The sequence below is a fragment of the Pseudomonas sp. MIACH genome (assembly GCF_001269925.1).
Taxonomy (GTDB): domain Bacteria; phylum Pseudomonadota; class Gammaproteobacteria; order Pseudomonadales; family Pseudomonadaceae; genus Aquipseudomonas.
The window spans coordinates 57250-114920 of the sequence record NZ_LHVO01000027.1 but is presented as its reverse complement, the minus strand read 5'-3'; the positions used below and the strand labels follow the sequence as shown (position 1 = coordinate 114920).

The 57671-nt window shown below is 59.3% G+C and carries 54 protein-coding genes, 1 tRNA gene and 2 pseudogenes (2 of these 57 only partly in view); 31 read left to right on the top strand and 26 right to left on the bottom strand.

Annotated elements, in window-relative coordinates:
• The 4 genes from AD670_RS09915 to AD670_RS09900 all read left to right on the top strand — a co-directional run.
• On the top strand, window positions 1–661 hold the 3' end of the coding sequence (locus tag AD670_RS09915) for a PrkA family serine protein kinase (protein ID WP_003194732.1). 1262 nt of this gene lie to the left of the window's left edge; 661 of the gene's 1923 nt are visible here — the last part of the coding sequence; its start codon lies beyond the left edge, outside the window; the stop codon is at window positions 659–661.
• Between the two features lie 113 nt (window positions 662–774).
• On the top strand, window positions 775–2046 hold the full coding sequence (locus AD670_RS09910; protein ID WP_053131137.1) for a YeaH/YhbH family protein: 1272 nt from the start codon (window positions 775–777) through the stop codon (window positions 2044–2046).
• The gene (locus AD670_RS09905) at window positions 2043–3608 is read left to right on the top strand and encodes a SpoVR family protein (RefSeq protein ID WP_053131134.1); all 1566 of its coding nucleotides are present in this window, start codon (window positions 2043–2045) and stop codon (window positions 3606–3608) included. The genes AD670_RS09910 and AD670_RS09905 overlap by 4 nt, the downstream gene beginning before the upstream one ends.
• Window positions 3609–3671: 63 nt before the next feature.
• Window positions 3672–4904 (top strand): multifunctional CCA addition/repair protein, encoded by a 1233-nt coding sequence (locus tag AD670_RS09900; RefSeq protein ID WP_053131132.1) that lies wholly within the window; start codon window positions 3672–3674, stop codon window positions 4902–4904.
• Between the two features lie 72 nt (window positions 4905–4976).
• Here the strand turns inward: AD670_RS09900 and folK are convergent, their stop codons facing one another.
• Window positions 4977–5495: a 2-amino-4-hydroxy-6-hydroxymethyldihydropteridine diphosphokinase gene (folK, locus tag AD670_RS09895; RefSeq protein ID WP_053131129.1), complete on the bottom strand. Its 519-nt coding sequence runs from the start codon at window positions 5493–5495 to the stop codon at window positions 4977–4979.
• Window positions 5486–5839, bottom strand: coding sequence for a dihydroneopterin aldolase (gene folB, locus AD670_RS09890; protein ID WP_053131128.1), 354 nt, complete (start codon window positions 5837–5839; stop codon window positions 5486–5488). The genes folK and folB overlap by 10 nt, the downstream gene beginning before the upstream one ends.
• Before the next feature lie 72 nt (window positions 5840–5911).
• Here folB and plsY point away from each other — a divergent pair, with 72 nt between their 5' ends.
• Complete coding sequence (gene plsY, locus AD670_RS09885; RefSeq protein ID WP_053131126.1) at window positions 5912–6481, top strand: glycerol-3-phosphate 1-O-acyltransferase PlsY; 570 nt, start codon at window positions 5912–5914, stop codon at window positions 6479–6481.
• A gap of 33 nt (window positions 6482–6514) precedes the next feature.
• Here plsY and tsaD read toward each other — a convergent pair whose 3' ends face one another.
• Window positions 6515–7540: a tRNA (adenosine(37)-N6)-threonylcarbamoyltransferase complex transferase subunit TsaD gene (gene tsaD / locus AD670_RS09880; protein ID WP_027605922.1), complete on the bottom strand. Its 1026-nt coding sequence runs from the start codon at window positions 7538–7540 to the stop codon at window positions 6515–6517.
• Window positions 7541–7743: 203 nt separating this feature from the next.
• On the opposite strand from tsaD, the gene rpsU reads away from it, so the two are divergent.
• From rpsU to AD670_RS09855, 5 genes are all read left to right on the top strand, one after another.
• The gene (gene rpsU, locus AD670_RS30810) at window positions 7744–7959 is read left to right on the top strand and encodes a 30S ribosomal protein S21 (protein WP_002551877.1); all 216 of its coding nucleotides are present in this window, start codon (window positions 7744–7746) and stop codon (window positions 7957–7959) included.
• A gap of 445 nt (window positions 7960–8404) precedes the next feature.
• A complete protein-coding gene (gene dnaG / locus AD670_RS09870) occupies window positions 8405–10375 on the top strand; it encodes a DNA primase (RefSeq protein WP_053131124.1) in 1971 nt (656 codons plus the stop codon).
• Window positions 10376–10442: 67 nt separating this feature from the next.
• On the top strand, window positions 10443–12293 hold the full coding sequence (rpoD, locus tag AD670_RS09865; protein WP_053131122.1) for an RNA polymerase sigma factor RpoD: 1851 nt from the start codon (window positions 10443–10445) through the stop codon (window positions 12291–12293).
• Between the two features lie 121 nt (window positions 12294–12414).
• Window positions 12415–16158 (top strand): EAL domain-containing protein, encoded by a 3744-nt coding sequence (locus tag AD670_RS09860; RefSeq protein WP_053131120.1) that lies wholly within the window; start codon window positions 12415–12417, stop codon window positions 16156–16158.
• A 15-nt stretch (window positions 16159–16173) separates the two neighbouring features.
• Window positions 16174–16250, top strand: a tRNA-Ile gene (locus AD670_RS09855).
• A 114-nt stretch (window positions 16251–16364) separates the two neighbouring features.
• Here the strand turns inward: AD670_RS09855 and AD670_RS09850 are convergent.
• Window positions 16365–17405 carry an SH3 domain-containing protein gene (locus tag AD670_RS09850; protein WP_053131118.1) on the bottom strand — a complete coding sequence of 347 codons (1041 nt, stop codon included), beginning with the start codon at window positions 17403–17405 and terminating at the stop codon, window positions 16365–16367.
• Window positions 17405–17833 (bottom strand): annotated as a pseudogene (locus AD670_RS31440) (tyrosine-type recombinase/integrase); the annotation flags it as partial. The gene AD670_RS09850 and the pseudogene AD670_RS31440, both read right to left, overlap by 1 nt.
• A 37-nt stretch (window positions 17834–17870) precedes the next feature.
• Here AD670_RS31440 and AD670_RS09840 point away from each other — a divergent pair.
• The 3 genes from AD670_RS09840 to AD670_RS09830 are packed head-to-tail and all read left to right on the top strand — an operon-like array spanning window position 17871 to window position 20396.
• Entirely contained in the window at window positions 17871–18563 is a 693-nt protein-coding gene (locus tag AD670_RS09840; RefSeq protein WP_053131114.1) for a hypothetical protein, read from the top strand.
• Complete coding sequence (locus tag AD670_RS09835) at window positions 18548–19519, top strand: hypothetical protein (RefSeq protein WP_053131111.1); 972 nt, start codon at window positions 18548–18550, stop codon at window positions 19517–19519. The genes AD670_RS09840 and AD670_RS09835 overlap by 16 nt, the downstream gene beginning before the upstream one ends.
• Window positions 19520–19523: 4 nt before the next feature.
• The gene (locus AD670_RS09830) at window positions 19524–20396 is read left to right on the top strand and encodes a DNA cytosine methyltransferase (protein ID WP_053131108.1); all 873 of its coding nucleotides are present in this window, start codon (window positions 19524–19526) and stop codon (window positions 20394–20396) included.
• A 73-nt stretch (window positions 20397–20469) separates the two neighbouring features.
• Here AD670_RS09830 and AD670_RS31435 read toward each other — a convergent pair whose 3' ends face one another.
• On the bottom strand, window positions 20470–20727 hold the full coding sequence (locus tag AD670_RS31435) for a hypothetical protein (RefSeq protein WP_156338188.1): 258 nt from the start codon (window positions 20725–20727) through the stop codon (window positions 20470–20472).
• Window positions 20728–21156: 429 nt separating this feature from the next.
• Between AD670_RS31435 and AD670_RS09825 the strand changes: the two genes are divergently transcribed.
• A complete protein-coding gene (locus AD670_RS09825) occupies window positions 21157–21537 on the top strand; it encodes a type II toxin-antitoxin system RelE/ParE family toxin (protein WP_053131105.1) in 381 nt (126 codons plus the stop codon).
• A gap of 19 nt (window positions 21538–21556) precedes the next feature.
• On the opposite strand, the gene AD670_RS09820 is transcribed toward AD670_RS09825, so the two are convergent.
• Both AD670_RS09820 and AD670_RS09815 read right to left on the bottom strand, forming a co-directional pair.
• Window positions 21557–21868 carry a helix-turn-helix domain-containing protein gene (locus tag AD670_RS09820; protein ID WP_053131102.1) on the bottom strand — a complete coding sequence of 104 codons (312 nt, stop codon included), beginning with the start codon at window positions 21866–21868 and terminating at the stop codon, window positions 21557–21559.
• Window positions 21869–22399: 531 nt separating this feature from the next.
• Window positions 22400–23095: a hypothetical protein gene (locus AD670_RS09815; protein ID WP_256243889.1), complete on the bottom strand. Its 696-nt coding sequence runs from the start codon at window positions 23093–23095 to the stop codon at window positions 22400–22402.
• Window positions 23096–23352: 257 nt separating this feature from the next.
• Between AD670_RS09815 and AD670_RS09810 the strand changes: the two genes are divergently transcribed.
• On the top strand, window positions 23353–23988 hold the full coding sequence (locus tag AD670_RS09810) for a helix-turn-helix domain-containing protein (protein ID WP_172681460.1): 636 nt from the start codon (window positions 23353–23355) through the stop codon (window positions 23986–23988).
• Window positions 23989–24021: 33 nt separating this feature from the next.
• Here AD670_RS09810 and AD670_RS09805 read toward each other — a convergent pair whose 3' ends face one another.
• From AD670_RS09805 to AD670_RS09795, 4 genes are all read right to left on the bottom strand, one after another.
• Entirely contained in the window at window positions 24022–24687 is a 666-nt protein-coding gene (locus AD670_RS09805; protein WP_053131099.1) for an RES family NAD+ phosphorylase, read from the bottom strand.
• Between the two features lie 526 nt (window positions 24688–25213).
• Window positions 25214–25510 (bottom strand): hypothetical protein, encoded by a 297-nt coding sequence (locus tag AD670_RS31935; protein ID WP_082340946.1) that lies wholly within the window; start codon window positions 25508–25510, stop codon window positions 25214–25216.
• Between the two features lie 5 nt (window positions 25511–25515).
• On the bottom strand, window positions 25516–25761 hold the full coding sequence (locus AD670_RS09800; RefSeq protein WP_053131096.1) for a hypothetical protein: 246 nt from the start codon (window positions 25759–25761) through the stop codon (window positions 25516–25518).
• Window positions 25762–26292: 531 nt separating this feature from the next.
• Window positions 26293–26718: a VOC family protein gene (locus tag AD670_RS09795; protein ID WP_053131093.1), complete on the bottom strand. Its 426-nt coding sequence runs from the start codon at window positions 26716–26718 to the stop codon at window positions 26293–26295.
• 138 nt (window positions 26719–26856) lie between these two features.
• Here AD670_RS09795 and AD670_RS09790 point away from each other — a divergent pair, with 138 nt between their 5' ends.
• From AD670_RS09790 to pqqE, 9 genes are all read left to right on the top strand, one after another.
• Window positions 26857–27303, top strand: coding sequence for an Lrp/AsnC family transcriptional regulator (locus AD670_RS09790; protein WP_053131091.1), 447 nt, complete (start codon window positions 26857–26859; stop codon window positions 27301–27303).
• 168 nt (window positions 27304–27471) lie between these two features.
• Complete coding sequence (locus AD670_RS09785) at window positions 27472–29154, top strand: NAD(P)/FAD-dependent oxidoreductase (RefSeq protein ID WP_053131235.1); 1683 nt, start codon at window positions 27472–27474, stop codon at window positions 29152–29154.
• 11 nt (window positions 29155–29165) lie between these two features.
• Window positions 29166–29960 carry a carbon-nitrogen hydrolase family protein gene (locus AD670_RS09780; protein ID WP_053131088.1) on the top strand — a complete coding sequence of 265 codons (795 nt, stop codon included), beginning with the start codon at window positions 29166–29168 and terminating at the stop codon, window positions 29958–29960.
• 48 nt (window positions 29961–30008) lie between these two features.
• Window positions 30009–32378: a pyrroloquinoline quinone biosynthesis protein PqqF gene (pqqF, locus tag AD670_RS09775; RefSeq protein WP_053131085.1), complete on the top strand. Its 2370-nt coding sequence runs from the start codon at window positions 30009–30011 to the stop codon at window positions 32376–32378.
• A gap of 159 nt (window positions 32379–32537) precedes the next feature.
• Window positions 32538–32612 (top strand): pyrroloquinoline quinone precursor peptide PqqA, encoded by a 75-nt coding sequence (gene pqqA / locus AD670_RS30800; protein WP_003194766.1) that lies wholly within the window; start codon window positions 32538–32540, stop codon window positions 32610–32612.
• Between the two features lie 71 nt (window positions 32613–32683).
• Complete coding sequence (pqqB, locus tag AD670_RS09770; protein WP_053131082.1) at window positions 32684–33595, top strand: pyrroloquinoline quinone biosynthesis protein PqqB; 912 nt, start codon at window positions 32684–32686, stop codon at window positions 33593–33595.
• 11 nt (window positions 33596–33606) lie between these two features.
• A complete protein-coding gene (gene pqqC / locus AD670_RS09765; protein ID WP_053131079.1) occupies window positions 33607–34359 on the top strand; it encodes a pyrroloquinoline-quinone synthase PqqC in 753 nt (250 codons plus the stop codon).
• Entirely contained in the window at window positions 34356–34631 is a 276-nt protein-coding gene (gene pqqD, locus AD670_RS09760; protein ID WP_053131077.1) for a pyrroloquinoline quinone biosynthesis peptide chaperone PqqD, read from the top strand. The genes pqqC and pqqD overlap by 4 nt, the downstream gene beginning before the upstream one ends.
• Window positions 34624–35754, top strand: a complete 1131-nt coding sequence (gene pqqE / locus AD670_RS09755) for a pyrroloquinoline quinone biosynthesis protein PqqE (RefSeq protein WP_053131075.1) — start codon at window positions 34624–34626, stop codon at window positions 35752–35754. The genes pqqD and pqqE overlap by 8 nt, the downstream gene beginning before the upstream one ends.
• Window positions 35755–35759: 5 nt before the next feature.
• Here the strand turns inward: pqqE and AD670_RS30795 are convergent, their stop codons facing one another.
• Window positions 35760–35918, bottom strand: a complete 159-nt coding sequence (locus AD670_RS30795) for a YqaE/Pmp3 family membrane protein (protein WP_010207008.1) — start codon at window positions 35916–35918, stop codon at window positions 35760–35762.
• A gap of 181 nt (window positions 35919–36099) precedes the next feature.
• Complete coding sequence (locus tag AD670_RS09750; RefSeq protein WP_053131073.1) at window positions 36100–37368, bottom strand: aspartate aminotransferase family protein; 1269 nt, start codon at window positions 37366–37368, stop codon at window positions 36100–36102.
• A gap of 209 nt (window positions 37369–37577) precedes the next feature.
• Between AD670_RS09750 and AD670_RS09745 the strand changes: the two genes are divergently transcribed.
• Window positions 37578–38477, top strand: a complete 900-nt coding sequence (locus AD670_RS09745) for a LysR family transcriptional regulator (RefSeq protein ID WP_053131072.1) — start codon at window positions 37578–37580, stop codon at window positions 38475–38477.
• 226 nt (window positions 38478–38703) lie between these two features.
• On the opposite strand, the gene AD670_RS09740 is transcribed toward AD670_RS09745, so the two are convergent.
• The 10 genes from AD670_RS09740 to bioB all read right to left on the bottom strand — a co-directional run bounded on the left by AD670_RS09740 (window position 38704) and on the right by bioB (window position 50931).
• On the bottom strand, window positions 38704–40482 hold the full coding sequence (locus tag AD670_RS09740; protein WP_053131069.1) for an acyl-CoA dehydrogenase C-terminal domain-containing protein: 1779 nt from the start codon (window positions 40480–40482) through the stop codon (window positions 38704–38706).
• A 122-nt stretch (window positions 40483–40604) separates the two neighbouring features.
• Entirely contained in the window at window positions 40605–42374 is a 1770-nt protein-coding gene (locus AD670_RS09735) for an acyl-CoA dehydrogenase C-terminal domain-containing protein (protein ID WP_053131066.1), read from the bottom strand.
• 90 nt (window positions 42375–42464) lie between these two features.
• Window positions 42465–43754, bottom strand: coding sequence for a diguanylate cyclase (locus AD670_RS09730; protein WP_053131063.1), 1290 nt, complete (start codon window positions 43752–43754; stop codon window positions 42465–42467).
• 204 nt (window positions 43755–43958) lie between these two features.
• Window positions 43959–45764, bottom strand: coding sequence for a phenylacyl-CoA dehydrogenase (locus AD670_RS09725; RefSeq protein ID WP_053131060.1), 1806 nt, complete (start codon window positions 45762–45764; stop codon window positions 43959–43961).
• 252 nt (window positions 45765–46016) lie between these two features.
• Complete coding sequence (locus tag AD670_RS09715) at window positions 46017–46298, bottom strand: hypothetical protein (protein WP_053131056.1); 282 nt, start codon at window positions 46296–46298, stop codon at window positions 46017–46019.
• 106 nt (window positions 46299–46404) lie between these two features.
• Window positions 46405–47085 carry a dethiobiotin synthase gene (gene bioD / locus AD670_RS09710; protein ID WP_053131054.1) on the bottom strand — a complete coding sequence of 227 codons (681 nt, stop codon included), beginning with the start codon at window positions 47083–47085 and terminating at the stop codon, window positions 46405–46407.
• Window positions 47082–47894: a malonyl-ACP O-methyltransferase BioC gene (gene bioC, locus AD670_RS09705; RefSeq protein ID WP_053131052.1), complete on the bottom strand. Its 813-nt coding sequence runs from the start codon at window positions 47892–47894 to the stop codon at window positions 47082–47084. The genes bioD and bioC overlap by 4 nt, the downstream gene beginning before the upstream one ends.
• Window positions 47887–48618, bottom strand: a complete 732-nt coding sequence (locus tag AD670_RS09700) for an alpha/beta fold hydrolase (protein ID WP_053131050.1) — start codon at window positions 48616–48618, stop codon at window positions 47887–47889. Before AD670_RS09700 ends, bioC begins: the two co-directional genes overlap by 8 nt.
• Window positions 48611–49792 (bottom strand): 8-amino-7-oxononanoate synthase, encoded by a 1182-nt coding sequence (gene bioF / locus AD670_RS09695; RefSeq protein WP_053131047.1) that lies wholly within the window; start codon window positions 49790–49792, stop codon window positions 48611–48613. Before bioF ends, AD670_RS09700 begins: the two co-directional genes overlap by 8 nt.
• Before the next feature lie 83 nt (window positions 49793–49875).
• Complete coding sequence (gene bioB / locus AD670_RS09690) at window positions 49876–50931, bottom strand: biotin synthase BioB (protein WP_010207025.1); 1056 nt, start codon at window positions 50929–50931, stop codon at window positions 49876–49878.
• 92 nt (window positions 50932–51023) lie between these two features.
• On the opposite strand from bioB, the gene AD670_RS09685 reads away from it, so the two are divergent.
• The 4 genes from AD670_RS09685 to AD670_RS09670 all read left to right on the top strand — a co-directional run bounded on the left by AD670_RS09685 (window position 51024) and on the right by AD670_RS09670 (window position 55701).
• The gene (locus tag AD670_RS09685; RefSeq protein WP_053131045.1) at window positions 51024–51761 is read left to right on the top strand and encodes a ComF family protein; all 738 of its coding nucleotides are present in this window, start codon (window positions 51024–51026) and stop codon (window positions 51759–51761) included.
• 57 nt (window positions 51762–51818) lie between these two features.
• Window positions 51819–52583, top strand: coding sequence for a TOBE domain-containing protein (locus AD670_RS09680; RefSeq protein WP_053131043.1), 765 nt, complete (start codon window positions 51819–51821; stop codon window positions 52581–52583).
• A 79-nt stretch (window positions 52584–52662) separates the two neighbouring features.
• Window positions 52663–54561, top strand: a complete 1899-nt coding sequence (locus AD670_RS09675) for a PhoX family phosphatase (RefSeq protein WP_053131041.1) — start codon at window positions 52663–52665, stop codon at window positions 54559–54561.
• A 165-nt stretch (window positions 54562–54726) separates the two neighbouring features.
• On the top strand, window positions 54727–55701 hold the full coding sequence (locus AD670_RS09670) for a serine/threonine protein kinase (protein WP_053131039.1): 975 nt from the start codon (window positions 54727–54729) through the stop codon (window positions 55699–55701).
• Between the two features lie 16 nt (window positions 55702–55717).
• On the opposite strand, the pseudogene AD670_RS31930 reads toward AD670_RS09670, so the two are convergent.
• Window positions 55718–55804, bottom strand: a pseudogene (locus AD670_RS31930) (outer membrane lipoprotein carrier protein LolA); the annotation flags it as partial.
• An 85-nt stretch (window positions 55805–55889) separates the two neighbouring features.
• On the opposite strand from AD670_RS31930, the gene rarD reads away from it, so the two are divergent.
• Window positions 55890–56774, top strand: a complete 885-nt coding sequence (gene rarD / locus AD670_RS09665; RefSeq protein WP_053131035.1) for an EamA family transporter RarD — start codon at window positions 55890–55892, stop codon at window positions 56772–56774.
• 111 nt (window positions 56775–56885) lie between these two features.
• Here rarD and AD670_RS09660 read toward each other — a convergent pair whose 3' ends face one another.
• Complete coding sequence (locus AD670_RS09660; protein ID WP_053131033.1) at window positions 56886–57398, bottom strand: glycine cleavage system protein R; 513 nt, start codon at window positions 57396–57398, stop codon at window positions 56886–56888.
• A gap of 266 nt (window positions 57399–57664) precedes the next feature.
• Between AD670_RS09660 and AD670_RS09655 the strand changes: the two genes are divergently transcribed.
• Window positions 57665–57671: the 5' end (the start) of a malate synthase G gene (locus AD670_RS09655; RefSeq protein ID WP_053131030.1), read on the top strand. 2171 nt of this gene lie beyond the right edge of the window; only the first 7 of its 2178 coding nucleotides appear in the window; the start codon lies at window positions 57665–57667; its stop codon lies off the right edge, out of view.

The window sequence follows — 57671 nt, the reverse complement described above, 5'->3', positions numbered from 1 at the left end:
CAAGATCCTGTCCAAGGTCTTCAACTTCGACCCCCATGAGATCGCCGCCAACCCGGTACACCTGCTCTATGTGCTGGAACAGCAGATCGAACAGGAACAATTCCAGGCCGAAACCCGCGAACGCTACCTGCGCTTCCTCAAGGAATACCTGGCGCCGCGCTACATCGAGTTTATCGGCAAGGAAATCCAGACCGCGTACCTGGAGTCCTACAGCGAGTACGGCCAGAACATCTTCGATCGCTACGTGCTGTATGCGGACTTCTGGATCCAGGACCAGGAATACCGCGACCCGGAAACCGGCGAGATTCTCAACCGCGTAGCCCTCAACGAAGAATTGGAGAAGATCGAAAAACCTGCGGGCATCAGCAATCCGAAGGATTTCCGCAACGAGATCGTCAACTTCGTGCTGCGCGCCCGCGCCAACAACAACGGCAAGAACCCCACTTGGCTCAGCTACGAGAAACTGCGGGTGGTCATCGAGAAGAAAATGTTCTCCAACACCGAGGATCTGCTGCCGGTCATCAGTTTCAACGCCAAGGCCAGCAAGGAGGATCAGCAAAAACACAACGACTTCGTCACACGAATGGTCGAGCGTGGCTACACAGACAAGCAGGTACGGCTGCTCTCCGAGTGGTACCTGCGGGTGCGCAAATCGCAATAAGGCAGCGACAGGCGTGCACTGCCAGGTCTTAGGCCTGGCAGTTGACCGCTTGTCTCTAAGCTTCCAGCTCGCTGCTTGAAGCTTGTAACGTGAAGCTGCCCGGAGGGCTCCTCATGAGCTATGTGATCGACCGACGCCTCAATGGCAAGAACAAGAGCACGGTAAACCGCCAGCGTTTCCTGCGGCGTTACCGTGACCACATCAAAAAGGCCGTTGAAGAGGCCGTTAGCCGCCGTTCCATCACCGACATGGAGCATGGCGAGCAAATCAGCATTCCTGGACGGGACATTGACGAACCGGTGCTGCACCACGGCCGGGGCGGCAAGCAGACCGTCGTTCACCCTGGCAACAAGGAATTCACCACCGGCGAGCATATCCAGCGCCCACAAGGCGGTGGTGGTGGCAAAGGCCCGGGCAAGGCCGGTAACTCCGGCGAGGGCATGGACGAGTTCGTGTTCCAGATCACCCAGGAAGAATTCCTCGAATTCATGTTCGAGGACCTGGAATTGCCCAACCTGGTCAAACGCAACCTGACCGGCACGGACACCTTCAAAACCGTGCGCGCCGGGATCAGCAACGAGGGCAACCCGTCCCGGATCAATATCATTCGAACACTGCGCTCCGCCCATGCCCGGCGTATTGCCTTGTCGGGCAGCAGCCGCGCCAAACTGAGGGATGCCAAGGAAGAACTGGCCCGGCTCAAGCGTGAAGAACCGGATAACTTCGGCGATATCCAGGAAGTCGAGGCAGAAATAGAGAAACTCAGCGCGCGCATCCACCGCGTGCCGTTCCTCGACACCTTCGACTTGAAGTACAACCTGCTGGTCAAGCAACCCAACCCTAGCTCCAAGGCGGTAATGTTCTGCCTGATGGACGTGTCGGGGTCCATGACCCAAGCCACCAAGGATATTGCCAAGCGATTTTTCATCCTGCTGTACCTGTTTCTGAAGCGGAACTACGACAAGATCGACGTAGTATTCATCCGCCATCACACCAGTGCACGGGAAGTCGACGAAGAAGAGTTCTTCTACTCGCGGGAAACTGGCGGCACCATTGTCTCCAGCGCGCTGAAGTTGATGCAGGAGATCATGGCCGCACGCTACCCGGCCAACGAGTGGAACATCTATGCCGCCCAAGCGTCTGACGGCGACAACTGGAACGATGACTCGCCGATCTGCCGCGACATCCTGATCAATCAGATCATGCCGTTCGTGCAGTACTACACCTACGTCGAAATTACCCCCCGTGAGCACCAGGCCCTGTGGTTTGAATACGAGCGTATCGGCGAGGCCTTTGCCGACACGTTCGCTCAGCAGCAACTGGTCTCGGCCGGCGATATCTATCCGGTCTTCCGTGAACTCTTCCAGCGCAGGTTAGTGACATGACCGCCAAAAAAGAGACTAAGCGCCAACCTATTTCCACCGGTTCCGAGTGGACCTTTGAACTGATCCAGGCTTATGACCGGGAAATCAGCCGCATCGCGGCAGGTTATGCCCTGGACACTTACCCCAACCAGATCGAAGTGATCACGGCCGAACAGATGATGGATGCCTACGCGTCCGTTGGTATGCCCCTGGGTTACCACCACTGGTCCTACGGCAAACACTTCCTCAGCACCGAGAAGTCCTACACACGGGGCCAGATGGGCCTGGCCTACGAGATCGTGATCAACTCCGACCCGTGCATCGCCTACCTGATGGAAGAAAACACCATCTGCATGCAGGCGCTGGTGGTGGCCCATGCCTGCTATGGGCACAACAGCTTCTTCAAGGGCAACTACCTGTTCCGCACCTGGACCGATGCCAGTTCGATCATCGATTACCTGGTGTTCGCCAAGCAGTACATCATGCAGTGCGAGGAGCGCCACGGTATCGACGCCGTGGAGGACTTACTCGACTCCTGCCATGCCCTGATGAACTACGGCGTCGACCGCTACAAGCGTCCGTACCCGATTTCTGCCGAGGAAGAACGCCTGCGCCAGAAGGAACGCGAAGAGCACCTGCAGAAGCAGATCAACGACCTGTGGCGCACCATTCCCAAACGAGCCGGCAAGAACAGCGACAAGGACAACGCGCGCTTCCCCGCCGAACCTCAGGAAAACATCCTGTATTTCCTGGAAAAGCACGCACCGTTGCTGGAGCCGTGGCAACGGGAAATCGTGCGTATCGTGCGCAAGATCGCCCAGTACTTTTATCCACAGCGCCAGACCCAGGTGATGAACGAAGGCTGGGCAACGTTCTGGCACTACACATTGATGAACGACCTCTACGACGAGGGCCTGGTCACCGACGGCTTCATGATGGAGTTCCTCACGTCCCACACCAGCGTGGTGTTCCAACCCGGCTTCGACAGCCCGTATTACAGCGGAATCAACCCTTATGCGCTGGGTTTTGCCATGTACCGCGATATTCGGCGCATGTGCGAACATCCCACCGATGAGGACCGCCACTGGTTCCCGGAAATCGCCGGCAGTGACTGGTTATCGACCATCAAGTTCGCCATGAGCAGTTTCAAGGATGAGAGTTTTATCCTGCAGTACCTGTCACCCCAGGTTATTCGGGATCTCAAGCTGTTCAGCATCCTGGATGACGACCTCAAGGACGATTTGGTGGTACCAGCCATCCATGATGAACCGGGTTACCGCATCATTCGTGAAACGTTGGCCGCGCAGTACAACCTGGGCAATCGCGAGCCTAATGTGCAGATCTACAGCATCGATGTGCGCGGCGACCGCTCGCTGACCTTGCGCCACCAGCAGCACGACCGTAAACCCTTGGGCGAATCCACCGAGGAAGTGCTCAAGCACCTGCACCGGCTATGGGGCTTCGACATCCACCTGGAAACCCTGCAAGGCGACCAGGTAATGAAGACGCACCATGTACCACCGCGAAGTGACCATAACGACAACGACTACGGCCGCCTGGACCTGGCCGTCGTTCATCTCTGAAACAGCAAAGCCTCCATTGGTCAGGCACAGGCGGTATCCTGTGCCGCTAATGGAGGCTTTTTCATGAAAATCTACAAAGTCGGCGGCGCCGTGCGTGACCGCTTGCTGGGCATCGAGGTCACCGATATCGACCGCGTGGTCGTCGGCGCCACCACCGAGCAGATGCTTGCCAAGGGTTTCAAGCCGGTCGGGGCGGACTTCCCGGTGTTCCTGGACCCGAGGAACGGCGATGAATACGCCCTCGCCCGTACCGAACGCAAAAGTGGTCGGGGTTACGGCGGCTTTGTATTCCACGCCAGCCCGGAAGTTACGCTGGAGGAAGACCTTGTCCGTCGCGACCTGACCATCAATGCCATAGCAGAAGACGACGACCGTAATCTGACTGACCCTTATAACGGTCAGCATGACCTTGAAGCGCGAATCTTACGCCATGTTTCCCCGGCGTTCGCCGAAGATCCATTGCGTGTACTCCGCGTTGCGCGTTTCGCCGCACGCTATGCACCGTTGGGTTTCAAGGTGGCCCCGGAGACCCTGGAACTGATGCGTCAACTCAGCGAGTCCGGCGAACTGGACGCCCTGACTCCGGAGCGCAGCTGGAAAGAAATCTCCCGCGCCCTGATGGAAGAACAACCCCAGGTATTCATCCAAGTGCTGCGCGATTGCAATGCGCTGAAGAGTTTAATGCCGGAAGTGGACGCATTGTTTGGCGTACCACAACCCGAAGCGCATCACCCTGAGATCGATACCGGCATTCACACCTTGAGCGTGCTGGAACAGGCTGCGCTGCATCAACAACCACTGACCGTACGCTGGGCCTGCCTGCTGCACGACCTGGGCAAAGGCCTGACACCTGTGGATAAGTTGCCGCAGCATATTGCCCATGAACACCGCGGCCTGAAGCTGATCAAGGCGGTGAATGAACGCTTCAAGGTACCAAGGGATTGCCAGGAACTGGCGGTGCTGGTTGGCCAATATCACACCCACGGTCATCGGGCCCTGGAGCTTAAAGCCTCGACGCTTCTGGAGTTGCTGCAGAGTTTCGACGTTTACCGTCGGCCGCAGCGCTTTGAAGAGTTTGTGGTGGCGTGTGAAATGGATGCCCGGGGCCGCAAGGGCCTGGAGCAAAGAAGTTATCCACAAGCGGATTACTTGCGCGGCGCGGCGAAGGCAGCGCGCGAGGTCGCCGTTGCGCCACTGCTTGAGAAAGGATTCAAGGGACCGGAGTTGGGCGAAGCGCTCAAGCGCGAACGGCTCAAGGCACTCAAAGCCTATAAGGAACAACACAAGCCCTTGTAGGAGCTGAGCTTGCTCGCGAAGAACGTCAACGATAACGCAGCGCTCTCAGTTTTTTAGCGAGCAAGCGCGCGCCTACAAGAGTGAGTTCGGGGTGAGTGGCTGGCCCTGCCATTCAAACCTGACAGGCGCCAGCACCTGATCGATCTGAGCATCACGCCAGAGTGCAGCCATCGTCTTGCCCGCTTCAGGGTGCACACGGTCTGGCGCCATCATCGACAGCGGCCACAACACAAAGGCATTTTTCAGGATTTCGGCCCTTGGCAGGATCAAGCCATCGAAATCCCCCACCAGGTCGCCATACAGCAACACGTCGATATCCAACGGCAGCCCCTTACGGTCCGGAGCATAGCGGCCGTTGTCGGCCTCAATGGATTTCAAACGGCGATCCAGTTCCTTCAACGACAGTTCGGTATAGGCCGATACCACCAGATTGAAGAACGGTCCGCTCTTGATACCCACCGGCTGGCTTTCGAACACCGCCGAGCAGCGAATCCCCGTCAAAAAGCCCGCCAGCGCATCCAGGCCGGCGCACAAACGGGTCTCGCGCTCGATATTGCTGCCCAGGCCAAGGTAAATCTGCGTTAGCGACATCCGCGCTCGATCTCCACGCCGACGCCCTTGGCGGCCGGCACGGCGCCGGGCTTGGTCAGTTTGAGGTGCAGCCAGGGAATCTGGAACTCACTCATGAGCACTTCGGCCAGGCGCTCGGCAAAGGTCTCTACCAGTTGGTACTGGGACTGCTCGGCAAAGGCCTGGATACGCGTGGACACGCTGGCGTAGTCCAGCGCGAGGGTGAGGTCGTCGCCGGCCGCGGCCGGGCGATTGTCCCAAGCGAAACTCAGGTCCAGGCGCAGGCATTGGCGGATCCCGCGCTCCCAGTCGTAGGCCCCGATCACGGTGTCGACTTCCAGGCCTTCGATAAACACTCTGTCCAAGCTCTTCTCCGCAGCACGACAAGGGCGCGATGCCCCGTTAGAATCAGGGCGTCCTCGCCCGGAATAGTTAGCATGTTTTGGTCACTGGCGATTCTCGCCTACCTGCTCGGCTCGCTGTCCTTCGCCATTTTGCTCAGCCGCCTGACGGGAAATCCCGACCCGCGAATGAGTGGCTCTGGCAATGCCGGCGCCACCAATATGTTGCGCCTGGCCGGCAAGAAGCTCGCCGTACTGACGCTGCTGGGCGACGTGTGCAAGGGCCTGTTGCCCGTACTGATCGCCAACCTCGCCGGCCTGACCCTGCAACAGCAGGCCTGGGTGGGCGTATGCGCCGTCCTCGGCCATCTGTTTCCACTGTACTTCCGCTTTCGCGGTGGCAAAGGTGTCGCCACGGCAGCCGGCATGCTGCTGGGGATCTACCCACCGGCGGCGTTGCTGGCCGTGCTCGCCTGGCTGTTGACGTTCTACCTGACCCGCACCAGCTCGCTGGCTGCACTGATCGCCACGCCGCTCACCCTGCCGTTGCTGGCCTGGCAGGAGCCGGCGGCGCTGCTGCCGATGAGCGTGCTGACACTGCTGATCGTCTGGCGGCACCGGGGCAATTTACGCGACCTGTTTGCCGGGCGCGAACGGCATTTTTAAATACCGTCAATGAGCCTGGCTCACGTTGCGCATTTACAAGGGCGGCAGCTGCTCCATCGGCCAGCGCGCCTGCACGCTGATCGCCAGGCTTTCGTGCTGCCCCGCCTGCAGGCGCTGACAGCCGGCATAAGCGATCATCGCGCCATTGTCGGTGCAGAACTCAGGGCGGGCGTAGAACACATCCCCCTTCATATCACCGAGCATCTTCTCCAATGAGCTGCGCAACGCCTTGTTGGCGCTGACGCCACCGGCGATCACCAGGCGCTTCATGCCCGCCTGTTTCAGGGCGCGCTTGCACTTGATGGTCAAAGTCTCCACCACGGCCTGCTGGAACGCCAGCGCGATGTCGCAACGGGCTTGCTCACTGTCGTCCCCGGCGCTGACGCTGTGCTGCCAGGTATTCAACGCCGAGGTTTTCAAGCCGCTGAAGCTGAACATCAGACCAGGGCGATCGCACATCGGACGCGGGAAAGTGTAGCGACCGACAACGCCTTTTTCGGCGAGGCGAGCGATTTCCGGCCCACCCGGGTAATTGAGGCCCATCATCTTCGCCGTCTTGTCGAAAGCTTCGCCGGCGGCATCGTCCAAGGACTCGCCCAGAAGCGTGTATTGACCGATCCCATCGACCTGAACCAGCTGCGTATGCCCCCCCGAAACCAACAAAGCGACGAACGGGAACTGCGGCGGGTTCTCTTCCAACATCGGCGCCAGTAAATGGCCTTCCATGTGGTGCACGCCGAGGGCCGGAATCCCCCAGGCGAAGGCCAGCGCCTGGGCGCAAGAGGCCCCAACCAGAAGGGCTCCGACCAATCCGGGGCCCGCCGTATAGGCAATCGCATCGATCTCGGTCGGCACGCAACCGGCCTCGTCCAACACCTGGCGAATCAGCGGCAGCATACGTTTGACGTGATCACGACTGGCCAGCTCCGGCACAACACCGCCATAGGCGCGGTGCAGGTCGATCTGACTGAACAGTGCATCGGCCAAAAGCCCGCGTTCACTGTCGTAAAGTGCGACACCGGTTTCGTCGCAGGAGGTTTCAAGTCCCAGTACTAGCATGGGTTTGCGCCTTGTAGAGGCTGAATTCGAAGGCGCGCATAATAGTCGCCACTCCCCCTCCCGACTAGCGGTTTTCGATCAGAGGCTTTGCATTCCTGCCAATGAGGGGTTAACATCCGCAACCCTTAAAAACCGACGACCTCAGCCGCGAATTTTTTGCGACGAGAACGTTGATTCCCGGTAATGAAAGAAGGTAGCTCTGGATGCCAGCCGTCAAAGTAAAAGAGAACGAACCCTTCGACGTAGCTCTGCGTCGTTTCAAGCGCTCCTGCGAAAAAGCCGGTGTTCTGGCTGAAGTTCGTAGCCGCGAATTTTATGAGAAGCCAACTTCTGAGCGTAAGCGCAAAGCAGCAGCCGCTGTTAAGCGTCACGCCAAGAAAGTTCAGCGCGAACAGCGCCGCGCCGTTCGTCTGTACTAATACACAGACGTTCGTAGCAAGCTTCTGCCAAGCCCGGCCCTCAGCCGGGCTGTTGGCATTTGCGGATATCGCTTGATGCTTCATCGTTGACGCCGCACACGCGACTGATACAACTGCTTCAAACGTCAGGACTGGCTCTTTTGCCAGCGGTGCACGTCTCTTCTGACGAGCCTAACAAGGCTACTGACGAGCACACTCATTTTATAAGCAGGCGATCAACTGTATCGGCTGTGCCCACCGATGAGCATCCGAGGCCACCATTGGCCAACGCCGGACTCCCGGGCAACATTTCTACGCCGAAAAGCTGATTGAAATTAACGTCAGTGAATGTTCGGCAGATACACTTCCTGACAGCCCAAGCAGACGATTGATGGTCGAGCCATTCGACACGTGCGCTTGAGCACTTCACGGGCACTCATTTACACGCAGTGATGACGAGAACGCCATGGCCGGGCTGATTCCCCAGAGCTTTATTGACGACCTTCTGAACCGCACCGACATCGTCGATGTTGTCAGCTCGCGCCTGCAACTGAAGAAAGCCGGCAAAAACTACACAGCCTGCTGCCCGTTCCACAAGGAAAAGACCCCGTCATTCAGCGTCAGCCCCGACAAGCAGTTCTACTACTGCTTCGGCTGCGGCGCGGGCGGCAACGCCCTCGGCTTCCTGATGGATCACGACAACCTGGATTTCCCCCAGGCTATCGAGGACCTGGCGAAAGCCGCCGGCATGGAAGTCCCCCGCGAAGAAAGTGGCCGCCCGCATAAACCACGGCAACCCACTGACTCGCCGCTGTACCCACTGCTCACCGCCGCTGCCGACTTTTACCGCCAGGCACTTAAAAGCCATCCGCAGCGCAAGGCCGCCGTTGATTACCTCAAGGGTCGCGGCCTGACCGGCGAAATCGCCCGCGACTTCGGTCTCGGCTTCGCCCCGCCAGGCTGGGACAATCTGTACAAGCACCTGAGCAGCGACACCCTGCAGCAAAAAGCCATGATCGACGCCGGCCTTTTGGTTGAGAACGCCGAGACCGGCAAGCGCTACGACCGCTTCCGCGACCGCGTGATGTTCCCGATCCGCGACAGCCGTGGCCGCATCATCGCCTTCGGTGGCCGGGTGCTGGGGGATGACAAGCCCAAGTACCTGAACTCCCCGGAAACCCCGGTATTCCACAAGGGCCAAGAGCTGTACGGCCTGTTTGAGGCGCGCAAGAACAATCGAAATCTCGATGAAATCATCGTGGTTGAAGGCTATATGGACGTTATCGCCCTGGCCCAACAAGGTCTGCGCAATGCCGTGGCCACCCTTGGCACCGCCACCAGCGAAGAGCATTTGAAGCGCCTGTTTCGCGTAGTGCCCAGCGTGCTGTTCTGTTTCGATGGCGACCAGGCCGGCCGCAACGCCGCCTGGCGCGCACTCGAAGCCACGCTGCCGAGCCTGCAGGATGGGCGCCGCGCGCGCTTCCTGTTCCTGCCTGAAGGGGAAGACCCGGATACCCTGGTGCGCTCCGAAGGCACCGACGCATTCCGGGCACGCATCAATCAACACGCGCAGCCACTGGCGGATTATTTCTTCCAGCAACTGACCGAGGAAGCCGACCCGCGCTCCCTCGAAGGCAAGGCCCACATGGCCACCCTTGCGGCGCCATTGATCGACAAGGTTCCAGGCGCGAACCTGCGCACCTTGATGCGCCAACGCCTGCAGGAAATCACAGGACTGAGTGGCGAAGCCGTCAGCCAGCTGGTGCACAGCGCACCGCAGGACGCGCCGCCTGCCTACGACCCAGGCATGGATTATGACGCCATGCCGGACTACGCCGATTTCCATCAACCCCAGGAGGCATACGCGCCCCAACAGGAATGGACGCCGAAGAAACCCGGTGCCGGCGGCAAGAAATGGGACAAGAAACCCTGGAACAAAAATGGCAAGCGCGGTGATCGCGATGAGGCCTATGCCCCGCGCACCCCGGTTGCCGTAGAAGCGCCGACGCTGATTGCCCTGCGCACCCTTATCCATCATCCGCAATTGGCGGGCAAGGTTGAAAGCGCTGACCATTTTGCCAACGCGAGCAATACCTACGCTCAGGTGCTGATCGCGCTGATCGAGGCCGTGCAGAAAAATCCTAAGCTAAACTCAATTCAGTTGATGGCTCGCTGGCATGGCACGGAACAAGGTCGCTTATTGAAAGCACTCGCAGAAAAGGAGTGGCTAATTGACGGCGACAACCTTGAACAACAGTTTTTAGACACCATTACTAGGTTATCCGCGGGTCAGCACACGCAGACCCTCGATGAACTCATCAAGAGAGCGAGGCAGCCGGGATTATCGGCTGAAGAGCAAATTCAGATAGCAAAACAGATGCGCGACCTCTTAAAACAGAATGTTTCCGCATCAAACCCGACCTCAGCTGGCGTGTGAGGTCATAGCTCGGGTATAATCCTCGGCTTGTTTTTTGCCCGCCAAGACCTTCAGTGGATAGGGTGTTATGTCCGGAAAAGCGCAACAGCAGTCTCGTATCAAAGAGTTGATCACCCTTGGTCGTGAGCAGAAGTATCTGACTTACGCAGAGGTCAACGATCACCTGCCTGAGGATATTTCAGATCCTGAGCAGGTGGAAGACATCATCCGCATGATTAATGACATGGGGATCCCCGTACACGAGAGTGCTCCGGATGCGGACGCCCTTATGTTGGCCGACGCCGATACCGACGAGGCAGCCGCTGAAGAAGCCGCTGCCGCGTTGGCCGCGGTGGAGACCGACATCGGTCGCACGACTGACCCTGTGCGCATGTATATGCGTGAAATGGGTACCGTCGAGTTGCTGACACGCGAAGGCGAGATCGAAATCGCCAAGCGTATCGAAGAGGGCATCCGTGAAGTGATGGGCGCAATCGCGCACTTCCCTGGCACGGTTGACCACATTCTCTCCGAGTACACTCGCGTCACCACCGAAGGTGGCCGCCTGTCCGACGTCCTGAGCGGTTATATCGACCCGGATGACGGTATTGCGCCGCCTGCCGCCGAAGTACCGCCGCCTGTCGATGCCAAAGCCGCGAAAGCGGACGATGACACCGAAGACGACGACGCTGAAGCCAGCAGTGATGACGAAGACGAAGTCGAAAGCGGTCCAGACCCGATCATCGCCGCCCAGCGTTTCGGTGCGGTTTCCGATCAAATGGAAATCACCCGCAAGGCCCTGAAAAAGCACGGTCGCTCCAACAAGCTGGCAATTGCCGAGCTGCTGGCGCTGGCAGAGCTGTTCATGCCGATCAAGCTGGTACCGAAGCAATTCGAAGGCCTGGTTGAACGCGTTCGTAGCGCCCTTGAGCGTCTGCGTGCACAAGAGCGTGCGATCATGCAGCTCTGTGTCCGTGATGCGCGCATGCCGCGTACCGACTTCCTGCGCCAGTTCCCGGGCAACGAAGTTGACGAAAGCTGGAGCGATGCTCTGGCCAAAGGCAAGGCGAAGTACGCTGAAGCCATTGGCCGCCTGCAGCCGGATATCATCCGTTGCCAGCAGAAGCTGACTGCACTTGAGACCGAAACCGGTCTGACGATTGCCGAGATCAAGGACATCAACCGTCGCATGTCGATCGGTGAGGCCAAGGCCCGCCGCGCGAAGAAAGAAATGGTTGAAGCGAACTTGCGTCTGGTGATCTCCATTGCCAAGAAGTACACCAACCGTGGCCTGCAATTCCTCGATCTGATCCAGGAAGGCAACATCGGCTTGATGAAGGCTGTGGACAAGTTCGAATACCGTCGCGGCTACAAGTTCTCGACTTATGCCACCTGGTGGATCCGTCAGGCGATCACTCGCTCGATCGCCGACCAGGCCCGCACCATCCGTATTCCGGTGCACATGATCGAGACCATCAACAAGCTCAACCGTATTTCCCGGCAGATGTTGCAGGAAATGGGTCGCGAACCGACCCCGGAAGAGCTGGGTGAACGCATGGAAATGCCTGAGGATAAAATCCGCAAGGTATTGAAGATCGCTAAAGAGCCGATCTCCATGGAAACCCCGATCGGTGATGACGAAGACTCCCACCTGGGTGACTTCATCGAAGACTCGACCATGCAGTCGCCAATCGATGTCGCCACTGTTGAGAGCCTTAAAGAAGCGACCCGCGACGTACTGTCCGGCCTCACTGCCCGTGAAGCCAAGGTACTGCGCATGCGTTTCGGCATCGACATGAATACCGACCACACCCTTGAGGAAGTCGGTAAGCAGTTTGACGTGACCCGCGAGCGGATCCGTCAGATCGAAGCCAAGGCGTTGCGCAAGTTGCGCCACCCGACGCGAAGCGAGCATCTACGCTCCTTCCTCGACGAGTGACACCAGAACCCCCGGCCCAGGCCGGGGGTTTTGCTTTGTACAGATAAAATCCCGCGCGAATCCCCTCTCCCGCAATGCCCGTCTACACTCGAAACATTCCCCGTGCCATAACGAGACCGTTATGCCCAGATTGCCGACCGTGATACTGCTGTCGCTGCTGACCTGGACCGCAACGGCTGGCGCGTTGACTCTTACCGATGATGAGCGTAGCTGGCTGGCGGACCATCAGGAGCTGCGCCTTGGGGTGGACGCCTCATGGCCACCGTTCGAATACCGTGATGAAGATGGCCGCTACTTGGGCTTGTCGGCAGATTATGTACGCCTGATCCAGGACCGCCTGGGTGTCAGGGTAAAGCTGATCGAGCCATCGAGCTGGGGCGTTGTGCTGGATATGGCGCGCAGCAATCAGCTCGACCTTGTTCCCAGTATCATGTCGACCCCGGAACGCCAGAACTACCTGGCCTTCACGCGGCCGTATATCGACTTTCCGATGGTCATCCTTGCCCACGAAGGCGGGGCACGGCCGCGCAATCTCAAGGACCTTTACGGGCTGAAGGTCGCCGTGGTGGAAAACTACGCCCCCCACGAGCTATTGCGTACCCACCACCCCGACCTCAACCTGGTGGCCCTGCCCAACGTCAGCTCCACGCTGCAAGCACTGGCCACTGGCGAAGTGGATGCCGTGGTCAGCGACCTGGCTTCCAGCGTCTGGAGCCTGCGCGAACTCAAGCTTGACGGCCTGTACGTCAGCGGTGAAACGCCCTACCGCTATCAATTGGCGATGGGAGTGCCACGAGACGACAAAATGCTGGTGGGTATCCTGGATAAAGTCCTTGCCGACCTCAGCCCGACCGAGACCAACGCCATTCAGCAACACTGGGTGGGTAGGTTCACCGATAACCGCACCTTCTGGAGCGACCTGCTGATGTACGGGCTGCCCGCCGTGCTGCTGCTAAGCACGGTATTGGGCGTCGTTATTCGGATCAATCGCCGGCTGAGTTCGGAAATTTCCCGCCGCGTCGCCCTCGAACAGGAATTGCGCAGCAGCGAATACCATTATCGCGGCCTGGTGGAGAGCCTGTCCGCCATCGCCTGGGAAGCCAGCGTCAGCGATTTCACCTACAGCTATGTGTCACCCCATGCCGAGGATCTGCTCGGTTACCCGCGCGCCCATTGGCTCATTCCGGGCTTCTGGCGCAACATCATTCACCCCGCCGACCTTATCCGCACCGAAGCCTATTGCTACCGCGAAACCCGCGCCAACCGCGACCACAGTGTTGATTACCGGGTGATTACCGCCGACGGCCGTTGCCTGTGGGTACGCGATATTGTCAGCCTGATCGAACACGGCCATGAGCCCGTACTGCGCGGTTTGATGATTGATATCAGCGAGGCCAAGCGCACCGAGGAAGCCTTGCAGTTGTCCGAGCAGAAGTTTGCCTCGGTGTTCCAGCAATGCCCGGATATTTTAGTGATCGCAAGGCTGGCCGACGGTTGCCTGCTGGAGGTCAACAAGGCGTTTGAGGATCAAGTGGGCCTGAAGGCCGAAGAGGTGATTGGCAAAACCGCGACAGCGCTGAATATCTGGGGCATCCCGGGCATCGGCCCGGACCTGTTGCAACGCGTGCAGACCACCAGCATCCGAAACCTGGAAATGCCTTTTCTGCGTAGCAACGGCCAATCCTTTACCGGCCTGATTTCCGCCGAACCGTTTCAACTCGACACCACTGAAGCCATCGTCGTGGTAGTGCGCGACATCACCCAGCTCAAAGAAACCCAGCAGCAACTGCAAATCTCCGAAGAGAAATTCGCCAAGGCCTTTCATGCCTCTCCCGACGGCCTGCTGTTAAGCCGCCAGCGTGACGGCCTGCTGATTGAAGTGAACGATGGTTTCAGTCGCATCACCGGCTTCAACAGCGCGGCATCCCTCGACCAGTCGACCCTGGACCTGGGCATCTGGGTCGACCTCAACGAACGCAAGCACATGCTGGAATTGATGCATCGGGATGGATTTGTGCGTGACTTCATTTGCCACATACGCCGCAGCGACGGACAGATTCGGCTGTGTGAAGTCTCCAGCCGCCCACTGCCAATCGCCGGTGAAGCCTGCATGCTCACCATCGCCCGGGACATCACCGAGCGCCAACTGATGCAGGAAAAACTACAACAGGCCGCGACAGTCTTCGAGAGTACCGCCGAAGGCGTATTGATCACCGACACCCGCCAGAACATCAGCGCCGTAAACCGCGCCTTCAGCGAGATCACCGGCTACAGCGAAGCCGAAGCCCTTGGCCAGACCCCGCGCCTGCTCGCCTCCGGCTTGCATGACAGTGCCTTCTATGCCGCCATGTGGCACCAACTGACAGCCCAAGGTCATTGGCAGGGCGAGATCTCCAACCGCCGCAAGAACGGCGAGTTGTACCCCAGCTGGCTGACCATCAGCGCCGTGCGCAACCGCGACCAGTTGATCACGCACTTTGTCGCCGTGTTTGCCGACATCTCCAGTCTCAAGCTCGCCCAGGCACGCCTCGACTATCAAGCGCACCACGATCCACTAACCGGCCTGCCCAACCGCACGTTATTTGAAAGTCGGTTGCAGGCGGCCCTCAACGGTCATCAGGAAACCGGTAAACAAGGCGCGGTGCTGTTTCTCGACCTGGACCGCTTCAAACACATCAACGACAGCCTTGGCCACCCGATCGGCGACCTGCTGCTCAAAGACATCGCCGTACGCCTCAAGGAACAACTGCGTGACATCGATACCGTCGCGCGCCTGGGCGGCGATGAATTCATCATTCTGCTACCCGGCCTGCAACACGCCAGCGACGCCGAATACCTGGCCAATAAGCTGCTGGCCTGCTTCACCCCGCCGTTCCAGGCCGGCGAACACGAGTTCTTCATCAGTGCCAGCATCGGCACCAGCCTGTACCCCCAGGACGGGACCGACGTCGCTACGCTGGTCAAGAACGCCGACGCCGCGATGTACCGCTCCAAGGCCAAGGGCCGTAACCGGGTCGAAAGCTACACCCGCGACCTGACAGCCCAGGCCAACGAGCGCGTGGCCCTGGAGCACGAACTGCGGCGTGCTATCGAACGTGATGAGTTGAGCCTCTATTACCAACCAAAACTGAGCCTGGAAACGCAAGCACTGATCGGCGCCGAAGCCTTGATCCGCTGGCACCACCCCACCTTTGGCGATGTATCGCCCGAACACTTCATTGCCCTGGCCGAAGAGAACGGCATGATCCTGCAGATTGGCGACTGGGTGCTTGAGCAGGCCTGCCTGCAAATGCACGCCTGGCAGACCACCTTCGATAACTTCGGTCCGCTATCGGTCAACCTTGCCGGCGCGCAACTGCGCCACCCCGGTTTGCTGGGTCGGATCGAACAGCTGTTGCATGATTACCGCCTCGAACCCGGCTGCCTGCAACTGGAGATCACCGAAAACTTCATCATGAGCCAGGCCGAAGAAGCCCTGGAGGTGCTGCACCAGCTCAAACACCTGGGTGTACAACTGGCAATTGATGACTTCGGCACCGGCTACTCATCCCTCAGCTACCTCAAACGGTTGCCGCTGGACTTCCTGAAGATCGACCAGTCCTTCGTCCGCGGCCTGCCCGACGACCCCCACGACGCCGCCATCGTGCGCGCCATCATCGCCTTGGGCCACAGCATGCAATTCACCATCATCGCCGAGGGCGTGGAGAACCCGGCACAGCAAGCCTTCCTTGCCGCAGAAGGCTGCCAACAGATGCAGGGCTACATCGTGAGCCTGCCTCTACCGCCCGAGCTTTTTGCGGCTACCTTCCTTCGCAGGAGCATTGAGGATTTTTCGGATAGCACAGTGAAGAAACCATCGTTATAATCCGCGACCTACTGAGGGCCTATAGCTCAGTTGGTCAGAGCAGAGGACTCATAATCCTTTGGTCCACGGTTCAAGTCCGTGTGGGCCCACCAATTCGAAAGCCGCGCATTGCGCGGCTTTCGTCGTTTTTGAAGCGTTGAGAAGTCACGCTGAAAACTGCCAAAATCTGCTTTACGTCCACAAACCGTCCACACATGCTAAAGCGCTCACTCAATACGCTTCGTGTAACTCCGCAAAATCCAGCCCTCATACAGCTCGTCATCCATCACTACCGATACGTAAAGCCAGGCCCGGTCAGTGGAGTCAAGCACCTGCACCAATGATCCAATCCGGATTTTGAGCACGGCCTCAGCCTGCCTACTAGGATCATCCATCAGATAGACATCCGACCCCGTGACGATCCTAAACCCGATTAAATCGCTTTTATTCGCCCCAGAGGGCAAGTGACGGGCTATTGCACGAGCGTCAGCAGGAGTTTCAACGCTGGTAAAAAGACCTGAAAGATTCCGTTGTAGTTCGAAACCTTTATTTATGGAGCCTATCGGATCCTTGGTGAATGCCGACAGCATGAGGCACAAGAAATACACCAGCGCCGCCTGGGACGCCCCTTTTAAGCTCCCACTATTTTGAAAAGCCTTAACTACCTCTTGTGGGACATCAGAGTCATTGACCTGCCGCGTCACCTTGGAGAAGTCATCAATTTCTCCAACAACAGCAACTGCCTCTTCGAACCCGGAAACTATCTGAGCAGCTGATATATCCCCAGATCGGATCAACTCGAAAAGCTCAGAATTTATCGACGAATTTAAAAACTCGGAAATGTACCTTTGATTTACCCCAATGGAATCAACCGCTTTCGCCGCAGCTATGAGTGACTTTGAGATATTGAGCTCATGGTTCATCTGGCTTACAGCTTTCATAGCAATACCAATAGGCGACTGACTCAGTGCTTTCATGGTCAGTCCTATGGACGACTGGTTTAGTGCTTTCATAGCCAAACCAATAGATGAATTCGCAGCAATACCAAGAGGCTGGACTGGGACAGATAACGCTTTGGCCACCGAACCTATCTTTTGAAAATCCTCACTACGCTTGAATATTCCCATGCTTTCGGTCAAGGCTCTGACAGCATCACCGATCTGGAAAATCTCTTTTGAAACTGTGAATCCTTGCATCGCTTTTGTTACTTCCAGGGCATATCCAATATCGCCCTTCGACCTCAAAGACTCAGACCGTTTATCACTCATCAACACCGCTCCTTGGATTTACTTTTATTTCGAGTTTTAGCAATAGGATTCAACCTAACCACCTCAGCCATATGCCCCGGACTAAAGTGCGCATACTTGATCGTCATCGCCAACGTCGCATGCCCCAACACCCGCTGCAACGTCAGAATATCCCCGCCACTCTTCATATAGTGACTTGCAAACGTATGCCGCAGGATATGCGTCACCTGCACCTCGGGCAACTCCAGCCCAACAGCCTCAACTGCTCGCCGAAACGTGTTGTACCCCGATTTGAACGGCAAAGCCTCAACCACCTTCGCCGCCAGCTCCTTGGATATCGGCATACTGCGATTCTTGCTCGACTTCGTTTTGAAGTAATGCATCATGCCGTCGCGCACTTGCCGCGCCTGCAAGCTCTCAGCCTCGCCCCACCTAGCCCCAGTCGCCAAGCTTGAAACGCGTGGATGACTACGTGGGGCCAGCCGAATGAAGCCACATATATTGGTAAGGATTAACGGCCAGCTTGTTGACCTGGTGCAGCACGAGGTGCGCCTCGACCTGCACACGCCTGGCCGCGCGCGCTTGAGCGTCAAATCGCAGGAACCTCAAAGCGGACTGGTTACGCTCGATGTGGGCTACAACGACAAGCCCCTGCATCGGCACTTTGTTGGCTATGTCGAACGATGCACCACCGCCAACAGCCACGAACAGGTGCTGTTTTGTCGCGAGCTGACAGCGGTGCTCAACTATCCGTTGCCCATAGCGCTACGGCATGTCGACCTGCGCGCCGTACTGATCGAAGCCAGCCGCGTCACGGGCTTGCGCTTTCGCGTCCCTGACGCGCCCTACGCCAAACTTCGCACACCCTATTTTTACTCACTGGCCAGCGGCATCCAGGCAATGGATAGCCTGGCACAGGTGTTCAGCATCCCCGACTTCATCTGGCATCAACAAGGCGACGGCGAGGTTTACGTCGGCAGTTGGGCCGACAGTTACTGGGGCGCTCGGCCGGCGCTGCAACTACCCATCGAGTTGTTCGACGGCTACCAAGGCAACCAAAGCGCCGTGATAGCCGCCCTGCCCGGCCTGCGCCCTGGCGCGATGATCAACCAAGGCCAGCGCATTACCGCTGTGACCTTGACCGATACGCACATGGTGCTCAAGTGGAAGAAACCGTAACCCGCATCGTTGAACGACGCTTCCCGGAGTTGGCCGGTGCCTATCACCTGCCGCGCTTTGCGCGCGTGCTGGCCGTGGCTGATCCACCGGACGCTGCTGGGCTGTGCGATGACTTCCGCCCGCGCTACGCCGTCGACCTTGAGGTGCTAGCCCCAGACGGGGAAGCGGACTCGGGTTTACCGCACCTTCTAGGTGTTGCCCTACCGGTACCCGGGGGCGGTACCGAGATGGGCTTCTATGCCTTTCCGGAGGAAGGCACCGTTGTGGTGGTCAGCTTCGCGTATGGGCTGCCGAACAAGCCTTTTATTTTGCAGATCCTGCCCCACGGCTTGAGCCTGCCCCAGGTGCCAAAAGGCGACCAGCTCTGGCAGCACAGCGAGGCCGTGCAACAGCGTGCCGATGCCGAGGGCAATTGGTTACGGCAGACGGACGCCCGCATCACCGATCAGGCCAGTGAGCGCCAGGTGCAGGCGTTGGAAAACGCAGAACGGTATCAAGTCAGCACCGTGGAGGTGGATGACCACAGCACGGAGTCAGTCGGCGGGATCAAGGCTGTCGAGGCATTGGGCGCCCTGAAGCTGCTGTCCGGCGGGTCGGCCAGCCTGGCGGCGGTCGATGACCTGCACCTGGCCACCGGTCGGGACTTGAACCTGGTGGTGGGGCAGAAGCACAACGCAATCGTGGGCGGTGACATGCACGAGCAGATCCAGGGCATGCGTAAAAGCGTGGCCGCCATGGGGCAGCGCCTGATGGCGAGCAAAACATGGCTGGGCTCCGAAGGCGTCAACGTGCTGCAGGTGCTGTGTGACCTGATCGACCTGGTGCAGCAGATGAACGTCGCCATCGCCGCGCACAAACACGGCCCGACACCGCCGCCGGATAACACGGCTGAATTCACGACACATGCAGCGTCTGCCAGGGCGCAGGCCGCAAAACTTAAACCCATCACCGAGTGAATGAATGCAACAACCCACCATTGGCAGCCTGTTCGCAGGCATTGGAGGCTTTGATGTCGGATTTGAAAACGCCGGATACCGCACCGCCTGGCAAGTCGAACTTAACCCCATCAACCGGGCTGTGCTTGCCGATCGATTTCCCCATGCACGCCAATTTGAAGACGTGCGCAAATGCGGGGTTCACAACCTGTCTGCCGTCGATGTCATCACCGCCGGCTTCCCCTGCCAGGACATCAGCATCGCCGGCTGCCGGGAAAGCAACCGCGCCACGCGAGGCCTGCAAGGCGAACGCAGCGGACTGTTTTGGGAAGTCATACGAATCCTCAAGGAAACACAACCTCGCTGGGTGGTCCTTGAGAACGTCGTTAACCTGCTCGCTGTCAACGATAGCCGCGACTTTGAGACAGTCATCCGGGCCCTTGCGGACTGCGGGTATGTGGGATTTTGGCGAGTGCTTAATGCTCAATATTTCGGAGTCCCCCAGCAACGTCGCCGCATATTCCTGGTCGCGGGTTATCGACGCATGCCCCCCCTCCAGCTCCTGGCTGACGCCGCGCCAGTGGACGCAATATCTCCAGCGTCTCAATCGCAGCACTGGCCACGGCCCGCGGATGCCTGGGCTGCCAATACTTTATTGGCAAACAAAGCGGGATCGCAGATCGCTATGGGCTGTACCACTTTCGTCGCTGAGCCGGACGGATGGGATCAGATGGTTGAGCGGCAGCGAACGGCTGAAAATGATGGGCTTTGCCTCGGACTGGATGCGGCCAACCTTGCGGAGGCTTTTGGTGCCGGAAATGCCGTTGTTACGCAGGTGGCGGAATGGGTTGGGCGGGGGTTGATGAGAGCGGAAGAATTAACAGGCTCAATTAAATAAACCTTGCACTCCTTACATAACGCAGCCGCATTTATGGACAAACAACCACCGCCCTGCCGAAAAGCTCTCCCACTCAACCCGCCACAACACTGGCGGGTCCGCCAAGTGTCGCCGCCTCGTTTATAAAGACCGATACGTCACGATGCTCCAACGCTTTTACTTCGTCCATTGCCAAATGATTGAGCCATACGGAAAGACGCGTTGCACATGACGGGAGCTGCCAGGCGAGCGCATTGGCATGATCGAATAAAACCCGCTCAAGATCGTCAGCATCCAAACGTAAGCGCTCAGGCTCGATAGCTGCAGCAATCCGGGCGGTTAACTTGGCCACTCCAGGCGCTCTATGACGAAGCTCGCCTAGTCGCTGTATGAAGGTTGATGTGTGCGGCATAGGCATGATTCGCAATCCTAAAGTGACAAAGAAGGGATACCCACAAGACCACTATGGCGTGTATTTGGCTGCCTGCACACCTTAATCCAGACGTCCAATCAAGATTGCTAACCGACCACCCGTCAACGATTAAGAAGATCAAGCCAAGTTGCACTCCAAACACAAGCCAACCGTTATCGGTTCTGATAACCTACATCCGCTCGGTCATTTATCTGACCGACGACGGACTTGCCGACTGCACACACCAGGGAGCAAGTCAGAGATGGGCGCCGGACGACCGGCGTGACCGTCTTACCCCACAACCTAAAGAGGAAGTATCAATGAAACCTTTCCTGAAGCCTTTAACAATCAATCGGAGGGACCCACATCGTGGCCCAGAAAAAACGCGACATCAGCGAAAACGACACAAGTAAAAGACTGGTAAAGAACCACCCAGAGGCAGCGGTAGCTAAGGAAATGCAGAAAGCGCCCGAAAGGATCCGCGACTGCTTCGTTACCAACCTCACCCTCTTACAGAACGGGTTGCCTCTAACCTGCGAAGTAAGCCCGTTGAGCTCCCTAGGACATGGAGTCTACGAACTCAAAATAAAAGGGAGACCCGGTTGGCGCTGCATCTATTACACCGGCCAGCCCGGGTTGATATATGTGCTACACGTTTGCGAGAAAACCACGAATGGCCCTGATAGGCAGATAAAAAACGTGGTTGAGAAGCGCTTAAAAACCCTGAGGAGCGAACTCAAGGCCGTATAAGCGTGAGGATAGCGATGTGTTAGAGCATCGCTTTTTTCAGATTCATCACCAGAGGCTGCGCTTTGTTTTCGGGGTCAAAATCCGCGTCCACTTTGTAGCCGATTCGCACCAGCATCTGCAGCAGCGCATCAATCGAAAATTTCTCTAAATACCCCTTGAACAGATTGCTCATACGCGGCTTGGTAATGCTCAGCTCGTGCGCAGCCGTGGCTTGATTCCAGCCTTTTTGCCGGATCAGGGTGATCAGGACGAGGAATAGCTGGGTTTTCAGGTGCTTCATGTTGAATTCCACAGGATCGTCTGTGAACAATTCGAAAATATTTTGGCTCATGGTTGTTCCTCCGTTGGTCAAGGGAGGCTTGCTCTCGGTTGAATACATTCAGGGATGTCATCGGTCTAGGGTCGTAATCACGGTTGACAAATGCGTCAATCTCTCCAGTGGTTTATTCGACCTTGCATGCATACTATTATCTTTTCTTGTAACTATGCAAATGCATTTCCCACCAAAGTGATGATAGAAATCTGTTTAGCCATTCGTAAACATTTTCGGAGCAGTATTCATCAGCGTCTCCGGTGCTTGATGGGCCCGCCAATGTGGGCAACCATTCGTCTGGCAATTGAAATCACCGCGAAACCTCACCCGGCAGAACGACGGACTCTTATCTCCGAGCCTTATATTTTGTGCCTTACAGCTTGATTTGCTCTCTCTTAAGCCCGCCCGCGCAACTGCTGATGGATGTGGACAGCCTCTCAGTCGCAGGCCCGAGCACAGCTGCATTTTTTCGTCAGCCGGATCACAGGCCTTCTACAAGCCGTAACCGTTCAGTCACGGGGTCGGCCGAGCAGGTTGGACCCACACCAGTCAAAATCTGATGCGCATCAGTGTTCTCCAGAAATTCTTGAGCGGCGACAATTGGTGCTTACGCCAATTTCGCTGCCACCATTCATCATCATTCAACGCACGTGCTTCTATATTGCTGCCTGTAATAGCTGCAGGCTGCTGACGAAATAGCATAGGGAAGACACAATGCTGTTTCATTCTCCGCTTGAACATGACATCCACTGGCACGCCGCTATAGGGGGTTTCAGCTAACACCCGACAACCCTCACGAGAAAGGATGTACGCATGAAGCGCCACAACCTTCCCCCGCGCGATGTATGGGAACCAGGTCAACCAGGTACGGCCCATGGTATAACCCAGATGGAGCGCTTCGAACTGGCCCCGCCGCAGAAACCGGTTGATCCAACGAGTTTGCCTTGGGCATAGCTTGTAAGGCTTGGCGTCATCCTCAAAGATCAAAACCCGCTCCCAACCCGCACCCAGAGCCTTAATCGCGATAGCCTGATGGGACTCGTAGCACCCGCGGACAGGATCCGAGCAGGGCTCGACAATGAAAAACTCGATCTCACTTGAGATTAGCGAGGCCACTGTCAAATCGAAAAGCTCTCGACGATCCGCGCGCGCTCCCAACGAAATGCAGAAAGATCGGTCGACATCGAATGACACGCTTTGAGCGTTGAAGCCCTGGCCGAAGGTGTTATTCCGAAGAAATCGCACTGATTAGGATCCTGACAACACCCTTATGACCCAATGCCAAAGGGAAAGTCATGATCAGAACGACGCTGGGTGCGGGTCTGCCGGACAGTTCCTAAAGGCGCGTGGGATGCCTATTAGGAAAAAGACATGTGTGACACCGAAAGAGGCTAACGGCAATATTTTGTTGACGAGTGGACAGGTTGACAGGTTGACACAAATGTTTAGCAAGCAGTAAGCTTTTCCCGTTGCTCACATTTGAGTAACGAAAGGAGAAGCCTATGAACACAGCTACGATTGAGAGATCCCAAAGCAGCGTCAAATCACTTGACGACGCTAAAGCCTCGCTCGTGCAGAAATTCATAGCCCGGATGAACACCGTGTCCGAATCCGAGGTTATCAATGCTGCAAAGCTCGATGACGACAAGGCTTTAGCTGTCATTATTAAAAAGGCAGGTAAAAGTAGCGAGAAGCCATTAAGTATCAAAGCTCGTAATGAAATTGCCTTCGCCCAGATGAAATCAAAAGCGTTTGAGGCGGTTAAATCATCGTACGACCTTCTAGACGCAGGCGATGCATGCCAGATACTTGGAATCTCAAAACAGGCGTTGAGTAAGAAAACCAAATCCGGACAAGTCATTGCTTACACCAACAATCGACGCAAGTACTACCCTGACTTTCAGTTCGAAAACAACAAAGCCGCAGCGTCAATAACAAAACTGCTTAAGGCATTGGAGATTGATCCGGAAGATGAGCCTAAGGTAAATCTACTGATTGGGTTTCTCGCCAACACTATGGACTACTCCAATCCTGGCGAGCCCAAAAACGTGCAGCCTCGTTATAAGCTTCTGGACACAGATCCCGCATTCCAGATAATTGTACGCGACTTCAAGAATCGCTTGGAAATGGGTAAGTAAAGCTGGGCTTCCCTAAAGGGGAAGCCCAACCCTTTACTCTACGGTCACGTCCAGGTCTGCCAAGAACTCAATCGCTGTTTGACCGTTCGCAAGCTCAACCTCTGCTAAAGGTTTGGAGCTCACTGGTACTAACTGTTTTTTTCTTCCCTCAAACAACACGAAGTTGCAACCGTCGTTTGAGGCTGCGGGGAATACCGTGGAGGTATAGAGGAAACCATCGATCTCCTTGCTAAGCCTCATGCATGCGGCACTTACTGTCTGGGTAAGTACATACCCTTCACTACCTTGACCCTTCGCCTCGACAAGATGCCTGAGCTTGTGGCCCCCTGCATAAGCGCTCATCCTCGCCACGTCTACCAAGCGGAGATCTCTATCCGCAGCTAGCTCGTGCACCGACATCCCCTGAATCTCTGACATCAAGACAGGCGAGCCTGGCCCCTCACCGCCATGCTGAAGCGTCTCAGCAATAGCAACCGCACTGTTGGCAGCCACATAACAAACCCCGATCTCCTTATTCAAATCCCCATATCTACTATCAGAGTTTTTGTTGTAGAAGACAGGATCCTCGTGCCGGGTTGGTTGAACGCGAAAAAACGGTGTTCCCTTCTTAAAATCGACAATTACTTCCGGATGTTTCAGAAGCGCCGATTGAATCTGCTGCTCAACATCTTGACTTTGTTTCTTTTCCTCGCCTGCCAAATCGTGTACTCCTGTAAAAATCAAACACTTTGCCCATGAGCTAATCCCATTTGCGTTTTAGATGCCCGTCGACATCCGACGGGTGCTAGTGCAAGCACCTGCTTGCCAGAGAATTACAACTGACTTCTGAAAAAAACACCACAATTTTTTTAAACTTTTTTTGCAGGATTTTAGAGCACTGCGTTACGCAGTTACGCAGTTACGCAGTTACGCAGTTACGCAGTTACGCAGTTACGCAGTTACGCAGTTACGGCATTAAAGCGTTAAAGCGTTAAAGCGTTAAAGCGTTACAACGCTAATATGCTAATCCGTATCAGCAAAAACCAAACGAAATCAAAATACTATTTGCTAATAATAAAAAATCACGCAAAAGCCGCGAGTGATCACGCAGAAATCCAGCCTAAAGCGATAGAGAAATAAAGATGAGGAATATGGATTGCCTGGCAAAAAGCTGCATCGAAGGTTTTCAGCTGGATAGAAATCATACGACACCCACCAGTGGAGCCCCATCTCCTCATCTCTGACGTTATTCCACCCGACACCACCAAGACTGGGCGTAAGCACAGCCTTCCACATACTCAATTCCGCTCAACACGAAACCGTTTGGTGCCATTCCTGCCAGCGTTGCGTCTAGCAGTTGAGGTAACGGTGACGGCTCCAATGGCCAGCCTGAGCTAACGGTTGCGACATATGCACTGCGCCCAAGATCAGTAGATGCCTCAGACGCTACTCGCACATCTCCTCTGATCGCTTTGTAATTCCGCCGTTCGATCGCACTCAAAGCAATGCCTTTGCGGCGCATTGGGGTTATCAACATGTGCATCAGCTTTAACCTCCTTGCCAGTCATCTAGCAGCGCTTCTACGGCGTACGCCAGCGCACTATCAGCTTGTTCAAGAAGGTCACTGAGATCATAACTATCAATTAATTGGGCCCTGTGCAGCGCATGAGCACCAATTATCAAAGTCTTGTGATGAGTAGCAGGATGCTTAAGCAGCTCCTGCTGATCCGCCAATAGCACCTGCCAAGCAGCCCTAGAAGAAATAGCCAACTCGCTTTCTTCAATGTCATTCATGAGCAATCAAATCCAACGCTCAATACTGTACATGCAAACAGTACATCAAGATCCAGGCACCGGCCTCACGACCCGATGAAGTGCTCAATGAATACAGCGATGAAGGGTCAGCACCAGGGAAAAGTCAGGAGGAGAAAGCACTTTTCCCCCTCCCGCCGACGGACATCTCATGTTCGTTTTGTGAAATTCGAAAAGCAGCGAAGCTAGCAGCTTGATTCAGCGCTGCTGAAGGATGACGTGCAGATAGTGGATTTCGCGTCGTGAAACGTGATGAAGGAGGGCGAAGTACTGGACGATTTTTCCGTCCACATACCGTCCACACCAGAAGGTAATATTTTCAGAAACTGGCGGCATATATCTCGTAAAACCGTACTATCCCAGCGTTTTAGCTATGGCTATTAAGTTTTTTTTGGACTCATAATCCTTTGGTCCACGGTTCAAGTCCGTGTGGGCCCACCAATTCGAAAGCCGCGCATTGCGCGGCTTTTGTGTGTCTGGCACAGACGTTTTGCGTGGGGGCTGCCTACAACCTTATTTCGCAAACAACTGCCCAATATCCCTGAATGCCTTGAATTCCAACGCATTGCCGCACGGGTCGAACAGGAACAATGTCGCCTGCTCACCCACCTGTCCCTTGAACCGAATATGCGGTTCCAACACAAACTTCGTCTGCCGCGCCTTTAAACGGTCTGCCAGGGCGTGCCAATCTTCCCAGCCCAGCACTACGCCAAAATGCGGCACGGGCACGTCGTGGCCGTCGACAGCGTTGGTATGGGCGGCTTCCTGGGAGGCGGTTTTCGGGTGTTCGTGGATCACCAACTGATGGCCGAAGAAGTTGAAGTCGACCCAGTGTTCGCTGGAGCGGCCCTCCTCCAACCCAAACACTTCGCCGTAGAAGTGGCGTGCAGCGGCGAGATCGAATACCGGAATTGCCAGGTGAAAGGGTGCGAGTGTCATCAGTTCAAACCTCTGTGGGCGTCAGTTGCCCCGAGTTTAGTTCAACCGCGCCGGCCGCCAGACCACGCTGAATGCTGCCTGCTGGCCGATCCATGCCTGTAACATGCGTTCCCATTGCCGCCCGTCACGGAGCCTCACGTGCCTGTTCTAGATGAAATCGATCGCCAACTGATCGCCGCCCTGCAGATCAATGCCCGCGAAAGCGTGGCCATGCTTGCCCGGCAACTGGGCATCGCGCGCACCACGGTGACGTCGCGCCTGGCACGCCTGGAGAAAACCCAAGTGATCACCGGTTATGGTGTGCGCCTTGGCCAACGGGTGGTGGATGGTGGTTTGCAAGCCTATGTGGGGATCACCGTGCAACCGCGCTCGGGCAAAGAAGTGCTGCGCAGGCTGAGCGCCATGGCCCAGGTTCAGCAACTGTGCGCAGTGAGCGGTGAGTTCGATTACGTGGCCTGGTTGCGCACCGACTCGCCGGAGCAGCTCGATCAATTGCTGGACCAGATCGGCAGCGTAGACGGCGTTGAAAAGACCACCACTTCGATCATCCTCAGTAACAAACTGGATCGTGCACAACCAATCTGACCGCCAATCTCGTCACTATGACTAAAAACAATTCATTCCGACGGCACTTTGCGTCTTATTAACGAGCGCAACGCTGCCTAAACTGGCTGCCATCTTTTCCTATACTCAACGGGTCGCTTCCCGCCGAGTCGCCAGCAAGGGCCAGCCATGAGCATTCCGTCCAGCACCATCAGCAAGACCAATCGCCACCCTGCAGACGGTAAAAAGCCCATCACCATCTTCGGCCCGGATTTTCCGTTCGCCTTTGATGACTGGATCGAACACCCAGCCGGACTCGGCAGCATCCCCGCCGCCAACCATGGCGCCGAAGTGGCCATCGTCGGCGCCGGTATCGCCGGGCTGGTCGCCGCCTACGAGCTGATGAAACTGGGCCTCAAACCCGTAGTGTATGAGGCCTCGAAGATGGGCGGCCGTTTGCGCTCCCAGGCGTTCGAAGGAGCCGAAGGCATCATCGCCGAGCTGGGCGGCATGCGCTTTCCGGTGTCATCCACCGCGTTCTATCACTACGTCGACAAGCTGGGCCTGGAAACCAAACCCTTCCCGAACCCACTGACGCCGGCCTCCGGCAGTACGGTGATCGATCTGGAAGGCCAGACCCACTACGCACAAAAGCTGTCCGATTTGCCTGCGCTGTTCCAGGAAGTGGCTGACGCCTGGGCCGATGCCCTGGAAGCCGGCTCGCAATTCGGCGACATCCAGCAAGCCATCCGCGACCGCGATGTGCCGCGCCTCAAGGCGCTGTGGAACACGCTGGTGCCCTTGTGGGACGACCGCACTTTCTACGACTTCGTGGCCACCTCCAAGGCCTTCGCCAAGTTGTCGTTCCACCACCGTGAAGTGTTTGGCCAGGTGGGTTTCGGCACCGGCGGCTGGGACTCGGACTTCCCCAACTCCATGCTGGAAATTTTCCGCGTGGTCATGACCAATTGCGACGACCACCAACATTTGGTCGTCGGTGGCGTGGCCCAGGTGCCGATGGGCATCTGGCGCCATGTGCCGCAGCGTTGCGCCCATTGGCCCGCCGGTACCAGCCTGAGCTCGCTGCACTGCGGTGCACCACGGGCCGGGGTCAAGCGCATCGCCCATGCGGCCGATGGCCGTTTCGCGGTGACCGACAACTACGGCGATACCCGCGAATACGCGGCCGTGCTCACCACCTGCCAAAGCTGGCTGCTGACCACCCAGATCGAGTGCGATGAAACCCTGTTCTCGCAAAAGATGTGGATGGCGCTGGACCGCACGCGCTACATGCAATCGTCGAAGACCTTCGTGATGGTCGACCGCCCGTTCTGGAAAGACAAAGACCCGGAAACCGGCCGCGACCTGATGAGCATGACCCTCACCGATCGCCTCACGCGCGGCACTTACCTTTTCGACAACGGCGACGACAAGCCAGGGGTGATCTGCCTGTCGTACTCGTGGATGAGCGACGCGCTGAAAATGCTCCCGCAACCCATCGACAAACGGGTGAAACTGGCCCTGGACGCCTTGAACAAGATCTACCCGAAAGTCGACATCAAGGCGCGCATCATCGGCGACCCGATCACCGTGTCCTGGGAAGCCGACCCGCACTTTCTCGGAGCCTTCAAAGGTGCGCTTCCGGGTCATTACCGCTACAACCAGCGTATGTATGCGCACTTCATGCAGAAGGACATGCCCGCCGAACAACGTGGGATTTTTATCGCCGGTGACGACGTGTCCTGGACGCCCGCCTGGGTTGAAGGCGCAGTACAAACCTCACTGAACGCGGTGTGGGGCATCATGACCCACTTCGGTGGCAGCACTCACCCCGAGAACCCGGGGCCGGGTGATGTATTTGATGAAATCGGGCCGATTGCCCTGGCCGATTAAGGAGTTATGCCATGCGTGTCGCCCTGTACCAATGCCCGCCGCTACCGCTGGATGTAGCCGGGAACCTCAAGCGCCTGCACCAGCTCGCGCATGAAGCGACCGATGCCGATGTGCTGGTGCTGCCGGAGATGTTCCTCACCGGTTACAACATCGGTGCCGAAGCCGTGGGTGCCTTGGCCGAGGCCCAGGATGGGGAGTCTGCGCAAGCCATCGCCGAAATCGCGCAAAACGCCGGGCTGGCGATTCTGTACGGCTACCCGGAGCGCGCCGACGATGGGCAGGTCTACAACGCCGTACAACTGATCGACAGCCACGGCCAGCGCCTGTGCAACTACCGCAAGACCCATCTGTTCGGCGATCTGGACCACTCGATGTTCAGTGCCGGCGAAGATGATTTCCCGCTGGTGGAGCTCAACGGATGGAAGCTGGGGTTCTTGATCTGCTATGACCTCGAGTTCCCGGAGAACACCCGACGCCTGGCCTTGGCCGGCGCCGAGCTGATCCTGGTGCCCACCGCCAACATGGTGCCGTTCGACTTTGTCGCCGATGTCACCGTGCGGGCGCGAGCCTTCGAGAACCAGTGCTATGTGGCTTACGCCAATTACTGCGGGCACGAAGACGATATCCAGTACTGCGGACAAAGCAGCATCGCCGCACCGGATGGCCAGCGAATCGCCCAGGCCGGCCTGGATGAAGCCTTGATCGTCGGCACACTGGAGCGCCAGTCGCTCCTCGACGCGCGCGCCGCCAATCACTACCTGCAAGACCGGCGCCCAGAGTTGTACGGCACGCTGTACAAGCCCTGAACTGGCGGGTTTGCTAGCATAGGCGCTTCCTACGTTTCGGAAGTGCCCATGCCTGCGCCGGCCCACCCTCACCACACACACCTGACCCTCGCCAATGGCCTACGGATTTCCCTGCGCCACGCGCCTCGCTTGAAGCGCTGTGCCGCTGTTCTACGGGTGGCGGCGGGCAGCCACGACGTACCGCTCGCCTGGCCGGGCCTGGCGCACTTTCTGGAACATCTGTTGTTTCTGGGCACTGAGCGATTTCCTGCGGGCGAAGGGCTGATGGCCTACGTGCAGCGCCACGGTGGCCAGATCAACGCCAGTACCCGCGAACGCACCACCGACTTCTTCTTCGAACTGCCGGTGTCGACCTTTGCCGCTGGATTGGAGCGCCTGGCGGACATGCTGGCTCATCCGCGCCTGGACCTGGAAGATCAATTGCGCGAGCGCGAAGTGCTGCACGCCGAGTACATCGCCTGGTCCCAGGATGCCCAGGCACAGCAGCAAGTAGCGCTGCTGGCCGGCCTGGCAGCCGATCATCCGCTGCGCGGTTTTCACGCCGGCAACCGTGACAGCCTGCCGGTGGAGCGTGAGGCATTTCAACAAGCACTGCGGGAATTCCACGCGCATTTCTATCAAAGCGGGCAGATGACCTTGAGCCTCGCCGGCCCACAATCGCTGGAAGAGCTGGAAGGCCTGGCGCAGCAGTTCGGCGCGCAACTGATCCCAGGCCACTGGCATCCGCAGGCATCACCACCGGCCTTGATGCAAGGCCAGGTTCGGCGTTATCAACACATCGACAGCGGCCACCTGCACCACGTCATGATCTGTGACGCGCCCCGTGAAGCCCTGGACTTCCTCTGCACCTGGCTCAATGCCAGTGCCCCGGGCGGGCTGCTCGCCGAGTTGAAAACCCGACACTTGGCCAGCGCCCTGCGGGGGTCAGTGCTGTACCACTTTGCGGGGCAAGCCGTCTTGAATATCGACTTTACGCTCGATGCCGCAGACGAACCGGCGACACACATTGAGGCGCTGCTGCACGACTGGTTGAGCTTTTTCGCACACAGCGAGTGGACGCCACTGCGCGAAGAGTTCGCCCTGCTGAACGCTCGCCAACAACAGACCCAGGGCGCCCTGGCATTGGCCCGAAACGACAGCGAAGACCTCAGTGAACAGGGCGTCGCTGCGCTCAAGGCCCTGCTTGATTCACTGCACTTGCCGCCCGCCGGACAGCGTTGGCAACTGCCGCCGAACAACCCATTCCTGCGCCCACCGATCAAAGAAGAACGCGCCGGCCTGATTCGCGGTCAAACCAGCGCTCACCGAGGCTTGCGCACGTTTGCCCAGGATCGTTCACGGGGGCGAAGGGACGTAGCGGCGCTGACGTTCAGCCAAGCCTTGGCGGATGACAGCGACGAGGGCGCGCTGTACGTGCAGTGGCGCTTCGACGCGCCCGTGCCTGCCGGACTGGAAAGCACCTTGCAGCCATTGCGTGAGGATGCGCGCCAGGCGGGCGTCGAATTATCTGTCGAATCCACGGGTAATGACTGGCTGGTAAAAATGATCGGGCTTCACGAGCCCATGCCAGCCGTGCTGGAGGCGTTGGCGCAGCGCATGAACTTGCCGCCAGAGGCGGCGTCGGCACCAACGCCCATGATCGCCATTCGAGCACTGCTCAAGGCACTCCCCACGTGCTGCACCACCGGCACTGTCGACTCCCGCGCGCAACCTGCATCCTGGGCCACTGCACGCTGGCACGGCCTGGGACTGGGGCTGCCCGCCGCGTGTGAGGCGCTGATAAAGACCGCTGCCGCCCGTCTGCCCGGACAACCTGCACACGCCGAGCAGCGTCTTCAAAACATCAGCGCAAACCGTGTGTGGCACGAGGTTAATACCGACTCAAGCGAAGCCGCCGTGCTGCTGTTTTGCCCGACCCCCAGCCAATCCCTGGCCGATGAAGCGTCCTGGCGATTGCTTGGGCACGTGCTTCAAGGGCCGTTCTACCAACGCCTGAGGGTCGAGCAGCAATTGGGTTACGCCGTCTTCAGCGGAGTCCGGCAGATCAACGGACAAACCGGCCTGCTGTTTGGTGTGCAGTCGCCCAGCCTCTCCCGTGACGACATCGTTGATCACCTGCTGGCCTTCATGGCGCAACTACCTGCGCTGATCAGCGGTCGCGAAGACCTCGGCAATCTGGCCCTGGCGCAGCAATTCTCAGCCCAGGCGCTACCCATATCCCAAGCCGCCGAACTGCTTTGGCAGGCGGGCTTGGCCGGTCATTCGTCGGGTTACCTGGAACAGCTCCAGCAGCTGATCCAGCGCCTCACCCATGAGGACGTGCAGCGCGCTGCACAGCAACTGAACGACGCTGCAGGCGGCTGGCGCTGTGTCGCCAATGGCCCGCGCATCTCGGCTACCTGGCACCCGGCTGGCTGATCATTGCTAACCCTGCAACAGGCTTTTTCCACCAAGACAGCGCTAACTTGAAAAGAATTGAGTAACATTCCTACGCACACATCTGAACATCTCCGACTGGAGGTGGACTATATGTATTACTTGGTAGTAAACGTCCCATCCCTTCGTAGGAGTAAGAATATGACTTGGTCCAAACCTGCTTACACTGATCTGCGCATCGGCTTCGAAGTCACCATGTACTTCGCCAGCCGTTAATCCGCTGGGTAATACAACGCCTCGGTTCGCCCGGGGCGTTTTTGTTTTGAGCTTTGCTTGATGGAGCGGCCATGTTTGTCCAGATTCTAGGTTCCGCCGCCGGCGGTGGCTTCCCGCAGTGGAACTGCAACTGCGTGAACTGCGCAGGTTTTCGTGACGGCAGCCTGCGGGCGCAGGCGCGCACCCAGTCGTCCATCGCCATTTCCGACGACGGCGTGAATTGGGTACTGTGCAATGCCTCGCCGGATATCCGCGCACAACTCCAGGGTTTTGCACCGATGCAGCCCGGCCGCGCACTGCGCGACACCGGCATCAGCGCCATCATCCTGATGGACAGCCAGATCGACCACACCACCGGCCTGCTGAGCCTGCGCGAAGGTTGTCCGCATCAAGTGTGGTGCACCGACATGGTCCATGAAGATCTGAGCACCGGCTTCCCGCTGTTCACCATGCTCACCCACTGGAACAGCGGCCTGGCCTGGAACCGCATCGAGCTGGATACCAGCTTCACCATCCCGGCCTGCCCCAACCTGCGCTTCACCCCGTTGCCCCTGCGCAGCGCCGCCCCACCGTACTCGCCGCACCGCTTCGACCCGCACCCAGGCGACAACATCGGCCTGATCGTCGAAGACCTGCGCACCGGCGGCAAACTGTTCTACGCCCCTGGCCTGGGCAAGGTCGACGCGCCGTTGCTGGAGATCATGGCCGGCAGCGATTGCCTGCTGGTGGACGGCACGATGTGGGACGACGACGAAATGCAGCGCCGTGGCGTCGGCACCCGTACCGGACGCGAGATGGGCCACCTGGCGCAGAACGGCCCCGGTGGCATGCTCGAAGTGCTGGAACAGTTGCCCAAGCAGCGCAAGGTGCTTATCCACATCAACAACACCAACCCGATCCTCGATGAAGACTCTCCCGAGCGCGCGGAACTGGTGCGGCGCAACGTCGAAGTGGCTTACGACGGCATGAGCATTGAATTGTAGGAGCAACCGAAATGACTGACACACCGTTGACGCCCGCTGAATTCGAAGCAGCCCTTAAGGCCAAGGGCGCCTTCTACCATATTCATCACCCGTACCATGTGGCGATGTATGAAGGCCGTGCCACCCGCGAGCAGATCCAGGGCTGGGTCGCCAACCGGTTCTACTATCAGGTGAATATCCCGCTGAAAGACGCGGCGATCCTGGCCAACTGCCCGGACCGCGAGATCCGCCGCGAGTGGATCCAGCGCCTGCTCGACCACGATGGCGCACCCGGTGAAGACGGCGGTATCGAAGCCTGGCTGCGTTTAGGCCAGGCGGTCGGCCTCGACCCCGACCAGTTGCGTTCCCAGGAACTGGTGCTGCCCGGCGTGCGCTTTGCGGTAGACGCCTACGTGAACTTTGCGCGCCGTGCCAGTTGGCAGGAAGCCGCCAGCAGCTCGCTCACCGAGCTGTTCGCGCCGCAGATCCACCAGTCGCGCCTCGACAGCTGGCCGCAGCACTACCCATGGATCGACCCCACCGGTTACGAATATTTCCGCACCCGCCTGGGCCAGGCTCGGCGCGATGTGGAGCATGGGCTGGCAATCACCTTGCAGCACTACACCACCCGTGAAGGCCAGGAGCGCATGCTGGAAATTCTCCAGTTCAAACTGGATATCCTGTGGAGCATGCTGGATGCCATGAGCATGGCCTACGAACTGAAACGCCCGCCGTATCACAGCGTGACCGAGCAGCGGGTCTGGCATAAAGGGATCACCCTATGAGCTTTGATCGCAGCAGAAAACCGACCTGGCGCCAGGGCTACCGCTACCAGTACGAACCCGCGCAAAAAGGCCACGTGTTGCTCTACCCCGAAGGCATGATCAAGCTCAACGACAGCGCCGCGCTGATTGGTGGCTTGATTGACGGTGAGCGCGACGTGGCGGCGATCATCGCTGAGCTGGATAAGCAATTCCCCGGCGTGCCTGAGCTGGCTGACGACATCGAGCAATTCATGGAGGTCGCCCGTGCTGAGCACTGGATCACCCTTGCCTGAAAAACCAGCCATCGGCCTGCCGCTGTGGTTGCTCGCCGAGCTGACCTACCGCTGCCCGTTGCAATGCCCGTATTGCTCCAACCCGCTGGACTTTGCCGAGCAGGGCAAGGAGCTGAGCACCGAGCAGTGGATCAAGGTATTTCGCGAGGCTCGTGAGATGGGCGCCGCGCAATTGGGTTTTTCCGGCGGAGAGCCGCTGGTGCGCCAGGACCTCGCCGAGTTGATCGCCGAGGCACGCAAGCTGGGGTTCTACACCAACCTGATCACCTCGGGTATCGGCCTGACCGAGCAGAAGATCAGCGACTTCAAGAAAGCCGGCCTGGACCATATCCAGATCAGCTTTCAGGCCAGTGACGAACAGGTGAACAACCTGCTGGCCGGGTCGAAAAAAGCCTTCGCGCAAAAGCTGGAAATGGCCCGCGCAGTGAAGGCGCACGGCTACCCGATGGTGCTGAACTTCGTCACCCATCGGCACAATATCGACAAGATCGACCGCATCATTGAGTTGTGCATCGCACTGGAAGCCGACTTTGTCGAGCTCGCCACCTGCCAGTTCTATGGCTGGGCGCAGCTCAACCGTGTGGGGTTGTTGCCGACCCAGGAACAACTGGTACGCGCCGAACGCATCACCAACGAATACCGCGCCAAGCTCGAAGCCGAAGGCCACCCGTGCAAGCTGATATTCGTCACGCCGGATTACTACGAGGAACGCCCGAAAGCCTGCATGAATGGCTGGGGCAGTATTTTTCTGACAGTCACGCCAGACGGCACCGCCCTGCCCTGCCACGGTGCCCGACAGATGCCGGTGCAGTTTCCCAATGTGCGCGATCACAGCATGCAGCACATCTGGTACGACTCGTTTGGCTTCAATCGCTTTCGCGGCTACGACTGGATGCCCGAGCCGTGTCGTTCATGCGATGAAAAGGAGAAGGACTTCGGCGGCTGCCGTTGCCAGGCGTTCATGCTCACGGGGGATGCGAGCAATGCCGACCCGGTGTGCAGCAAGTCCGAGCGGCACGGCATCATCCTCAAGGCGCGGGAAGAGGCCGAACATGCCACCCAGACCATCGAGCAGCTGGCCTTTCGCAATGAGCGCAACTCACGACTCATCGCAAAAGGCTGACGGGCTCAGCGCTTGGCGATGATGTACACCGCGTGAATGATGCCCGGGAAGTAACCGCACAGGGTCAGCAGAATGTTCAGCCAGAACGCGCCGGCGAAACCCACTTGCAGGAACACACCCAGTGGCGGCAGCAGAATGGCGATGATGATACGAATGATGTCCATGGGTCAGCTCCAGAAAATCGGCTCGTGTGAGCCGTGTAGCTAATCGACCTTGGGCGTTCGTGAGGGTTCAGTGGGATCTGGCACCGGGCCATCCTTTAATGATCAGACAAAAAAACGCCCCCAGCCGAAAAAATCAGACTGGAGGCGCCGCGTATACCGCGAGACGGTTCAGAAAAGTGGGTTAAACGGCGATGCCCTTGCGGCATTGCAACTGGGCGGTGCGCACGCGGGAGAAGGCGCGGGCCAGGCGCAGGAGCATTTCGTCGATGTTGCTTTTGCTCACCGTAAGCGCCGGGGTGAAGCGCAGGCAGTCAGGTTGCGGGGCGTTGAGGATCAGGCCTTCGTGCAGGGCGGCTTTTACCACTGCATCAGCAGAATCATCCGACAGCGTCAGGCCCCACATCAGGCCGTGGCCGCGCAATGGGCCCTGGTCGTAACGGTAGGCCAGACGGGCAAGTCCTTCGCCCAGGTAAAGACCGGATTCACGGACGTGTTCCAGGAAACTGTGCTCCAGCACCGTATTAAGTACCGCCAGCCCGGCCGATGCCATCAGCGCGTTGCCATGATGGGTGCCTTCCAACTCTCCCACGTCGAAGCAACAGGCGTTGCCGCGCGCCAGAAGCGCCGCCAACGGCACGCCACCGCCCAGGCCTTTGCCGAGGGTGATGATGTCGGCACGTACGCCGTACTGCTGTTCGGCAAGCAAGGTGCCGCAACGGCCGAGGCCGGTTTGTACTTCGTCGAGGATCAGCAGGATCCCCAGTTCGCGGCACAGCCGTTCAACGCCCTTGAGGTAATGTTCCGTCGCGGGGATCACACCGGCTTCGCTCTGGATCGGCTCCAGCATGATGGCCACTGTCTGCGCATCGACCGCGGCATGCAGGGCCGGCAGGTCGTTGAACGGCACGTGGCTGAAGCCTGGCAATTGCGGCTCAAAGCGGTTTTCCAGGGGGCCCGCTGACGCCGCCAGTGCGGCGAAACTACGCCCATGGCAACCATTGCTGGCGCTGATAATGCGGTAGGCCCCGCCGCGATGCAGCTGGCCCCACTTGCGCGCCAGCTTGATCGCCGCTTCGCAGGCCTCGGCGCCACTGTTGAGCAGGTAGGCCTGGTCGCTGCCGGTGCGATGGCACAAGCGGTCGACAAGATTGAGTTGAGCGCGGTTATGCAGCCCCATGCCCGGATTGATCAGGGCCTGGGTCTGGTCGGCGAGGGCTTTGATCAACACCTGCGGACTGTGGCCGAGGCTGTTGGCAGCGTTGCCCTGGCTGAAATCCAGGTAGGCCCGATCATCACTGTCCCACAGCCAGGAGCCCTGGCCGCGTACGAAGACCTGGGCAGGCCGGACCACGGTGGGCATCAACGCCTCGCTGGACAGCGCATCAGGCGATGCGTCGAGAACCAGGTCGTCCAGGCTGGGTACGGGGCGACGCATATTGAAGAGGTTCACAACCGCCCCCCATTGGCAACCGGACCTTGGTCGGGTTTTCCGGCAACCACTGCCTGGGGGTGTGTTGCCTTGCCTATGTAAACGCCATCAACATAAACGCTATTCATTGCCCGATCCGGCCCTGTAAGCCCTGCGAATAGGCGCTAGACTAGGCGTCTCGGGGGCCAACGGCCATTTCGATTTTCCAGCTTTTTCGATAAGTAAGTCTTATGGATTTCAAGCAACTGCGTTATTTCGTCGCGGTGTATGAAGAAGGCCATGTGGGCCGTGCCGCTGAACGCCTGTCGATCTCCCAGCCGGCACTGTCACAACAGATCCGCCAGTTGGAGCAGAACCTCGATGTAAGCCTGTTCGAACGCAGCAGCAAGCGCCTGCTGCCCACCCTGGCCGCCCATACGTTGTACAACCACGCTTTGCCGCTGATCGACGGCATGCAGCAAGCCGTCGAAGCCTTGCGTAACTTCAAGGGCCAGGCCATGCGCACCCTGGCCATCGGCGTGCTGCAAACCGTGCACACCAGCCTGGTCCCGCAAATGCTCGAGCGCGTGCGCAAGGCTCAGCCGCACCTGGTGGTGCAGATCTACGAATTGACCGGGCTTGAGATTGAACGGCGGTTGCTTAACGGCTCGCTGGACATCGGCATCAGCTACCTGCCGCCACGCCAGCCGGGATTGCATGGCGTGTTGTTGTACGAAGATGAATTGAAGGTGGTCATCCCCGAGGACCATCCCCTGCGCGAATTCAAGAAAGTCTCGCTGAAACAGGCGGCCGAATTGCCGATGTTGCTGCTGGGGGAAGAGTTTCAGGTTCGACAGATCTGGCAGGGCCAGTTAGCCAACCTAGGACGGCGGCCGCAAGTGCAGGCGGAGTTGAATACCATGGTAGGGATTCTCGACAGCTTGCCCCATACCCAACTCGCCACAGTATTGCCGGGACGTTCCCAGGATGAACACAACAGCCAGTTGCTGCTATGGAAACCCTTGAGTGAACCCAGGGTGCCGCTCAAAGTAGGCTTGGTGTGTCGCGATGTACAGCGCCAGCAGGCGACGGTGGCGTTACTGCGCACCTTGCTGGAAGACGTCATGAATGCCCCACAGACGACTCCCTGACTTTTCTGCGGGCAAAAGAAAACCCCGCCGAAGCGGGGCTTTGCAGACTGTTTCCCTGACATCCATTTCACTCCGCCATCCTGGCAGAATCCTACGTGTCCGTGTTGTTGCTTTGCGCTTCCTGCGCGACGTCCATGTGAAGTAGATTATCCGTGGATCCAATTTGGCGATAGAGGACGATTAGCAGTACGTCATGTAAGAGAATGCTTACACGCCCTCCAACCCCTTAGAACAGTGCCTCATCCAGCAAAAACAGTGATTCACTCCCCGCTTTTACCGACGCACTCAGCGAGTGAATACGCGGCAGCAGCCGCGCAAAGTAGAAGCGCGCGGTGCCAAGCTTGCTGGCATAGAAGTCTTCCTCAGCCTCTTTGCCCCACGCAGCCTTAGCCATGCGTGCCCACATATAGGCGTAGGCCATGTATCCAAACGCATGCAAATACTCCACCGAGGCCGCACCAATCTCGTTGGGGTTGGTCTTGGCGCGATCCAGCACCCAGGCGGTCAGTTCATCCAGGTTGTCCACCGCCGCGCTCAGCGGCTTGGTGAACTCAGCCAGGCCAGGTGCCGCCGAGGCGATGAATTGGCGAATCTCGTCGGCGAACAGGGTGTAGAACGCACCGCCACTGCCGACGATCTTGCGCCCCATCAAGTCCAGCGCCTGAATGCCGTTGGTGCCTTCGTAGATCTGGGTGATGCGCACATCACGCACCAGTTGCTCCTGGCCCCACTCACGAATGTAACCGTGGCCGCCAAATACCTGTTGGCCGAGTACGGTGGTTTCCAGGCCCAGGTCGCTGAGGAACGCCTTGGCGACCGGCGTCAGCAACGCCACCAGGTTATCGGCGCGCTCGCGGGCAGCGGCATCTTCACTGAACTTGGCGATGTCCAACTGCGTCGCCACATAGGTGGAGAACGCGCGGCCGCCTTCGTTCGCGGCTTTCATGGTCAGCAGCATACGGCGCACGTCGGGGTGGACGATGATCGGGTCGGCCACTTTGTCTTTGGCCTGGGCGCCGGTCGGCGAACGGCTTTGCAGGCGGTCGCGCGCGTATTCAATCGCGTTCTGGTAGGAACGCTCGCCGGACGCCAGGCCCTGAATACCCACGCCAAGACGCTCGTAATTCATCATGGTAAACATCGCCGCCAACCCACGGTTGGGCTCACCCACCAGGTAACCCACGGCTTCGTCGAAATTCATCACGCAGGTCGCAGACGCCTGGATACCCATCTTGTGCTCGATGGAGCCACAGCTCACCAGGTTACGCGCCCCCAGGCTGCCGTCGGCGTTGACCATGAACTTCGGCACCAAGAACAGCGAAATCCCCTTGGGCCCGGCCGGTGCGTCCGGCAACTTGGCCAGCACCAGGTGAATGATGTTGTCGGTGAGGTCATGTTCACCGCCAGTGATAAAGATCTTGGTCCCGCTGATCGTGTAGGAACCGTCCGCCTGCGGCTCGGCCTTGGTGCGGATAATCCCCAGGTCGGTACCGGCGTGTGCTTCCGTCAGGCACATGGAACCGGCCCACTCACCGGAATACATCTTCGGCAGATAGATGGCCTTGAGTTCTTCGCTGGCGTGAGTGTTGATCGACACGCAGGCCCCGGAGGTCAGCATCGGGTACAGGCCGAACGCCAGGCTCGACGAGTTGATCATCTCTTCAACCTGGGCCGACACCGCCTTGGGCATGCCCATGCCGCCAAACACGGGATCGCCACCGACGCCGACCCAGCCACCTTCAGCATAGGTTTTGTAGGCCTGTGGATAACCATCCGGGGTAAACACCGCGGTGTTATCCCAGCGGCAGCCCTGCTCATCGCCACCGCGGCTGAGCGGGGCGATGGATTTGGCGGTGACCTTGCCGGCTTCTTCGAGGATGGCCTCTACGGTCTCGGCGTCAACGGTGTCTGCCAATGCCGGCAATTGGGCCCAAGTGGTGGCGACCTCAAAGACTTCGTTGAGGACGAAGCGCATATCACGCAGCGGCGCTTTGTAATCAGCCATGGCAAACCTCGTGAGAACGTGAAAAGTGATTCGATGGGATCGGTTTTACAGGCTCCGAGTGTACCCGAACAACTTTTCAGACACATAGGGTCCACTTGTGACTGGCTGGTATTTTTGAGTCATCACAGCGCGAACGACTCCGCAGGCAGACTCATCAGGCATTCGCTGCCCGCTTCCACGGCGGCACGATGGGTTGCGGTACGTGGCAGCAGGCGCTTGAAGTAGAAATCGCAGGTGGCAAGCTTGGCTTTGGCAAACTCAGTGTCATCGTGCGCCAGCGCTGCAATGGCCATCCGCAGCCATAGGTAGGCGAGGATGATGTAACCGCTGTACATCAAGTAATCCACAGCCGCCGCCCCGACCTCATCCGGGTTCTTCATAGCCGCCATACCGACCTGGGTGGTCAGCTCGCCCCATTCCTGATTAAGTTGATTGAGCTGCACCACATAGCCCTTGAGCTGCGCATGTTCGGCATTCGCCGCGCAAAACTTATGCACGATTTTGGTAAAGCCGCGCAGCAGCTTGCCCTGGCTGCCCAGCACCTTGCGCCCCAACAGGTCGAGGGCCTGGATACCGTTGGTGCCTTCGTAGATCGGCGCAATCCGCGCATCGCGCGCCAACTGCTCCATGCCCCACTCACGAATGTAGCCATGGCCGCCGAATATCTGCATGCCGTGGTTGGTCACCTCCAGCCCAGTGTCGGTCATAAAGGCTTTGCAGATGGGAGTGAGGAACGCCAACAGGTCTTCGGCCTCCTGGCGCTGGCCGGCGTCGCGGCTCAGGTGCGCGGTGTCGAGCAACTGCGCCGTGAAATAGGTCAGTGCGCGGTTGCCTTCGTTGAAGGCTTTCATGGTCAGCAACATGCGCCGTACATCGGGGTGCACGATGATCGGGTCGGCGGCTTTCTCCGGGGCCTTGGCGCCGGTCAGCGCACGCATTTGCAGGCGGTCGTTGGCGTATTTGATCGCGCCCTGGAAGCTCGCCTCGCCATTGCACAGGCCCTGCATGCCGGTGCCCAGGCGGGCGTGGTTCATCATGGTGAACATGCAGTTGAGGCCTTTGTTCGCCTCGCCAATCAAGAAGCCCTTGGCGCCGTCGAAGTTGAGCACGCAGGTGGCCGAGGCCTTGATGCCCATCTTGTGCTCGATAGAGCCGCAGTGCACCGCATTGCGCTCAGCCGAATCGACATGGAACTTGGGCACGATAAACAACGAGATACCCTTGGTGCCCGCCGGCGCATCCGGCAGCTTGGCCAGCACCAGGTGGATGATATTGGCGCTCATGTCGTGCTCACCGGCCGAGATGAAGATCTTGCTGCCGGTGATCGCGTAGCTGCCATCCGCCTGGGGCACGGCGCGGGTCTTGATCAGGCCCAGGTCGGTGCCGCAATGGGCTTCGGTCAGGCACATGGTGCCGGTCCACTCGCCGGCGGTGAGTTTGCTCAGGAACGTGGCCTTCTGCTCTGCGGTGCCGTGGGCGTGGATCGCCGACATCGCGCCGTGGGTCAGGCCCGGGTACATGCCCCACGAGGTGTTGCTGGAGCCGATCATCTCGCTGAGCACCAGGCCCAACGATTGCGGCAGGCCCTGGCCACCGTAGGCCGGGTCTGCCGCCACGCCGTGCCAGCCGCCCTCGACGTACTGGGCGAAGGCTTCCTTGAAGCCCTTGGGCGTGGTCACCACGCCATTGTCAAAATGGCAGCCCTCTTCATCACCACTGCGGTTGAGTGGCGACAGCACGTTCTCGCAGAATTTCGCGCCTTCTTCGAGGATTGCACTGACCATGTCCGGGCTGGCATCCGTCGCGCCCAACGCAGCGTAGTGGCCGTGGAAATCAAACACGTTGTCGATCAGAAAGCGCATGTCGCGCAGGGGAGCTTTGTACTCAGGCATGGCGATGTCTCCGGCAGCAGATCCTTTCAACCTACTGCCGGCCAGCGCCTCGGACAATCATTGTCGAGACGCTGAATACACCGCCATTACTCAACCGGCAGCGCCCTGCATGCGCACCGCGCCACGGCGGGTTTGCCCGGCCGCGACCACGCAGTTACGCCCCGCGCCCTTGGCGGCGTAAAGCGCCTGGTCTGCGGACTTGAGCACCTCTTCGGACGTGCGCTGGTCGATCTGGCGCTCGGCCACGCCGATGCTGACTGTCACCGACACACTCGACGCGCCGCTGCCCGCCCGGCGTTGACGGCCTTGTTGATCATCCTGGGGCCGGTCCGAATTGCGCAGCTTGATGTCGTAGTTGGCGATGATCTCGCGGATTTCCTCCAGGTGCGGCATGCACTCATCCAACGTCTTGCCGGCGAACACCACGGCGAACTCTTCACCGCCGTAGCGGTAGGCACGCCCGCCACCATTGACCTTGGACAGCTTGCTCGCCACCAGGCGCAGCACCTGATCACCCACATCGTGGCCATGGGTGTCGTTGAAACGCTTGAAGTGATCGACGTCGGTCATCGCCAGCACATAGTTGCGCCCCAGCCGTTGCATGCGTTCATTCAGGGCACGGCGCCCCGGCAGGCCGGTCAGTTCGTCGCGGAACGCCATCTGATACGCCTCGTGCGCCACGCCGGCAGCGATCATCAGCATCACCTGGCTGCACATGATATTCAGCGTGAACGGCAGGATGAAGGTTTGCGGCAGCATCCAGAACAACCCCAGCAATCCCACCAATTGCGCTGCATGCAGTGGGCGCGGCTGATACCAGTACTGGGCCGCCAGGGTGAGGAAGCCGATCAGGAACATGGGATACGACAGCTGGATCAGGCTCATCCAGGTGCCATGCAGCGCCGGCCAGCGGATCTCCGCCAGCCAGTTCAGCACGGCCTGGGGATAACTCTGCTCCAGGGCCAGCGCCACGCTGCCGATTGCCAGCAGCACCGCACAACGGGCAACGAAGTCGCGGAACAGGTGAGTCTTCTCCTGCCACAGCGCGTAGATGCTGAACAGCAGCGGCAACAGCAGGCAACACAGATGAAACACCACGGCCGCGTCTTCGCGCACGCGGCCATTGTCGCGGTAAAAGTCGGTCTGGGTATCGAGCAGGAAGTAGGCGATGTACACCGTGATCATCAGGAACAATTCACGCTGACGACGGTAAACCGCGCAGTAAGAACCACCCAGCAACAGCACCAGCGTCGGCAATACGTTGAACAGCGAGGTGAAGAAGACGCTGAGGTCCTTGACGTACGCAGCCGAGAGCCCGGCCAGCAACAGCAGCAACGAAGGAAGAAAGTGACTGAAACGTAAAGCAGACACGCGTGACAAGGGTAAAACTCCGACCCGCAAAAGATGATGGCACTGTGCCTTGATTCTGACAGTTAAACACAACCTGTCCGTCGTGTATCACATTGCCATCACTGTAACGGCAGCCGACGGCAATCCCTGAATGCTGCACTGTGTTTTTTATCCCCCCATGAAAAAACCGCCGCTCCCACAGGAAGCGACGGTTTCAGGTGAACCCGGTAAGGCTTAGTAAGCCAGGCCGAAGTCTTCTTCTTTCATGTCCATCAGGTTGCTGGCGCCCGACAGCATGGTAGCCACGTGGGTACGGGTACGCGGCAGGATGCGCTGGAAGTAGAAGCGCGCGGTTTGCAGCTTGGCGGTGTAGAACGCTTCTTCGCTGGTGCCGGCAGCCAGTTTTTCGGCAGCCAGGCGCGCCATGTCGGCCCAGAAGTAAGCCAGGCAGGCGTAACCGGAGTACATCAGGTAATCCACCGAGGCGGCACCCACTTCTTCACGGTCTTTCATCGCGGCCATGCCGACCTTCATGGTCAACTCGCCCCACTCTTTGTTCAGCGCAGCCAGCGGTGTCACGAACTCCTTGACCGCTTCGTTGCCTTCGTTGGCCTGGCAGAACTTGTGCACGATCTTGGTGAAGCCCTTGAGCGCTTCGCCCTGGGTCATCAGCACTTTACGGCCGAGCAGGTCCAGCGCCTGGATGCCGGTGGTGCCTTCGTACAGCATGGAGATACGGCTGTCGCGAACGTTCTGCTCCATGCCCCACTCGGCGATAAAGCCGTGGCCGCCATAGATCTGCACGCCGTGGTTGGCGGATTCAAAACCGACTTCGGTCATGAACGCCTTGGCAATCGGGGTCATGAATGCCAGCAGGCCGTCGGCCTGTTTTTTAGCCTCGTCGTCGGTGCCGTACTTGACGATGTCCACTTGCTTGGCAGTGAAGTACACCATCGCACGGTTACCTTCGGCGAAGGCTTTCATGGTCAGCAGCATGCGGCGCACGTCGGGGTGCACGATGATCGGGTCAGCGGCCTTTTCCGGCGCTTTCGGGCCAGTCAGGGAGCGCATCTGCAGGCGATCGCGGGCATATTTCAGGCCGCCCTGGAAGCCGATCTCGGCGTGGGCCAGGCCTTGCAGCGCGGTGCCCAGGCGCGCGGTGTTCATAAAGGTGAACATGCAGTTCAGGCCTTTGTTCGCCGGGCCGATCAGGAAACCGGTGGCCGCGTCGAAGTTCATCACGCACGTGGCGTTGCCGTGGATACCCATCTTGTGTTCCAGGGAACCACAGCTCACTGCGTTGCGCGCACCGATCGAACCATCGGCTTCAGGCAGGAATTTCGGCACGATAAACAGCGAGATGCCTTTGGTACCGGCCGGTGCGTCCGGCAGGCGGGCCAGCACGATGTGGACGATGTTGTCGGCCATGTCGTGTTCACCGGCCGAGATGAAGATCTTGGTGCCGGAGACTTTGTAGGAACCGTCGGCCTGAGGCTCGGCCTTGGTGCGCAGCATGCCCAGGTCGGTGCCGCAGTGTGGCTCGGTCAGGCACATGGTGCCGGTCCATTCGCCCGACACCAGCTTGGTCAGGTAAGCCTCTTGCTGCTCAGGGGTGCCGTGCTCGGAAATGGTGTTCATCGCACCATGGGACAGGCCCGGGTACATGCCCCACGACCAGTTGGCTTCGCCGACCATTTCGCTCACGGCCAGGCCCAGGGATTCCGGCAGGCCTTGGCCACCGTGCTCAACGTCGTGGGCCAGGCTTGGCCAGCCGCCTTCGACGAATTGTTTATAGGCTTCTTTGAAACCAGCAGGGGTTTTAACGCCAGACTCACTCCAGGTGCACCCTTCGATGTCACCCACGCGGTTCAACGGTGCCAGCACTTGCTCACAGAACTTGGCGCCTTCTTCGAGGATGGCGTCAACCATGTCCGGGGTAGCGTCCTGGCAAGCCGGCAGGCTCTGATAGTGCGCTTCATAGCCGAGCAGTTCGTCACGAACGAAGCGAATATCACGCAAGGGGGCCTTGTAGTCAGGCATAGCGATAAACCTCTGCTGATGTATCTGGAATGAACAACCGCGTGGATTTGTTATGGCGGTCAAACAGGTGTTTGAAACATACGTTTACGACCTGGGGATGTCAAGCGTCGTCCAGACACCGTTTGTCATGACGCGGGTCAATGGCAGGCATGGCGAGGCCTGCGGCGGGAGGCCACAAGCGGTTCAGAAGAAAATGGAGGATTGCACAGGGGTGACCAGCCTCAGGAAGAAGCCGGTCAGACGAAAGAGGGGTTAAGCGAAGGTGTCGATCAGGGTACCGAGCATTTCGTCTGAAGCCTTGGCGACCTTGGCGCCCAACTCCACCTGGAACTTGCCTTGGGCCATTTCCACCATATTGCTCGCCGAATTCGTCGGCTGGGCGCGGTCATTGGCTTGCAGCCGGTCGCTCTGTGCGTCCGACGGCTGAGTGGTCGCGGTGCTGGCAATTCTGCCGGCGGCCTGGTCGACACGGCTCTGCCCGGCCTGAATAGTGCTCAGCCCCGAGTAAAACGCGCTGCTGCCAGAGATTTCCATGGCTTTAACCTGCCTTTAGAGAATCGTGAAGTTGAATTGAAGCAGACATGCTGGCAAAAAGCCCGTTAAAAACACTAATGGCATAATGCCTTGTCGATAGCCAGAATCAGTCAAGCAGGTCCAGCTGCAGGTACTCTGCCACCGCCTCGGCGCTGGCGTGCTTGAGCTTGGGCACTCGGCCCAGGCACGGCGCGGGCAAGCGTTCGGCCAGGGTCGCGAGGTTTTCTTCCAGACGAGAGGTCTTGGGGTCGATGATATTCGCCACCCAACCGGCCAAGGACAAACCGTCCCGGGCGATGGCTTCGGCAGTCAGCAAGGCATGGCTGATGCAACCCAGGCGCACGCCCACCACCAGGATCACCGGCAATTGCAGCGCCATGGCCAGGTCCGACAGGTTGTCCTGGTCGGCCAGCGGCACGCGCCAACCGCCGGCGCCTTCGATAAGGGTGAAGTCCGCCTGACGCGCCAGGATCTGCTGCATGGGTTTCAACAACGACTGCACCGTCAACGCAACGCCTGCCTCGCGCGCGGCAAGATGGGGGGCGATGGCGGGTTCGAACGCCACCGGATTGACCTCGGCATAAGTCAACGGCAATGAACATTCGGCCAGCAGCGCCAGAGCATCGGCGTTGCGCAGCCCCTTGGGCGTAACTGCGCAACCGGAAGCCACGGGTTTTCCAGCCGCGGTGCTTTTGCCGGCAAGCCGCGCGGCATGCAACAGACCTGCGGCGATGGTGGTCTTGCCGACATCCGTATCGGTACCGGTGATGAAATAGGCGGCGCTCATAGGGGCTTCTCCAGGACGGCGTACACCACTTGATAAGTGGCCGGCAGTCCCTCGACCTGACGGAACTGCTCGTAGGCGTCTACCAGTGCAACAATCCGCGCACGGCCCGTCAACCCACCGGGGCGGCCCGGGTTGAGATTGTGCGCACCCAGCGCTTTGAGCTCATGGGTCAGGCTGCGCACATCCGGGTAATGCAACACATGGGCACGCCGCTCCAGGCTGACCACCCGCAAACCGCTGGCCGCGCACAACTGCTGGTACGCCTCGAAGGTGCGGAAGCGATTGACGTGCACCAGGCCGTCCGCCGCCCGCCAGCTTTCGCGCAACTCATCCAACGTGCCGACGCACAAACTGGCGAACCCCAGCACCCCACCCGGTTGCAACACGCGATACGCCTCGCTGAGCACCGCCTCAAAATCCGCACACCACTGCACTGCCAGGCTGGAGAAAATCAGCCCGCAGCTGCCAGCCTTCAACGGCAGACGCTCGGCATCACCCGCGATGAAATGCTCAGCACCGCCCAAAGGCCGTGCGTGATCAAGCATGCCTTCAGCAATATCCAGTGCCACACCTTGGCTGGCCGGCAGCAACTCACCCAACACCCGGCTGAAATACCCCGTGCCGCAGCCCATATCCAGCCAACGCCGTGGCGCACACGCTGAGGGCAGACGGGCCAGCAGTTCATGCCCCACCGCCCGCTGCAACTCGGCGACGCTGTCATAACTGGCCGCCGCACGGGAAAACGACGCCGCCACCTGGCGCTTGTCCGGCAAGGCGCCCGGCAGTGGGGGAAGGGATAAATCAGTCATCAACGCACTCATGCAAAAAAGCCTGGATGGCCCCCGCCACACCGTGGGGGTCTTCCAGAAGAAAAGCGTGACCAGCCTGTTCAATCAGGCCGACCTCTACATCAGGCAGCAACGTCAGCAGGTCGCTGGCGGCTTCGGCAGGTACCAATCCGTCCATGCCGGCGAACAGATGCAACTGTGGGCCACGATAGGCCAGTAAGGCTTCGCGGGTATCCAGTTGGGCCAACAGTTCCAGGCCGGGCATCAACACGCTGGACGCTGAATTCGGCGCGCCACTGACCAGCAGGCGCGACAGTCCGCGCGGGTCTTCGGCGCCTTTGGCGCACAACAGGCCGAAGCGCTTGAGGGTGACTTGGGAATCGGCGTGGCAGCCAGCCAGGAATGCATCGAAAGTCTCGGCGGGCATCGCGTGGGGCCAGCCGTCGTGGGCGACAAAACACGGGTTGCTCGCCAGGGTCAGCAAGCCGCAGCAACGCTCGCCGCGCCGGGCCGCCAGCTCGGAAGCAAGCATGCCGCCCAGGGACCAGCCGCCCAGCCAGGCGTTGTCGGGCAGCGTGGCGTCGAGTTCGTCGAGCCATTCATCAAGGTCGCTGGAATCCAGCGCCGGCAACGGCTCGATCTGCACCTGCAGGTGTTCGTCCAGGCCACGCAAGGCGGCGGCCAATGGCTCCAGCGGCGATACGCCGAGGCCCCAGCCGGGCAGCAAGATCAGTCGATCACGCATGGTCGGGCTCCGTGGCGCCAAGCAAGCGGAAACACGCTTCCAATGCGTTTAACAATAGCTGCACCTGCGCCTCGCTGTGGGCTGCGGTCAAGGTCACGCGCAAACGCGCGCTGCCGGCAGGCACGGTGGGCGGGCGGATCGCCGTGACCATCAGGCCACGCTCACGCAGCATCTGCGACAGGCGCATGGCTGTGGCACTGTCGCCGATCAGGATCGGCTGGATCGGTGTAAAGCTGTCCATCAAGTCCAAGCCAAGCTGCTCGGCGCCCTGGCGAAACTGACGAATCAGGCCGTTGAGGTGCTCGCGCCGCCAATGTTCGGTGCGTAGCAATTCCAGGCTTTTAAGGGTGGCGCAGGCCAGCGCCGGCGGTTGGCTGGTGGTGTAGATATACGGCCGGGCGAACTGGATCAGACTCTCGATCAAATCCTCACTGCCCGCCACAAATGCCCCGGCGGTGCCGAACGCCTTACCCAGGGTGCCGACCAGGACCGGCACGTCATCCTGGCTCAAGCCGAAATGCTCGACGATCCCGCCACCATTAGCCCCGAGCGGACCAAAGCCATGGGCATCATCGACCATCAACCAGGCGCCTTTGGCCCTGGTTTCACGGGCCAATGCCGGCAGGTCGGCCAGATCGCCGTCCATGCTGAACACGCCATCGGTGACCACCAGCGTATTGCCGCTGGCTTTCTCCAGGCGCTTGGCCAGGCTGGTCGTGTCGTTGTGCAGGTAGCGATTGAAGCGCGCACCGGACAGCAAACCGGCATCCAGCAGCGAAGCATGGTTGAGACGGTCTTCCAGCACCGTATCGCCCTGCCCCACCAACGCCGTGACCGCACCGAGGTTGGCCATATAGCCGGTGGTAAACAGCAACGCACGCGGGCGGCCAGTGAGATCGGCCAGTGCCTCTTCCAGCTCATGGTGCGGCGTGGCATGCCCGACCACCAAGTGCGAAGCACCGCCGCCCACGCCCCAACGGGACGCCCCGGCGCGCCACGCCTCGATCACTTGCGGGTGATTGGCCAGGCCCAGGTAATCGTTATTGCAGAACGCCAGGAGGGCTTGGCCGTCGACCACCACTTCCGGGCCTTGAGGGCTCTGAAGCAGCGGGCGTTGACGGTAAAGGTGTTCGGCACGGCGGGCAGCGAGGCGCGCGGAGAGATCAAAAGACATGCAGGCCTCGGGGTGGCAGGTTCAACTCGGTCAAAACAGGTGGGAGGGGGCTTGCCCTCTCCCACACTTGAACCGCATTTCAATCAAACAACGGCGTTGTAGAACTGCTCGCTGCTTTTCTGCTCTACCAACGCCTGCTCAATCGCCGCCTGGTGGACTTCATCGGCGTGCTCTTCACGGGCTTCCGGCAGGATGCCCAGGCGCGAGAACAGTTGCATGTCCTTGTCGGCCTGCGGGTTGGCAGTGGTCAGCAGTTTGTCGCCGTAGAAAATCGAGTTGGCACCGGCGAAAAACGCCAGGGCCTGCATCTGCTCGTTCATCGCTTCACGGCCGGCGGACAGCCGCACGTGGGATTGCGGCATCAGGATGCGCGCCACGGCGAGCATGCGGATGAAATCGAACGGGTCGATGTCCTCGGCGTTTTCCAGCGGTGTACCGGCGACTTTCACCAGCATGTTGATCGGCACCGACTCCGGATGCTCCGGCAGGTTGGCCAACTGGATCAGCAGGTTGGCGCGGTCGTCGAGGGACTCGCCCATGCCAAGGATGCCGCCGGAGCAGATCTTCATGCCCGACTCACGCACGTAGGCCAGGGTTTGCAGGCGCTCGCTGTAGGTACGGGTGGTGATGATGCTGCCGTAGAACTCCGGCGACGTGTCGAGGTTGTGGTTGTAGTAATCGAGGCCAGCCTGGGCCAGGGCTTCGGTCTGATCCTGGTCGAGACGGCCAAGGGTCATGCAGGTTTCCAGGCCCATGGCTTTCACGCCTTTGACCATCTGCAGCACATAGGGCATGTCTTTGGCCGATGGGTGTTTCCAGGCGGCGCCCATGCAGAAACGGGTCGAACCGATGGCCTTGGCGCGGGCGGCCTCTTCGAGGACCTTCTGCACTTCCATCAGCTTTTCTTTTTCCAGGCCAGTGTTGTAGTGGCCCGACTGCGGACAATATTTGCAATCTTCCGGGCAGGCGCCGGTCTTGATCGACAGCAGGGTCGACACCTGGACACGGTTGGCATCGAAGTGCGCGCGGTGCACGGTCTGCGCCTGGAACAACAGGTCATTGAACGGTTGCACGAACAACGCTTTGACTTCGGCTAAGGACCAATCGTGACGCAAGGTGGCGGTGGTGCTGGCGCTCATGGGCGATTCCTTGATTATGCTTTGGCAAGCGCTGCGGGAAGGGCAATACCCACAGGCACGACACGGATGCTCGGCATATTTAAGGAAGATTCATGCACTGTCAACCGAGATACAAACATGAAGTTTACATCTGGCTAAAAAACAACCAACCGTGTTTAATCTGCGATGAACGCACGGGAACCGCCGATTTTATCTGCAACGCCTGCGAAATCGAACTGCCATGGCTCATGGAGCACTGCACGGTGTGCGCCTTACCGTTGCCGATGGACGGTCTGGTCTGCGGCGAATGCCAGAAACACCCGCCCGCGTTTAAACAGGTGATCGCGCCCTGGGCCTACAGCTTTCCCGTCGACACCTTGATCAGCCGCTTCAAGCACCAGGCACGCTGGCCACTGGGGCATCTGCTGGGTCACCTGCTGGGGCAACACCTGCAGCATCGCTTCGACAACGCCGAACTCACGCGACCCGACTGCCTGTTGCCGGTGCCCATGGCCCGCAAGCGCCTGCGCGAACGTGGCTACAACCAGGCCCTGATGCTGGCACGCTGGCTGAGCGCAGACCTGAGCATCGAATATGATGAACATCTGTTGTTACGCCCCCATGAAACCGTGGCGCAACAACACCTCGACGCCAAGACCCGCAAACGCAACCTGCTGGGCGCCTTCGCCTTGGCCGGCGATGCCCAGGTGCAAGACCGGCACTTTGCGTTGGTGGACGACGTGCTCACCACCGGCGCCACCGCCCACAGCCTGGCGCGGTTGTTGATGAACGCTGGCGCGCGGCAGGTCGATGTGTACTGCCTGGCCCGCACCCCCAAACCCGGCGCCTGACTTGACTCCCGTGCGCCAGGGCGGCAACGTCGGCGCATCTCATTGAAGTGTGTCCCCATGTCCCTGCCGACGTCCCTCAGCCAACATATCCTGCGCCGCCCCCAGCGCATCGCCTTGCTCGGGCATATTGCCGAGCAAGGCTCAATCACCCGCGCCGCCAAAAGCGCCGGATTGAGCTACAAGGCCGCCTGGGACGCCATCGATGAACTGAATAACCTGGCGCAAAAGCCATTGGTGGAGCGCAGCGTCGGCGGCAAGGGCGGCGGCGGCGCCAAACTCACGGCCGAGGGTGAACGGGTATTGCGCCTCTACCAGCGCCTGCAAGTGTTGCAGGCCGAAGTGCTCGGCTCGGATGAAGCCGCCAGCGACTTCAACCTGCTTGGCCGCTTGATGCTGCGCACCAGCGCGCGCAACCAGTTGCACGGGCAAGTGATCGCCATCGAGTCCCATGGCCGCAACGACCTGATCCATCTGCAACTGGCCGGCGGGCTGACCCTGCAAGCACAAATCACCCACGACAGCACGCAACGGCTGGAGCTGGAACCCGGCGTGGAAGTGGTCGCGCTGATCAAGGCCGGCTGGTTGGAATTACTGGCGCTGGATACGCCTGCAACACCTGGACACAATTGCATGAACGGGACCGTAGACGCGATTCTCGCCGCCGAGGACGGCCCCAGCGAAGTGCGCATCGCCCTGCCCAACGGCCAGGTTTTATGCGCCTTGGCGCAGCCCGCCGTGCTTCAGGCCTTGGACGCCGCCGTGGGTCGCACGCTCCAGGTGCAATTTGCGCCCAGCAATGTACTGCTCGGCACGCCGGTCTAAGCGGCACGGCGCGTCAAACTGCAACAATTTCGTCACGCCCGCTCCTTAAGGTGTCTGCAAAAACCGCAGGGAGCCTGATATGAGCCTATTAGAAGAAAACCAAGCCACCGACCTCGAACAGATGGTTGGCCTCACCCGCCGCCGCTTTATCGGTGCCGGCGCCCTCTGTGGTGCGGCGATGTTCCTCGGCGGCAACCTGCTGAGCCGCAGCGCACTGGCCGTCAACGCCGCGTCCGCCAGCCCGTTGCTGGGCTTTGCCAGCATCGCCGCCGCCACCAGCGACACCATCACCCTGCCGCCGGGTTACAGCGCCTCGGTGCTGATCAGTTGGGGCCAACCGCTGCACAAGAGCGCCCCGGCCTTCGACCCGTCCGGTAACGGCACCGCCAAGGCCCAGGAACAGCAGTTCGGCGACAACAACGACGGCATGAGCCTGTTCGCCTTCCCCGGCGACGACAACCGCGCGCTGATGGCGATCAACAACGAATACACCAACTACCGCTACCTCTACGCCCACGGCGGCGCGCCGCAATCGGCCGAAGACGTGCACAAGGCCCAGGCCAGCGAAGGCGTGTCGGTGATCGAAGTGCGGCGCAAAGGTGACACCTGGCAATTCGTCCAGGACTCGCGCTACAACCGCCGCATCCACGGCAACTCACCGATCCGCCTGAGCGGCCCCGCCGCCGGCCACGAATGGTTGAAAACCAGCGCCGACAAGTCGGGCAAAAAAGTCCTCGGCACCTTCCAGAACTGCGCCAACGGCAAGACCCCATGGGGCACTTACCTGACCTGCGAAGAGAACTTCACCGACTGCTTCGGCAGCAGCAACCCACAGCAAAGCTTCGATGCCGGGCAGAAACGCTACGGCGTGGTGGCCGCCAGCAAAGAGATCAACTGGCACCTGCACGACCCGCGCTTCGACATGGCCAAGAACCCCAACGAACTCAACCGCCACGGCTGGGTAGTGGAAATCGACCCGTTCGACCCGCAATCCACCCCGGCCAAACGCACCGCCCTGGGCCGTTTCAAGCACGAGAACGCCGCCCTGGCAGAAACCCGTGACGGCCGCGCCGTGGTGTACATGGGCGACGACGAGCGCGGCGAGTTCATCTACAAGTTCGTCAGCCGCGACAAGATCAACCACAAGAACCCCAAGGCCAACAAAGACCTGCTCGACCACGGCACCTTGTACGTGGCCATCTTCGATGCGGGCGATGGCAACGCCGATCATCCGAAAGGCAAAGGGCAATGGGTCGAGCTGACCCATGGCAAAAACGGCATCGACGCCAGCACCGGCTTCGCCAGCCAGGCCGAAGTGCTGATCCACGCACGCCTGGCCGCCAGTGTGGTGAAAGCCACACGCATGGACCGCCCGGAATGGATCGTGGTCAGCCCTACCGACGGCCAGGTCTATTGCACCCTGACCAACAACGCCAAGCGCGGCGAAGACGGCCAACCGGTGGGCGGGCCCAACCCGCGTGAGAAAAACGTCTACGGCCAGATCCTGCGCTGGAAGGCCAACGCCGATGACCACGGCGCAGCGGACTTCAGCTGGGACCTGTTTGTGGTGGCCGGCAACCCGGGCGCGCATGCCGGCACGCCAAAAGGCGGCTCGTCGAACATCAACCCGCAGAACATGTTCAACAGCCCCGATGGCCTGGGGTTCGACAAGGCCGGGCGTCTGTGGATTCTCACCGATGGCGACTACAGCAACGCCGGCGACTTCGCTGGCATGGGCAACAACCAGATGCTCTGCGCCGACCCAAGCACCGGGGAAATCCGTCGTTTCATGGTTGGGCCGGTGGCCTGTGAGGTGACGGGCATCAGCTTCTCGCCGGATCAGAAAACCCTGTTTGTGGGGATTCAGCACCCAGGCGAAACCGGTGGTTCGACCTGGCCGGAACACCTGCCGAATGGCAAGCCGCGTTCTTCGGTGATGGCGATACGGCGCGATGATGGCGGGATTGTCGGCGCCTGATAGAACGCCCCACTGTAGGAGCGGGCTTGCCCGCGAAGATCGTCAACGATAACGCAGCGGAACCTGACACCCCACTGCGCGCTCAGGTTTTTCGCGAGCAAGCTCGCTCCTACAGCGTTACCATACCCGGCCGGACGCGGCGACCTGCTGCGCGCAGGAGTTCGCATGGCCCATCCGTTTGAAACACTCACCCCCGACCTGGTACTCGACGCTGTCGAAAGCATCGGTTTCCTCAGCGATGCTCGCGTTCTGGCGCTCAACAGCTACGAAAACCGCGTGTATCAGGTAGGCATCGAAGACTCCGAACCGCTGATCGCCAAGTTCTACCGCCCCCAGCGCTGGACCAACGAAGCGATCCTCGAAGAGCACCGTTTCACCTTCGAGTTGGCCGAATGCGAAGTGCCGGTGGTCGCGCCGATGATTCATAACGGCGAAAGCCTGTTCGAACACGCGGGTTTCCGCTTCACCTTGTTCCCTCGCCGTGGCGGCCGTGCACCGGAGCCGGGCAACCTTGACCAGCTTTATCGCCTTGGGCAGCTACTCGGCCGCTTGCACGCCGTGGGGTCTACCCGCCCGTTCGAACACCGCGAAGCCTTGGGTGTGAAGAACTTCGGCCACGACTCCCTCACCACCCTGCTCGAAGGCAACTTCATTCCCAAGAGCCTGCTGCCGGCCTACGAGTCCGTAGCGCGCGACCTGCTCAAGCGTGTGGAAGAGGTCTACAAAGCCACGCCGCACAAGAACATCCGCATGCACGGCGATTGCCACCCCGGCAACATGATGTGCCGCGATGAGATGTTCCACATCGTCGACCTCGACGACTGCCGCATGGGCCCGGCGGTGCAGGACTTGTGGATGATGCTTGCCGGTGATCGCCAGGAATGCCTGGGCCAACTGTCGGAACTGATGGACGGCTACCAGGAGTTCCACGACTTCGACCCGCGCGAACTGGCGCTGATCGAACCGCTGCGCGCATTGCGCCTGATGCACTACAGCGCCTGGCTGGCACGGCGCTGGGATGACCCCGCGTTCCCCCACAGCTTCCCGTGGTTCGGCAGCGAGCGGTACTGGGGCGACCAAGTGCTGGCGTTGCGTGAGCAGCTCTCAGCGCTCAACGAAGAACCCCTCAAACTCTTCTGAAATCGCCGCTCGCTCCTGTAGGAGCGAGCTTGCTCGCGAAAAACCTGAGGGCGCCGCGTGCAGTCAGGATGCCCGCGTTATCGTTAACGATCTTCGCGAGCAAGCCCGCTCCTACAGAAGGGTAATCCCATTGGTTGACAAATATCCTTACAATCGCGCTTTGTTAGCTGCCTAAGCAAGGACTCCGAATGCAAGCCGCCAACCCCCGCAAGGGGTACATCCTGGGCCTCAGCGCCTATGTCATCTGGGGTCTGTTCCCGCTCTACTTCAAAGCCATCGCCAGTGTGCCCGCCGCCGAAATCATCGTGCACCGGGTGCTCTGGTCGGCGCTGTTCGGTGGTTTGCTGTTGATGGTGTGGAAGCACCCCGGCTGGTTCCGCGAATTGCGCGACAACCCCAAGCGCCTGGCAATCCTGGCACTCAGCGGCTCGTTGATCGCCGGTAACTGGCTGACCTATGTGTGGTCGGTCAACAGCGGGCGCATGCTCGAAGCGAGCCTGGGTTACTACATCAACCCGCTGGTGAATGTGCTGCTGGGCATGCTGCTCCTCGGCGAGCGCCTGCGTCGCCTGCAATGGGTGGCCGTGGCACTCGCCGCTGTGGGGGTGGCGCAGCAGGTATGGCAGGTGGGCAGCTTGCCATGGGTGTCGTTGGTGCTGGCGCTGACCTTCGGTTTCTACGGCCTGATCCGCAAGCAGGCGCCGGTCAAGGCACTGCCGGGGCTGGTGGTGGAAACCTGGATGCTGGTGCCGATTGCTGTCGCGTGGTTGCTGTTCAACCCCTCGGCCCATAGTGCGCAGTTGGCCTTCTGGAGCACTTCCGAAGCCTGGTGGCTGGTGGCCGCAGGCCCGGTGACCCTGATCCCGCTGGTGTGCTTCAACGCCGCCGCGCGGCATTTGCCCTACACCGCCTTAGGCTTTTTGCAGTATGTGGCACCGACCCTGGTGTTGCTGGAAGCCGTGCTGCTGTTCGGCGAACACCTGGCGCCAAGCACGCTGATCGCCTTCGCCTTTATCTGGGCAGGCCTGGTGGTCTACAGCGTGGACGCCTGGCTCACCGTGCGCAAGCGCTGATCAAATAACGTACAAGCCTCTGTAAGCCACAGCCAGCGTGGCTTGCAGACATTCACCCAAAGGTTATCCACAGGCCCATGCAAGATTTCCATGCATAACCTTGTGGACCAATCATTCCTCGGCGCGCAGTTCCACCATCAGGTCATCCGCCAAGGTTTCCAGCGACGCCTGCAACTTATCCAGGGACAGCGTCGCGGGCACCTGCAATAACGCCTCGGCATTGAACAGCGGATCACCGCTCATCGGGGCCGGCCGCACATCGGTGCTCAGGCGTTCCAGGTTCACGCCCTGCTTGCTCAACAGCGCGGTTATCTCACGCACGATGCCCGAGCGGTCATTGCCGACCAAGGTCATCACAATCGGTTTGGAAGCCGATGCCTGCCCGGTGCAGCCCTCTCCTACCAGCACGCGAATGCCATGGGTGGATAAGTCTTCCAGCGCCCCTACCAACGCCTGACGGCTCTCCGCAGGAACACTGACCCGCAGGATCCCGGCAAACTGCCCGGCCATATGCGCCATTCGGCTTTCCAGCCAATTGCCGCCGTGGGCCGCAATGTTCTGCGCGATGCGTTCCACCAGGCCGGGTTTGTCGGCGGCGATAATAGTGAGTACAAGATGGTCCATGGCGACGCCCTCTGAATTCAATCTACAAGGTGGACTCGGAAGCCCTCGAAAACAAATCGTGTACCATTTTTATTTTTATCTGGAACAATCCAATAGTTTTTTGAGAACATCCGGTTCTCCGCTGTGACCGTACGACCAAAGTGGGTCGCTAAACGACGTATTTAGTCTAATTTTCACAACCGCAAGTCATCATGTAGTATGCCCTCCCGTGCACTACATAATGAAAATCTGAAACAGCGCATAAGCTCCGCAGAGTGAGGCAAGCAATGACTG

What these genes read in the sequence shown, in the direction of transcription:
- AD670_RS09910 (WP_053131137.1), top strand. Translation starts at nt 775, where the DNA reads ATGAGCTATGTGATCGACCGACGCCTCAATGGCAAGAACAAGAGCACG.
- AD670_RS09905 (WP_053131134.1), top strand. Translation starts at nt 2,043, where the DNA reads ATGACCGCCAAAAAAGAGACTAAGCGCCAACCTATTTCCACCGGTTCC.
- AD670_RS09900 (WP_053131132.1), top strand. Translation starts at nt 3,672, where the DNA reads ATGAAAATCTACAAAGTCGGCGGCGCCGTGCGTGACCGCTTGCTGGGC.
- folK (WP_053131129.1), bottom strand. Translation starts at nt 5,495, where the DNA reads ATGTCGCTAACGCAGATTTACCTTGGCCTGGGCAGCAATATCGAGCGC.
- plsY (WP_053131126.1), top strand. Translation starts at nt 5,912, where the DNA reads ATGTTTTGGTCACTGGCGATTCTCGCCTACCTGCTCGGCTCGCTGTCC.
- tsaD (WP_027605922.1), bottom strand. Translation starts at nt 7,540, where the DNA reads ATGCTAGTACTGGGACTTGAAACCTCCTGCGACGAAACCGGTGTCGCA.
- rpsU (WP_002551877.1), top strand. Translation starts at nt 7,744, where the DNA reads ATGCCAGCCGTCAAAGTAAAAGAGAACGAACCCTTCGACGTAGCTCTG.
- dnaG (WP_053131124.1), top strand. Translation starts at nt 8,405, where the DNA reads ATGGCCGGGCTGATTCCCCAGAGCTTTATTGACGACCTTCTGAACCGC.
- rpoD (WP_053131122.1), top strand. Translation starts at nt 10,443, where the DNA reads ATGTCCGGAAAAGCGCAACAGCAGTCTCGTATCAAAGAGTTGATCACC.
- AD670_RS09860 (WP_053131120.1), top strand. Translation starts at nt 12,415, where the DNA reads ATGCCCAGATTGCCGACCGTGATACTGCTGTCGCTGCTGACCTGGACC.
- AD670_RS09850 (WP_053131118.1), bottom strand. Translation starts at nt 17,405, where the DNA reads ATGAGTGATAAACGGTCTGAGTCTTTGAGGTCGAAGGGCGATATTGGA.
- AD670_RS09840 (WP_053131114.1), top strand. Translation starts at nt 17,871, where the DNA reads ATGAAGCCACATATATTGGTAAGGATTAACGGCCAGCTTGTTGACCTG.
- AD670_RS09830 (WP_053131108.1), top strand. Translation starts at nt 19,524, where the DNA reads ATGCAACAACCCACCATTGGCAGCCTGTTCGCAGGCATTGGAGGCTTT.
- AD670_RS09820 (WP_053131102.1), bottom strand. Translation starts at nt 21,868, where the DNA reads ATGAGCCAAAATATTTTCGAATTGTTCACAGACGATCCTGTGGAATTC.
- AD670_RS09810 (WP_172681460.1), top strand. Translation starts at nt 23,353, where the DNA reads ATGAACACAGCTACGATTGAGAGATCCCAAAGCAGCGTCAAATCACTT.
- AD670_RS31935 (WP_082340946.1), bottom strand. Translation starts at nt 25,510, where the DNA reads ATGCACATGTTGATAACCCCAATGCGCCGCAAAGGCATTGCTTTGAGT.
- AD670_RS09800 (WP_053131096.1), bottom strand. Translation starts at nt 25,761, where the DNA reads ATGAATGACATTGAAGAAAGCGAGTTGGCTATTTCTTCTAGGGCTGCT.
- AD670_RS09795 (WP_053131093.1), bottom strand. Translation starts at nt 26,718, where the DNA reads ATGACACTCGCACCCTTTCACCTGGCAATTCCGGTATTCGATCTCGCC.
- AD670_RS09780 (WP_053131088.1), top strand. Translation starts at nt 29,166, where the DNA reads ATGCGTGTCGCCCTGTACCAATGCCCGCCGCTACCGCTGGATGTAGCC.
- pqqF (WP_053131085.1), top strand. Translation starts at nt 30,009, where the DNA reads ATGCCTGCGCCGGCCCACCCTCACCACACACACCTGACCCTCGCCAAT.
- pqqB (WP_053131082.1), top strand. Translation starts at nt 32,684, where the DNA reads ATGTTTGTCCAGATTCTAGGTTCCGCCGCCGGCGGTGGCTTCCCGCAG.
- pqqC (WP_053131079.1), top strand. Translation starts at nt 33,607, where the DNA reads ATGACTGACACACCGTTGACGCCCGCTGAATTCGAAGCAGCCCTTAAG.
- pqqD (WP_053131077.1), top strand. Translation starts at nt 34,356, where the DNA reads ATGAGCTTTGATCGCAGCAGAAAACCGACCTGGCGCCAGGGCTACCGC.
- AD670_RS30795 (WP_010207008.1), bottom strand. Translation starts at nt 35,918, where the DNA reads ATGGACATCATTCGTATCATCATCGCCATTCTGCTGCCGCCACTGGGT.
- AD670_RS09745 (WP_053131072.1), top strand. Translation starts at nt 37,578, where the DNA reads ATGGATTTCAAGCAACTGCGTTATTTCGTCGCGGTGTATGAAGAAGGC.
- AD670_RS09740 (WP_053131069.1), bottom strand. Translation starts at nt 40,482, where the DNA reads ATGGCTGATTACAAAGCGCCGCTGCGTGATATGCGCTTCGTCCTCAAC.
- AD670_RS09735 (WP_053131066.1), bottom strand. Translation starts at nt 42,374, where the DNA reads ATGCCTGAGTACAAAGCTCCCCTGCGCGACATGCGCTTTCTGATCGAC.
- AD670_RS09725 (WP_053131060.1), bottom strand. Translation starts at nt 45,764, where the DNA reads ATGCCTGACTACAAGGCCCCCTTGCGTGATATTCGCTTCGTTCGTGAC.
- AD670_RS09715 (WP_053131056.1), bottom strand. Translation starts at nt 46,298, where the DNA reads ATGGAAATCTCTGGCAGCAGCGCGTTTTACTCGGGGCTGAGCACTATT.
- bioD (WP_053131054.1), bottom strand. Translation starts at nt 47,085, where the DNA reads ATGAGCGCCGCCTATTTCATCACCGGTACCGATACGGATGTCGGCAAG.
- bioC (WP_053131052.1), bottom strand. Translation starts at nt 47,894, where the DNA reads ATGACTGATTTATCCCTTCCCCCACTGCCGGGCGCCTTGCCGGACAAG.
- AD670_RS09700 (WP_053131050.1), bottom strand. Translation starts at nt 48,618, where the DNA reads ATGCGTGATCGACTGATCTTGCTGCCCGGCTGGGGCCTCGGCGTATCG.
- bioF (WP_053131047.1), bottom strand. Translation starts at nt 49,792, where the DNA reads ATGTCTTTTGATCTCTCCGCGCGCCTCGCTGCCCGCCGTGCCGAACAC.
- bioB (WP_010207025.1), bottom strand. Translation starts at nt 50,931, where the DNA reads ATGAGCGCCAGCACCACCGCCACCTTGCGTCACGATTGGTCCTTAGCC.
- AD670_RS09685 (WP_053131045.1), top strand. Translation starts at nt 51,024, where the DNA reads ATGCACTGTCAACCGAGATACAAACATGAAGTTTACATCTGGCTAAAA.
- AD670_RS09680 (WP_053131043.1), top strand. Translation starts at nt 51,819, where the DNA reads ATGTCCCTGCCGACGTCCCTCAGCCAACATATCCTGCGCCGCCCCCAG.
- AD670_RS09675 (WP_053131041.1), top strand. Translation starts at nt 52,663, where the DNA reads ATGAGCCTATTAGAAGAAAACCAAGCCACCGACCTCGAACAGATGGTT.
- AD670_RS09670 (WP_053131039.1), top strand. Translation starts at nt 54,727, where the DNA reads ATGGCCCATCCGTTTGAAACACTCACCCCCGACCTGGTACTCGACGCT.
- rarD (WP_053131035.1), top strand. Translation starts at nt 55,890, where the DNA reads ATGCAAGCCGCCAACCCCCGCAAGGGGTACATCCTGGGCCTCAGCGCC.
- AD670_RS09660 (WP_053131033.1), bottom strand. Translation starts at nt 57,398, where the DNA reads ATGGACCATCTTGTACTCACTATTATCGCCGCCGACAAACCCGGCCTG.